Genomic DNA, 57671 nt, shown 5'->3' with positions numbered 1-57671 from the left:
GTTCGCTATGCCAGCTTTGACGATGCGCTGCGCCATGTCGGTCGGCTTGTCGCCTTTGACCCGGTGGCGATTGAAAGCATTGATGACAAGGTCATGAAGCTCGCCGAACAGGATGAAAGCTGGCATTTGCTAGCAAAATTGCTCGGCACTGAAGGGGCAACCATCCCGACGCGTGGCTTTAACGTGGTTGAATTTGCCACCGACGACCCGGATGAACTGGCGGAAAAACAGCGCCAACTGGCGCAATATCTTGCCGATAACCCGAACGAGGCCAATGCCCCGATCGGCTCGGTCGAGGCAACAGACGCCGCCCAAATGGCCGCAATATGGTCCATCCGGTCCAAGGCCGTCGGGCTTTTGGGCAACCTTGAAGGCAAACGCCGCGCAACACCCTTTGTCGAAGATACCGCCGTTCCGCCCGAAAACCTGGCCGATTTTATTGCCGAGTTTCGCGCCCTTCTGGACAGGGAAGGCCTGGATTACGGCATGTTCGGCCATGTCGATGTCGGCTGCCTGCATGTGCGCCCGTTGCTTGATATGTGCGACGAGGAAGACGAAATTCGCCTGCGCCGCGTTTCCGACGGGGTGGTCGAGCTGACCAAAAAATATAATGGCCTGATCTGGGGCGAACATGGCAAAGGCTTTCGCGGTGAATTTTCACCGGTTTATTTCGGGCCCGAACTTTATGACGTTCTGCGCCGCATCAAAAAGGAATTTGACCCCGAAGGGCAGCTCAACCCCGGCAAAATCGCATCGCCCTATGGCATGGATTTGCCAATTACGCCCATTGACGAAGCGCCCATGCGCGGCCAGCTGGACCGCCAGATCGAAGCAGGACTTAAGGACAAATATTTGAATGCCACCCGTTGTAACGGCAATGGGGCGTGCTTTAATTTTGACGAGTTCGATGCCATGTGCCCGTCCTATAAGGTCACACGCGACCGGGTACATTCGCCCAAGGGCCGGGCGGGCATGGTGCGCGAATGGATCCGCCAGATCAGCGTTGGCACCGATGCCGAGGCCCCGGAACTGGCCTTTGCCAATGCAAGGGATTTTTCCCACGATGTTTATGATGCCATGAATGGCTGCCTGTCGTGCAAGGCCTGTGCCGGGCAATGCCCGGTCAAGGTAGACATTCCCGAAATGAAATCGCGGTTTTTGGCCGCCTATCACGCCCGTTATTCGCGCCCGTTAAAGGATTATGTGATTGCCCGGCTGGAACGCCTTGCCCCCCTAACGGCAAAGGCCCCAGCCCTGTTTAACGCCATGCAGGCCCTGCCGCCGGTGAAATGGGCGTTTTCACGCTTTGCCGGTTTGCAGGATTTGCCCAAATCGAGTACGACCAACCTGGCAAAGGCGTTGCGTCAACGCGGCATTATGCCGTTTAATGCCGCCCAACTGGCCCGCCTTGGTGATGCAGAGCGGGTTAAATCGGTGTTGCTGGTTCAGGATTGTTTCACAACCCATTATGATGTTGAGGCGATTTTGGGCCATGTCGATTTGCTGCAAAAGCTGGGTTATCAGGTTTTCATCCCGCCCTATCGCCCCAATGGCAAGGCGCAGCATGTAAAGGGCTTTTTGAAACAGTTTGATAAACAGGCGCGTGAAAACGATGCCTTTTACGGCGAACTGGCGCAATTTGGCATTCCGCTGATTGGGGTGGAACCCAGCGTGACGCTAACCTATCGCCAGGAATATGCCCAGCGCCTGAAGGATCGGCCCGATTACCGCGTGAACCTGTTTCATGAATGGCTGGAAAGCGAAATTCGCAACGGTCGCTTAACCCCGCCGCAAATTGCCACGACCCTGAACAGGGATGCAATGCCCACCCTGTTCCCCCATTGCACCGAAAAAACATCGATCCCCGATGTTGCCGTGAAATGGCAAAAAATCTTTGATGCCTTTGGCATTAAACTGGCAACCGAAAAAACCGGATGCTGCGGCATGGCGGGTGTTTACGGCCACGAAACCGCCAATGCGGAAAATTCCCGCCGCCTTTATGACATAAGCTGGCAGAAAAAGGCCGAAAAAACCGGCATTGAGAACATGCTTGTCACCGGGTTTTCCTGCCGTTGCCAGGTCAAACGCTATGAAGGTGCGCGCCCGCAAAGCCCGGCGGAATATCTGGCGCGCCTGTTATCATAACCCGAACCTGCCACGAACAACACAGCCCCAAGGCCCGCAACATTTCTGCGGGCCTTTCTGTTATCATTCTCCGGCAAGGCCCTGAATTACCTGCTTTGTGGCACATCAACGACTTTTGGCACCAAAATGCGTTACATATAAATGGTTGATCCGCTTTGCCCGTTTTACTAGCAAAGAAGAAGGATCATAGTATCCTAATATTCCGCATTGCGGAAAATCCCGCGCGGTCCACCCCGTTTTCAACCCGGAGCCTGCCTGCAATGAAAACCCTGCGCCCCGTCCTGATTGTTCTGGCCGTTCTGATCATCATTGCCGGGGGTGGATATTATGCCTGGCTGCAAAACCGGGATGATTTGCCGGACTATATTGCTTCGGGCAATGGCCGGATCGAGGCCGAGGAAATCCACGTTGCCACCAAATATGCCGGACGGGTTTCGGAGGTGCTGGTGGATGAGGGTGACAGGGTGGAAGCCGGTGATGTGCTGGCGAAAATGGATACATCCGAACTTGACGCCCAACTGGCCCAGGCGATGGCCGAAGAAGCCCGCGCCAAAGAAGCCGTTCCCGAAGCAAAGGCCGAAATTGTCCAGCGGGAAAGCGAATTGCGCCTGGCAAAACAGCAATTGGAACGGGCACAAAAACTGGTCAAAAACAATAATATCGCCCAGGAACAGGTTGACCAGCGCGAAGCAGACCGCGACATCGCCCTGGCCCGCCTGGAAGCCGCAAAGGCCCGCCAGGTCAGTGCCGAACGGTCGGTTGAGGCCGCCGGGGCGGAGGTTGCCCGCATTCAGGTACAACTGGATGATTCGGTGTTAACCGCCCCGCGCGCCGGGCGCGTGCAATACCGCCTGGCCGAACCCGGCGAAGTTTTGGCCGCCGGGGGCAAGGTGATTACCCTGTTGGACCTGACCGATGTTTACATGACGGTTTTCCTGCCCACATCACAGGCAGGCCTGGCCTATATTGGCAATGAAGCCCGCATCGTGCTGGATGCCGCGCCCGATTTTGTCATTCCTGCCACCGTGTCCTTTGTCGCCGATGACGCGCAATTCACCCCGCGCGAGGTTGAAACCCGCACCGAACGCGAAAAGTTGATGTTTAGGGTTAAAATCCGCATCAGTTCGGACCTGCTGGAAGCCAATATCGAAAAGGTTAAAACCGGCCTGCCCGGCGAGGCCTATATCATGCTGGCATCCAACAGCGGTTGGCCGGAACACCTGAAGGTACATCTTCCCGAGGGTCCCGGTACGATTGGCAGCGGTCATCATGATAAAGACGGCAACAGCACCACTGACAACGGGACAACGGGCAAATGACCAGCCCCCGGAACCGGCACCCCGGCAATAACGGGTCAACATCCCCGGCCCCGCCCGGCGCGGGCGACATACCGGGCAGCGGTCCTGACAATGGCAAACACCCTGCCGTAACCGTCCGGGGGGTGTCACATGTCTATGGCAATACACAGGCCCTGTCAGAAATCGACCTGACCCTGTCAGCGGGACGGATTTACGGCTTCATTGGCCCCGATGGTGTGGGCAAATCCACCCTTTTGGGGCTGATTGCCGGGGCCCGCGAAGTCCAGAGCGGAGACGTCACCACCCTTGATGGCGACATGCGCAATGCCCGCGAGCGGTCCAGGACGTCGCCGCGCATTGCCTATATGCCGCAGGGGTTGGGCAAAAACCTGTATATGGACCTGACGGTGCGCGAAAATCTGGAATTTTTCGGCCGCCTGTTTGGTCAAAAAAAATCCGAACGCAAACAGCGCATTGACAGGCTGGTAACAGCCACCGGCCTTGCCCCCTTTACCAAACGTCCGGCCGGCAATCTTTCGGGTGGGATGAAACAAAAACTGGGGCTGTGTTGCGCGCTGATTCATGATCCGGATATTCTGATCCTGGATGAACCGACAACCGGGGTGGACCCGCTTTCGCGCCAGCAATTCTGGGATCTGATCAACGACATTCGCCAGTCACGCCCGACTATGACAGTGCTGGTGGCCACCGCCTATATGGATGAAGCCAGCCGGTTTGATCATTTGATCGCCATGAATGATGGCGTCATCCTGGCCCAGGGCAGTGCGCAACATTTGCTGGAAAGTACAGACACCAAAAACCTGGAAGCCGCCTTTATTGCCCTGCTGCCCGAAGACCAGCGCAAGGACCATCAGGAACTGGTCATTCCCCCGCGCCCGCAAAGCGGTGACAAACCAGCGATTGAGGCCGAAGGCCTAACCCGCCGGTTTGGCGATTTCACCGCCGTGGATCATGTCAGCTTTCGCATTGAAAAAGGCGAGATATTCGGGTTTCTGGGATCGAACGGCTGTGGCAAAACCACGACCATGAAAATGCTGACCGGGCTGCTGCCTGCCTCCGAAGGCAAGGCCTGGCTGTTTGGCGAACCGTCCAGCGGCAAAGACCTTAAAATGCGCGAACGGGTCGGCTATATGTCGCAGGCCTTTTCGCTTTATGCCGAACTGACGGTGCGCCAGAACCTGGACCTGCACGCCCGCCTGTTTCACCTGCCCAAAGACCGGGTTGCCGCGCGCATTGACGACCTGTCCGATCAATTCGGGCTGAGCCATTACATGGATGATCTGGCCGAAAAACTGCCCCTTGGCGTGCGCCAGCGCCTGTCACTGGCGGTTGCCATCATCCATTCACCAGAAATCCTGATCCTTGATGAACCGACATCGGGCGTGGACCCGATTGCGCGCGACGATTTCTGGCAATTGCTGATTGATCTGTCGCGCAAACAGGGTGTGACAATTTTTATTTCCACCCATTTCATGAATGAGGCTGCCCGCTGTGACCGTATCTCGCTGATGCATGCGGGCCAGGTGCTCGATAGTGATACCCCCGATGCACTGCGCGAAAAACGCGGCACGGAAACCCTGGAAGAAGCCTTTATCGCCTATTTGAAAGAGGCCACCGGCGCACAGGAAAAAGCTGACGATCAGATTTCGCAAAATAACGACGATACGACGCTATCGCTAGCCGGGACGGGACATTCCAAAGGCAATAGCGACCCTCGGCCCCAATCAAATAACAATGGCGAAACAGGCAACAAAACCGTGCCCGGATTCAGCCCGCGCCGCCTGTGGGCCTATAGCCTGCGCGAAACAATGGGGCTGCTTCGCGATCCGATCCGCCTGGTTTTTGCCTTGCTGGGCACCCTGATCCTGATGCCGGTTTTTGGCCTTGGCATTACCTTTGACGTTGAAAACCTGACTTATGCTGCGCTGGATCGTGACCAGACGCCCGAAAGCCGGACCTATCTGGAAGGTTTGGCCGGATCGCGCTATTTTACCGAAAAGGCCCCGATCCGAAATTACGACGAAATGGAACGGCGCATCAAAAGTGGCGAACTGGCCCTGGTTGTGGAAATTCCACCCGATTTCGGACACAAGCTGCAACAGGGGCGCACACCTGAAATCGCGGCAACGATTGACGGCACCATGCCCTTTCGCGCCGAAACCATTCATGGTTATGTCCAGGGCATCCATCAAAAATATGTTGCCGACCATGCCCTGCGCGAAACCGGTAACACCATTGCGCCCCTTCCCGCCAGCATCCAGACCCGGTATCGCTATAACCAGGATTTCAAAAGCATCTATGCCATTGTGCCCTCGGTGATTGCGCTGCTGCTGGTGTTCATTCCCGCCGTGTTGATGGCAGTGGGGGTGGTGCGTGAAAAGGAACTGGGGTCGATCACCAACCTGTATGTCACGCCGGTCAGCCGGTTTGAATTTTTGCTGGGCAAACAGATCCCCTATATTGCGCTGGGCATGACCAACTTTGCCCTGATGACCTTTCTGGCAATTGTTGCCTTTGGCGTGCCGGTCAAGGGCAGCTTTCCGGCACTGTTGCTGGGCGCATTTTTATTTGTGGTATCCACAACCGGGCTGGGATTGCTGATTTCATCTTTCACCAAAACCCAAATCGCCGCCCTGTTTGGCACCGCCATTGCCACCATGATACCGTCGGTCATGTTTTCGGGCATGATGCAGCCGATTTCCTCGCTGGAGGCCGGGCCGCGCGTGCTCTCCATGATCATTCCGACATCGCATTTCATGACCATCAGTGTCGGGACATTCACCAAGGCCCTGGGCTTTATGCAGCTTTATCCGCAGTTTTTGATTCTGGCGCTGTTTTTCCCGGTTCTGACCGGCCTGTCGATGCTGCTTCTTCCAAGGCAGGAGCGTTAATGATGAATATTCGCCATCGCCTTGAAAATATCTATCGCCTCGGCATCAAGGAACTGTTCAGCCTGCGCCAGGATATGGTGTTGATTGCCCTGATCATCTGGGCCTTTTCCTTTGCCATTTATACCGCTGCCACCGGGCTGTCGCATGATTTGCACAATGCCTCCATCGCCATTGTCGATCAGGACAGATCGCAGCTTTCCATGCGCATTCAGGACGGGTTTCAGGAACCCTATTTCAAAAAACCGGTCCGGATTGATTACAGCCAGATCGACAGGGTGATGGATGGCGGCGACTATACCTTTGTGCTGGTGATCCCAGCCGGTTTTGAAGCCGATGTCATTGCCGGGCACCAGCCGGAGATCCAGCTCAATATTGATGCCACCGCCATGATGCAGGCCGGGATCGGCGAAAGCTATATTACCAGTATTTTCAGCCAGGAAATCCGTACCTGGATGGGCGGCAAAACACAGGCCGCCGCGCAAAACGCCCCGTCGCCGGTCAATCTGGTTTTACGCTACGCCTTTAATCCCAATGCCGAAAGTGCCTGGTTTACCAGTGTGATGGAAATCATCAATAACGTGACCATGCTCTCGATCATTCTGGCAGGCGCCGCGCTTATTCGCGAACGCGAACATGGCACGATCGAACATTTGCTGGTCATGCCACTGGCCCCCTTTGAAATCATGATGGCAAAGGTCTGGGCCAATGGCCTGATCATTCTGGCCGCATCCGGACTGTCGCTGATTTTTGTGGTCGAACTTCTGTTACAGGTCCCCATCGCCGGGTCGGAAACGCTGTTTTTGTTTGGCACCATGCTCTATCTGTTTTTTGCCACCGCGCTGGGCATTTTTCTCGCCACACTGGCGCAGTCCATGCCGCAATTCGGCTTGCTGTTCATGCTCGTGGTGCTGCCGATGCGCCTGCTCTCGGGCGGCTACACCCCGACCGAAAGCCAGCCGCAACTGATGCAATGGATCATGGAATTTGTGCCCTCCACCCATTATGTCACCATCGCGCAGTCCATCCTGTATCGCAATGCGGGGCTAGAAATCGTCTGGCCGGAATTTGCGATGGTCGCAGGTATTGGCGGCCTGTTCTTTGCCTTTGCCGCCTTTAGGTTCCGCAAATCAATTGCCGTAATGCGGAACTAATCCCAAGACATGGCTGGCGAAATGTCTGCCCCCTCCCAAATGAAGGTCATTCACATCATAACCTTCAAAATCAGCAAGGAAACAGCCACATGATCCGCCATATCGTATTGGTCAATTTCAAAGCCGATATCAGCGCCGACACCATCCAGAGCCTGTTTGACCGCCTGGCCGATTTACGCAGCCAACTTCCCGGCATGCGCGACTTTGACGCCAGCCCGTCAATCAGCCCCGAAGGACTGGAACAGGGCTTTAAGCACGGCATTTGTATTGATTTTGTCGATGAGGATGCCCGCGACGCCTATCTTGCCCTGCCCGACCACAAGGCACTGGGCGCGGAACTGGTCAGCCTTGCCGAAGACGGCATCAAGGGCCTGCTGGTATTTGACCTGAAAGTCGGCTGATCGAAGAATATTTTCAGCCGTGCCGGATTTTGAAACCCAGAATGATGGAAGCGAGCAGGAAGGTCAGACCGTTTGCGATGATGACGGGCCAGTCGCCGTTGATCAGCCCGTAAACGAACCACAGCGCAATGCCCGTGCAGAGCACCAGAAACATGCCCAGTGAAATATCGGCGGTCGAGCGGGTGCGCCAGGTGCGCACAACCTGCGGCAGGAAGGCAAGCGTGGTCAAAGACCCGGCGACAAGCCCCAACACCGTTTCAAAAGGCACCCCCATTTACATGCTCCTTCACCGAGAAAGCGAACCGTATTGAACGCATTCAACACACAATCACCGCGCATTCAAGATGGAAAAGATACAATTCGCGCATTTCCCAAAATGCGAACAAAAACAGCAGGATAGAAACAGGACGACCGGGGAGCCAGGGCCCGGATGCACAAAACCCCGCCAGCGGGCGGGGTTGGAATGGTGGGCCTAACAAGACTCGAACTTGTGACCTCTCGCATGTCAAGCGAACGCTCTAACCAACTGAGCTATAGGCCCTTATTTGTGCGAAGATGGTGGGCCTAACAAGACTCGAACTTGTGACCTCTCGCATGTCAAGCGAACGCTCTAACCAACTGAGCTATAGGCCCATCTTGCCATCTTCAATATGCTGCAAGAACAACACCCACCAAATGATCGGGCTGTGTTCCCTGCGGCGCAGCGGTATTTAGCCCAAGGCTGGCAAAGGTGCAACCCCCCATTTGGCTTTTTGCAAAAAAATCTTCATGATAAGAGAATGTAACGCGTAACCGCACCGCATATGGTGCCCAAACAGCCTGTGCGACGAAAGCCATATGAACCTGATGCCACCTGAACAAAGTCCCAGCACACCGGCAACCGTATTTTTGCCGCAACGCCAGACCCTTCCGTTGGTCTTTGCATCGCCGCATTCAGGCCGTGCCTACCCTGACGACCTGGTATCACGCGCCCGAATCGATGCGTTCGCCCTGCGTGCCTCGGAAGATGCCTTTGTCGACCAGCTATTTGCCGAGGCCCCCCGCGCCGGGGCCCCGTTACTGTGCGCAAATTTTCCCCGCGCCTATGTCGATGTCAATCGCGGCGCGCTGGAGCTGGACCCCCGCATGTTTGAGGGGAACCTTCCCGATGACGCCGATATTCATTCAATGCGTGCGTTATCAGGGCTGGGATCCATCCCGCGTGTTGTCAGTGGGGGGGTGGAAATTTACAAATCCCGCCTGCCCGTCGCCGAAGCCCTGCAGCGTATTGACACCTATTACACGCCCTATCACCAGGCCCTGCAAAAGCTGATCGACACCACGCGCAACCAGTTTGGCTATTGCATTCTGATTGACTGCCATTCCATGCCGGGTGATTCGACGGATTCGTCGCAGAACCGCGTCGACCTGGTTCTGGGCGACTGTTATGGCCGGTCCTGCCACCCGTCATTAACACGATTTGTCGATACATGTTTTCGCGAAATGGGCTATCACCCCGCCTATAACGACCCCTATGCGGGCGGTTATTGCACGCGCCATTACGGACAACCCGACCAAAAGGTCCATACCCTGCAGATCGAAATCAACCGCGCCCTTTACATGGAAGAAGAAACCCTTACACCTCATAACGGTTTCAACAGCCTGCGCGATCAGATGAGCCGTCTGATCGAACAATTCCATCAGTTTGACGGGAGCCCCCTGGAATGACCGCCCCTCCTTCCGAACAGAAACTGGACAATCTGCTGATTCGGGATGCCCAGCCCGAAGACTTTGCCCGCATCACCGAAATTTACGGCCACCATGTATTGCATGGCCTGGCCTCGTTCGAGGAACGCGCCCCGGAAATTGCCGAGCTGACGGCGCGCTGGCAGCATGTCCGCGAACGCGGCCTGCCCTATCTGGTCGTGGAGATTGACGGGAATGTCGAGGGTTTTGCCTATGCCGGGTCCTATCGTCCGCGCCCGGCCTATCGCTATACGGTCGAGGATACCATCTATATCGCCCCGGAAATTGTCGGCAAAGGGGCCGGTCGGGCCATGCTGAGCGAACTGATCACGCGCTGCACCGCCCTTGGCTATCGCCAGATGGTCGCCATTATTGGTGATTCCGCCAATGTTGCCTCGATCGGCTTGCACGCCAGGCTGGGCTTCCGTGTTGCCGGCACGTTGCAATCGGCAGGCTATAAAATGGGCCGCTGGGTTGATAGTGTGATCATGCAACGCTGGCTGGGCGATGGCGATGGCACCATTCCAACCCACGAACCTGACAAAGAAGCGGGCACCCAAACCCTGGGCTAACCAAATAAAGCCACTTGCCGCGACGTTAGCCAACGCAGGAAGGCCTTAATCCGATGTGTCTTTAGTGCCTTAAACCAGCAATGATGCCAAATTGTGCCCTGCAACAGGATCAGGCGTAAACGGCCTGACAAAAGGGAGATTCCGCCGCCGATTGCGTTGCACCGCACAACACGTGCATGAACCCATTCCGCCTGCCAATCTGATAACGACTTTGTGATTAATCGTTCAATTTTGCCTTGAAATCGCAGATTCCGGGCAAAAAAAAGGCCGCCTATGACAGCGGCCCAAGTCTAGGGAGGAAACGTCCAAGAAACGAGCGAACTAGTCGCTCGCCGGAATGCACTGCGTCCTACCGCAGCGCACAAATAGACAATAGCCAGATTGACCTCGCGTTGCAACATGTTTCTGTCTATTTTTTTGTCATAAAAAATTATGCCGCTTTTTTGATCAAAAATTCACGAGACTGACACTTTTCGCATCGTTCTGTGCCCCATAATTTGGCAATGATACGAAAATCCTTCGCCAAAACTTGCGGGAATCGATCGCGAATCCGGCCCGGAACGGTCGTTGTTTTTTCGAATCCGGTACGTTCAGCCGCCAAAAATGAAAATTTATCTCTCGGATTCGCACAGATCAGCCGCGACGCTGCTGGCATGATCCATCCGCCTCCCGACAGCAAGAGGCCAAAAATTCCCGGCCGAACATGGCGAGATAAAGATAATAATGAAGCCGATTTTATAACCGGGGAAGAATGCAGCACTGGCAACGGAATGTTGTGGTTCGCATCACCATCTTTCGGGCATCAGCCAAATCAGCCAGCCAATACCACAAAGCCCGGTAATCCCGCCCCGCTCAGGAAACAATCGGCTTGGCGGAAAGCGGCGTATCGCAAGCAGGATGGAGGATGATTGTCGCCCCGCTGCCATCAGGGTCAGGCTGCGCGCCTCCCTTTTCACGCCGGCCAGAGAGCAGATAGCCAACACCATCCGTCCCCTGATCGCGCTTGATGTCATACATGCGCTGATCGGCAACATCGACAAGGGAATGTGGTTCCTCGACCCCGTCTTCGATACGTTCGGCAATTCCGACGCTGCAATATTGACGATAACCATCCGGCAGGTCCGTCAGACCGTTTCCAACAACACGCCGCATCACTTCGCGCGCCTGGGCACTGGTCAGACCGGGTAACAGAACCAGAAATTCCTCGCCGCCCCAGCGCACAACAACATCGCCACGCCGCAACCCGGCAATCAGGCTGTGGCCGCTGCGCGCGAGAATGCGATCACCCTGGTCATGGCCGAATTCGTCATTCACCTGCTTGAAATTGTCCAGATCAACAAAGGCAACCGAAAAAGGCCGGCAACTGCGGCGCGCGGTTTCAAAACCGAGAAACAGCATTTCGGAGCCAAAACCGCGGCTATAAGCCCCGGTCAGCGGGTCCTGGGCGATCTGCTGAATATTGATGATGGTTCGATAAAGCTGCAACAGGGCCGACAGCGCGGCTGTCACGGTCATGACAAAAAACAGCACCCGCATCGACATGACACCAGCATGTTCCACCCCGCTGGCATCGGGCAGCAAACCGGCAATGTCAAGCCCCGCCGGAATGGCAATAAAAACACAAACTTCCAGCAGCGTAAGGGGCATGGCCGATAACAGCATGCCCATCGCCAGCATCAACAGCCCGTGGGTCATGACCATATGGCTGGACGCCTCAGGGTCGGCCAGCGACAGGGCAAATAACCCGCCAACCGACAGCATCAGAAGGCCAAAGGGCAATAACGGCACCTTGCGCCGCAAGCGTGCGCCAATGCGGCCATCAAGCACCGCCCAAAAGGCAATCAGCGCCACCAGCCCACGAACAATATTTTGCCAGTTAACGTGTAACAGGGTCGCATAGGCCCCGTCCCAGACGACAGCGACAATCAGATAAAGCAGAACAAAACCTGCCGCCACCCGCCCCGTCTGACGGAGAATTTCACCACGCCGCAACCGTAAGGCTTCATTATGAAAAAACGGCACGACGAAATCGCGAATTTCACATCGCAACCGTCCCCTCAGAAATGAAGCCAAAGGAGAGTTCGAGGCTGGCACGCAGGGCTCCGTCACCTAATTTTCAATCAGGAGCATCACAAGCCCCGTAAAAACAAAACTTATCCTCGCGCCATCCCCCCAAAATAACAACTATCCATAAGTGCAGCAATTGCGCAATAAATGCCAATTAATGACCATTTTTGTAATTTAATATGACCAGAAAGCACCGGAGAAATATAAGAATCACCAATCTTTGCGCCAAAAAATAACGGGACAATCCCCAGACTGTCCCGTTATCCAATACAGATCATACAAAAGTTTTAGGGTCAGCCCCACAAGGCCGCAGGCGGCAGCGACATCACGCCCTTGTCAAAGGCAATGCCGTTTTCACGGTCCTTTGCCATCCACAACGGACCATCCAGATCCACAATGCGTGCCCGGGCGGCAACCACCATTGCCGGTGCCATCGCAAGCGATGTTCCGACCATACAGCCCACCATCAATTGCATTCCGGCATCCAGGGCGGCATCGGCCAGCGCCAGCGCACCGGTTAAACCGCCGGTTTTGTCGATCTTGATATTGATCATGTCATAAAGCCGGGCCAGACGCGGTATATCGGCCACGGTATGGACCGATTCATCCGCACACAGCAAAACAGGACAATCAATATCAACCAGCCCGTCGTCACTGCCTGCCGGAAGCGGCTGTTCGATCATCTCGACACCCAGCGCATCCAGCTCGGCACCAATATCGCGCAGAAGCGCGATCGACCAGGCTTCGTTGGCATCAACAATCAGGCGCGATTCCGGCGCGCCTTCACGCACGGCACGCACCGATTCAACAACATTCTCGCCATTCAGCTTCAGCTTCAAAAGCGGCGCGGACGCCGCCTTTCTGGCCGCTTCACGCATGGCATCGGGCGTATCGAGGCTCAGGGTTTCGGCTGTCACCAGCCCTTCGGGAGCCGGTGCCTCAAGCCCCGGCAATTCCCAAACACGACGGCCAAACCGCTTTGCCTCCAGGTCCCAATAGGCACAGTCAACGGCATTACGCGCCGCGCCGGCCTTCATGGCATCCTGCAATTGCGCCCGGGTCATACCGTGTTCCAGCGCATCGGCCTGGGCTTTGATGTCGGCGATCACCTGATCAATGGATTCGCCGTACCGGGCATAGGGAACACATTCCCCGCGCCCGGTAAACTCGCCATCACTCAGGGTGACAACCACCACTTCGGCCTGGGTTTTGGCCCCGCGCGAAATTTTAAAGGCTGTCCGCAACGGCCAGATTTCGGATGTGACGCTTAGTTTCGGCACATCAGATCTCCTGCAATTTATCGACAATCGGGGCAACACCATTGCGCACCGGATCCACACAGGGCAGACCAAATTCTGCTGAAATGTCCGCCATCAGCTTGGTTGCCGCTGCGTCATCCAGCGCCTTGGTATTGATGGCAAACCCGGCAACCACGCAATCGGGGTTGGTCAGGCGGGCGTGCATCAAATTCACTTCCATCGTCGTTTTCAGATCCGGCAGCGAATATCCCGGCAAACCGCGCATATGGGAACGGGTCGGTTCATGACATACCACAATCGCATCGGCCTGCGACCCATGCAACAGACCCATCGACACACCGGCATAAGACGCATGGAACAGGCTGCCCTGTCCTTCAACAACGTCCCAATGGTCCGCATCATTGGCCGGTGCAATGGTTTCAACCGCACCGGAAATGAAATCCGAAATCACGGCATCAACTGAAATGCCTTCGCCAGCGATGAAAATACCGGTCTGACCGGTAGCACGGAAGGTGGATTTGATGCCGCGTTTTTTCATTTCGGCTTCAATCGCAAGCGCGGTGTACATTTTACCGACGGAGCAATCCGTCCCCACAGCCAGAACACGCTTGCCGCTGCGTTTTTCGCCATTGCCGACCGGCAGTTTGCCATCGAAATGGCGCACGTCAAACAGCGACACGCCTTTGGCTGCGGCGGCTTCGGCCAGTTCGGGAATCGTCGACAGTTTGGTGTGCAGGCCATTGGCAATATCCATGCCCGCATCAATCGCCTCAAGCAGGGTTTCCATCCAGACCGGGCCAATAATGCCGCCCCGGTTGGCAACACCGAGCACCAGGGTTTTAACCCCGGCTTCGCGGGCCTGGGCAATCGTCATGTCGGGCAGGCCAAGATCGGCATTGCAGTTTTCAAGGCGAAGCTGGCCTTTGCACCAGTCCGGGCGCCACTGTTTGATGCCAATCGCGGTCTTTGCCGCCAGCTCGTCCGGGGCGTCACCAAGAAACATAAGATAGGGATGTTCGATTTTCATTACTTTACCTCCTTGACCAGCGTCCAACCGCTGAACTTATAATCTGGCAGCGACTATAGCCTGAACAGGGCCCCGCCCGCCAGATGTTGTGTGGGGCCATCTTCGGCTATATCGTGAGATGTTCGTGGTAAATTCGGAAAAAACACAAAAAATCCGAAATATATTCGACCATCTGCCAACTTAAACACAGTTTCTTGTAAAGGTTGCCGGGAAAAACCGGTAAAAACGCAATAAACTGCAATTATGAAGGACTGGCGTGAAAGCGCCCGACTTATGATGAGTACGGATCTCAAAACGTGGCTGTCCGACCGAAAAATTGAAGAAGTTGAATGTATTGTGCCTGACATGTCAGGGGTGGCACGCGGCAAGGTTCTGCCAACGCAAAAATTTTTGCGCGGGGTGGAAAACAAAAGCCTCGCCATTCCCGAGGCAATTTTCTGCCTGACTGTCACCGGGGGCTACCCCGAAGAAACCGACGCCTTTCTGGACCCGGCGGAAAAAGACGTGGTGATGGTCCCCGATGCCGACACCATCCGCGTTGTGCCCTGGTATGAAGAACCCACCGCCCAGATCATTTGTGATTGTTACCATTTTTCCGGCGAGGAAGTGTCAATTTCCCCGCGCAATGTTCTTAAACGTGTTCTCAAACAGTTTGAAAACCTGGGCATGCGGCCGATTATCGCCCCGGAACTTGAATTTTACCTTGTCGCCAAAAACACTGATCCCGACAACCCGTTGGAACCGCCGGTGGGCCGTTCGGGGCGGCCAGAGCGGGCCTCAAACGCCTTTGGCATTGATGCGATTAACGAATTCGACCCGCTGATCGAGGATCTTTACGATTATTGCGAGGCCATGAATATCGATGCCGATACCATGAGCCACGAATCGGGCCCGGCCCAGCTTGAAATGAACTTCAATCATGGCGACCCGCTGGAACTGGCCGACCAGTCCTTCCTGTTCAAACGCACCCTGCGTGAAACCGCGCTCAAACACGGGGTGTATGGTACCTTCATGGCAAAACCGATGGGCAATTTGCCCGGCAGCGCCATGCACATCCATCAAAGCCTGATCGATATTGCAACCGGCAAAAACCTGTTTTCCGACGAGGATGGCGAAAATTCCAAGCTGTTCCTGAATTACATCGGCGGACTGCAACGCTACCTGCCTGCCGCGATGCCGCTTCTGGCCCCGAACATGAACAGCTATCGCCGTTTGCAGCCCTGGTCGGATGCACCGATCAACATGCACTGGGCGCTTGATAACCGCACGGTTGGCCTGCGCCAGCCCAACGGCCCGCCCAGCGCACGCCGCATTGAAAACCGCATTCCCGGGGCGGATGCCAACCCCTACCTTGCCATTGCCGCATCGCTGGCCTGCGGCCTGTTGGGCATTCAGGAAGAAATTGATCCGACAACACCCATCGAGGGTTCGGGCTATGACCGCGCCCATTCCCTGCCCCGCCATATTCACGAGGCGCTGGCAAAATTCAGCCGCTCGCGCCCGCTCAAGGATTTGCTGGGCGATGAATTTTCAGCCGCGGTCCTGGCGGTCAAGGAAGCGGAATGGGACACCTACCAGACCGTGATCAGTGCCTGGGAACGTGAACATCTGTTGCTGAATGTCTGATCTTTAAAGCGGCGGGATTTTGCCAAACCCCCGCCCCATAACCGATTGCGCCGGAATATAGCGTTCCGGCGCAATTTTTTTGCATAAAAGACGCCCCGATCACCAAAAAATTCAAAAGACCGGCCAAAACGTCATCTTGTATTTGACAAAGCGCGGAAAGGTTTCAGGATTATCCCAGGCATGGGCGGAAATAGGGAGGCCCCCATGATCAACGACGTTGCCACAAGGGAGGCACCGCACAATGAAAACACATAACAAAGCCGTTAGCCTGATTGCATTTATCGCCGGTTTTACCGGAATTCACAGCATTGCATCGGCCCAGGAAGTTTTGAACGTTTACAACTGGTCCGACTATATTGCCGAAGATACCATCGCCAATTTCGAGAAAGAATTTGGCGTCAAAGTCAATTACGACATGTATGACAGCACCCAGATGGTGGAAGCCAAAATGCTGGCCGGGAATTCCGGTTATGACGTTGTTGTGCCCACCCTGGCCGATGCCGAACGCCTGATCAAGGCCGGGCTGTTTCTGAAACTTGATAAATCCAAACTTACCAATTACGGCAATCTTGATCCGGCGATTTTAAAACAGACTGCCAAATATGACCCGAATAACGACTATGCCGTGCCCTATCTTTGGGGTACCAACGGCATTGGCTATAATGTTGCCAAGATCAGGGAAGTCCTGGGCGACGATGCCCCGGTAGATAGCTGGTCGCTGATATTTGACCCAAAATATGCCAAAGAAGTCAGCAAATGCGGCATGACGCTGCTTGATGACCCCAGCGAGGTTGTCCCGCTGGTCAGTGCCTATCTGGGCACGGCAGACGCGCCGCAAAGCATTAAATCCGTCGAAGCGGCAATGGCGGAACTGGAAAAAGTGCGCCCCTACATCACCTATTTCCACAGTTCGCAATATATCAACGATCTCGCGAACGGAAATATCTGTGCCGCCATTGGCTGGTCTGGCGATATTTATATGGCGGCGTCCCGTGCGGCCGAAGCCAATAACGGCAACGACATCAAATATACCATTCCCAAGGAAGGGACGCTGATCTGGTTTGATACCATGATGATTCCGGCGGATGCCCCGCACCCGGACCTTGCGCATAAATTCATCAATTACATTCTGCGCGGCGATGTCAGTGCGGCGATTACCAATTATGTCGAATATGCCGGGCCGAACCTGGCTGCAATGGACATGATCGACGACCGCATCAAAAACAATCCCGGCGTTTACCCATCCGATGAGGTCAAGGAACGTCTGCGTTCCAAGGTGGAACCGGATGCCAAGGTATTGCGGGTCCGCACCCGTTTGTGGACCAAACTGAAAACCGGCCAATAAGGCGATCATGCGCCGTTCGGGGGTCGGTCAAAGCAGAAAATCGACACAGGTGCGATATCTTGTATTTGACAAATCCCCGAACGGTTTAAAGGATAGATAAAGGCCTGCCGGGGCACCTTGCCCCGTTTGCCTGTCTTAACGCTGTCAACGAGGGAGGCACAGCGACATGTCATCACTGAAAAAATGCACCACCAGCCTGATTGCGCTGGTTGCGGCAGTTTCAGCCCACACGACCATCGCATCCGCCGAGGATGTTTTGAACGTCTATAACTGGTCGGACTATATTGCCGAAGACACCATTGCCAATTTTGAGAAGGAATATGGCGTCAAGGTCAATTACGACGTTTATGACAGCAACCAGGTTGTCGAAGCCAAATTGCTGGCAGGCCATTCCGGCTATGACATTGTGGTACCTACCCTGGCCGATGCGCAGCGTCTGATTCAGGCAAATATTTTCCAGAAGCTCGACAAAGACAAACTGCCGAACTACAAAAACCTGGACCCCGCCATTCTGAAACAGACCGCCAAATATGACCCCGACAATGCCTATGCTGTTCCCTATATGTGGGGCACCAACGGCTATGGCTATAACGTGGACAAGGTTAAGGAAATTCTGGGCGATGACGCGCCGACCGATAGCTGGGCACTGATTTTCGATCCGAAATATGCCTCCAAGCTGTCAAAATGCGGCCTGACGCTGCTGGATGATCCGGGTGAAATGGTGGACCCGGTGAATTTCTATCTTGGCAACGGGGACAAACCGCAAAGCAAGGAAACCATCCAGGCGGCGATGACCCAGCTTGAAAAGATCCGCCCCTACATCACCTATTTCAACAGCTCGCAATATATTAACGACCTTGCCAATGGCAATGTCTGTGCATCTGTGGGCTTTTCGGGCGATATTTTCATTGCGCGCGACCGGGCCGAAGAAGCCGGTGACGGCATTAAAATCAATTACGTGATCCCCAAGGAAGGCACGCTGATCTGGTTTGATACCATGCTGATCCCCGCCGATGCCCCGCATCCGGATCTGGCGCACAAATTTATCAATTATATCCTTGATCCCAAGGTCAGCGCCTCGATCACCAACTATGTCACCTATGCCGGGCCAAACCTTGCGGCCATGCCCTATATTGATGATGCCATCAAAAACAATCCGGGCATTTACCCGTCTGACGCGGTAAAGGAAAAGCTGCGCGCCAAAATCGAACCCGGGCCCAAATTGCTGCGCGAACGCACCCGTTTGTGGACCAAGCTCAAAACCGGGCAGTAAGATGGTTTCGCGGTGAAATATCCCAAAGCAAGGCGCGGCACCCCCCGCGCCTTGTTTTATTTATGACTCGCATCACGATACCAAAATTGCGGTTGCATCGCGTAAACCAACCGACCTTAAACCGAGAAAGAATGAAGAAAAAATTGCTCATTTTCTGAACAGAGGCGCTTATTTTGCCAGCATTATCGCCCTAAAATGAGGGTTGATGTTCAAAATATCGCACACCCCTCTTTACAGATTGCGCAAATGCTTCATCCTGTTAAGCACAAAAACACGAACATTATCTCAACATCGGACGGGAGAATTCTGGTGTCGCAGGGGGCCAATCAGCAAGACGCACAAATATGTGTGCAAACCAGCCAACCGTGGAATGATCCGGACGGGGTACCGTTTATCCGGTTTGAAAAAGTCACCAAAAAATTTGGCGATTTCTACGCTGTCGATGATGTCTCGCTTGATATTTACCGTCACGAGCTTTTTGCGCTTCTGGGCGGTTCGGGCTGTGGCAAAACGACCTTGTTGCGCATGCTGGCCGGGTTTGAAGACCCGACAGAGGGCAAAATCTATATCGACGGCGTCGATATGGCCAATGTGCCGCCCTATGAACGCCCGACCAACATGATGTTCCAGTCCTATGCCCTTTTCCCGCATATGAGCGTGGAAAAGAACGTGGCCTTCGGCCTGCATCAGGATGGCTATTCCAAATCCGAAATCAAAGAGCGGGTTGCCGACATGCTGGCGCTGGTGCAAATGAGCAAATTTGCCACCCGCAAACCCCACCAGCTTTCCGGCGGGCAGCGCCAGCGCGTTGCCCTGGCCCGATCCCTTGTCAAACAGCCCAAGGTGCTGCTGCTCGACGAACCATTGGGCGCACTGGATAAAAAACTGCGCGAACAAACCCAGTTTGAACTGGTCAATATTCAGGAAAAACTGGGCACCACCTTTGTCATGGTGACACACGACCAGGAAGAAGCCATGACAATGGCCTCGCGCATCGCGGTGATGAATGAAGGGGTGATCAAACAGATCGGCACACCGTTCGAGCTTTATGAATATCCCAATTCCCGCTTTACCGCCAATTTCCTGGGCCAGGTCAATCTGATCGAAGGTACCCTGGTCGATGACGATGAAAAATACGCCATCATCCAGTCCGACGATATTGGCGGGGAAATTTATATCGACCACGCGGTTCAGGGCCATGAAGGCACCACGCTTTGGGTCGCGCTCCGCCCCGAACGGTTGCGCCTGTGCACCGAAAAACCCGAAAATACCACACGCAACTGCTTTGCCGGCAAGGTCGAGGATATTGGCTATCTGGGCGGATTATCCACCTATCACGTTCGCCTCGAAACCGGGAAACGCATCCGTGTCAGCGAGCCCAACACCCATCGCCATAATGAACCGCGTTATACGTGGGATGACCAGGTCTGGGTAACGTGGGAGACGGGGTCCGCCTCGGTGCTGAACCAATGAGCGACATCAAACCCACGCTTAAACAACGTTTTGACCGCTGGATGATCCGGCATGGCCGGGTTCTGGTCATTGGCCTGCCCTATCTGTGGCTTTTCCTGTTTTTCCTCGTCCCGTTTCTGATTGTTCTGAAAATCAGCTTTGCCACGGCCCAATATGCCCAACCGCCCTATAGTGCGCTGTTTCAATGGGTGGACGAAGGCGTCAATATTGCCATCAATTTCGGCAATTATCTGTTTTTGCTCTCTGACAGCCTTTATATCTCGGCCTATCTCAATTCCATCCGCATTGCCGCCATCTCGACCGTTATTACGCTTTTGATCGGCTATCCGATGGCCTATGGCATTGCGCGCGCCAAGGGGTCCACCCGCAACCTTTTGCTGATGCTGGTTATTTTGCCGTTCTGGACCAGTTTTCTGATCCGCGTTTATGCCTGGATCGGCATTCTGGACCGCGAAGGGCTGATCAACGCCGCCCTGATGGGGCTGCATATCATTTCCGAACCGCTGATCATTCGCCAAACCGAGGTCGCGGTTTATATCGGTATTGTTTACACCTATCTGCCCTTCATGATTCTGCCGCTATATTCCACCCTGGAAAAAATGGATGGCAGCCTGCTGGAGGCGGCACTGGATCTGGGGTGCAAGCCCTGGAAGGCTTTCGCCACCATCACCCTGCCCCTGTCACTGCCCGGCATTCTGGCAGGCTCGCTTCTGGTTTTCATTCCCGCTGTTGGGGAGTTCGTCATCCCGGAATTGCTGGGCGGCCCCAACACCCTGATGATCGGGCGAACGCTGTGGAATGAATTTTTCTCCAACCGCGACTGGCCAATTGCCTCGTCCGTGGCGATTGCGATGCTGATTTTCCTGGTGGTTCCCATCATGTATTTTCAACATATCCAGGGCAAAACCGAGGATCCAGGCAAATGAACGGAAAACGCTCCATCTTTCTGATGTCGGCCCTGTGTTTCGGCTTTGCCTTCCTTTATGTGCCGATCATGCTGGTGATCATTTATTCCTTTAACGAGGGTAAACTGGTCACGGTGTGGGCTGGTTTCTCGACCAAATGGTATGTCGAACTGTTTCGCGATGACGCCATGATCGACGCCGCCTGGAACAGCCTGCGCATCGGGTTGATGTCGGCAACACTGGCCCTTGCCATTGGCACACCTGCCGGGCTTGTCATGTCGCGGTTCGGGCGTTTCCGGGGCCGCACCATGTTTTCCGGCATGATAGCAGCCCCCCTGGTGATGCCCGATGTCATTACCGGTCTGTCGCTGTTGCTGCTTTTTGTCACGATGGAACAGCTTGTCGGCTGGCCTGCCGGGCGGGGCATGACCACCATTGTCATTGCCCACACCACATTTTGCGCCGCCTATGTAGCTGTGGTGGTGCAGTCACGGCTGTCTGGCATGGACACCTCGATCGAGGAAGCGGCAATGGATTTGGGGGCAAAACCCACCAAGATCTTTTTCCTGATCACCCTGCCGATGATCCTGCCCGCCCTGATGGCCGGCTGGCTTCTGTCCTTCACCCTGTCGCTTGATGACCTGGTGATTTCAAGTTTCGTTGCCGGTCCGGGTTCCACGACCCTGCCGATGAAGGTATTTTCGTCGGTCCGATTGGGGGTTTCGCCCGAAATCAACGCGCTGGCAACGCTGATCATCATTGCCATTTCGGTCCTGATCATCATCGCCAGTATTCTGGTGATGCGTTCGGAACGACAGCGCGCACGTCAGGTTCAGGAAGATACCGGTATTCCCGGTTAGGACACCGGAACCATCAACAAAAAAACACAAAACAGCCCCGCTTCCCGTTGGGGCTGTTTTATGTTTTGCAATCCCTCAAACGCCGGATGTGACAATTAATGCCAGGCACCCGGCGCGCCTTCTTCTAAAGCGAGACAACCGCTTCATGCGAAGCGACATTATCATGTTTCATCGCCGTAATTTCAGCCCGCCAAAATTCGATAACAGCCGTTTCGGCCGACTGGGCAAAATCGATGATCATGTCTTCCAGTGCGTTTTGGCGCATCAGCACCACCACCCGGTCCGGCACCTGGGACATTTGCCACAGCCCCAAAACCAGGGCGAAGGAATTCGCCATCAGATTACGGGCCTGCTGTTCGGTGATGGCATAAATTTCGGAAAGCGCATCGGCCGTCCGTTTCACCATTGCCGCCACATATCGTTTGTGAATCAGAACACTTTCATCATCGGCTCCCTGCTCAAGCACCCCGTGTGACAGCGACGCCAGATACAAAAACCGTGATCTTTTTACCAGATAATCGACAAACTCCCGCGCCACCCGAAGCGGATCACGCTCCGCCGGAGGACGCATGGCTTCCTGCTCGATTATTTCCAGATTGTTCTCGCTCCATCCCTTGAAAAAGCGACGCAGCACTTCAAGAAACAAGGCCTCTTTGCTGGCAAAGTAAAGGTATAATGTACCTTTGGCCAGGTTGGCCTTTTTCGCAACCTCCGCCGCTGATGGCAGTTGCCCTTCGCCTTCCAGAAAAAGCATTTCAGCGGCATCGATGATGTCATTCCTGCGACGCAGCTTTTGTTCATGGCTGCGCGCGCGAACGAGACATTCGTTTTCCATATGTTATTCTTCCCCGGTCTTCTCCCCGGCGAATTATTGCCCGCATTGACAGCCGGAGTCAAACAACGGTTCAGGCTTAATCCCTGTTTTTCATCAAGTTTAAACAAACCGCACGGTCGGTAAACGGCCTGAAAAACCACCAGCTCCGGATACGAAAGTATAATTATTCAAATTAAATCAATAGATTAAAACGTTACACATTTCACAAAACGATGACCGCCGGTCAACCATTTCACCCAATCAAAAAAATTCATAGAACAGCCCGCAACCGTGATGCCCACCCTGATCGAATGGCCCTGTCATTTTCACACCGGCAATTCTGTGGTACGTTTGACTTCACGCAGGGTAATCACAGTTTGCACCCGCTCCACACCGGGAAGCTGGGTCAGAACTTCGCTATGAATGCGTTCGTAATCCGATGTGTTGCTATAAACCACATGCACCAGATAATCGCTTTGCCCGGCCAAAAGATAACATTCCACCACTTCGGGGACGGACTGGATCTCGCGTTCAAAATCCTCCAGCGCCTGGCGCGTTTGCCGGGCAATGGAAATATTGACAAAGGCGTTGCCAGGTTTGCCGATGCGTTTGGGATTCAACAGCATCGCATAGCGGTCAATAAAACCGGCCTCTTCAAGCAGGCGGACACGACGCAAACAGGCCGATGCCGACAAATTGACCTTTTCCGCCAGATCGGCATTGCTGATACGACCGTCCTGTTGCAGCAATCGAAGGATCATCCGGTCGCGGTCATCTATATCCATTCGCACAATTCCCCGAAAAACAGCTGGATTGTTAAAATATTATACCAACAATATCACTTATAAAGGCCTGGATTGAAGAGAAATTGCGACAAATTTGAGCTATTATTCAAGAATAACCAAAAGCCGGGGAAAAACCCCATCCATAACCCCAAATCCGGGAGGTCACACCATGCTGATCGGTGTACCAAAAGAAATCAAAAACCATGAATATCGCGTCGGTCTGACGCCATCTTCCGTCCGCGAAGCTGTTGCACATGGTCACAAGGTGATCATTGAAACCAGCGCCGGGGACGGTATCGGCTGTACCGACGCGGATTATCAGGCGGCTGGCGCCTCGATCGTCGAGAGTGCTGGCGAAATTTTTGCCACCGCCGAAATGGTGGTAAAGGTCAAGGAACCGCAAAAGGTTGAATATGAACAACTACGCGAAGGCCAGCTTCTATTCACCTATTTGCACCTCGCACCGGACCCCGCCCAGACCGAAGGCCTTGTGAAATCCGGTGTGACGGCAATTGCCTATGAAACCGTAACCGACCGTAATGGGGGCCTGCCGCTCCTCGCGCCGATGTCGGAAGTGGCCGGACGCATGGCGCCCCAAGTTGGTGCGGCAGCCCTGCAAAAGGCCGCTGGCGGCCGCGGCATGCTTTTGGGCGGTGTACCGGGTGTTTCGCCTGCCAAGGTCGTTGTCATTGGCGGTGGCGTTGTGGGCACCAATGCCGCCCGCATAGCGGCAGGCATGGGCGCGGATGTCACCATCCTGGATAAAAATGTTAAACGGCTAACCTATATTGACGATCTTTTTGGACCCGCCATCAAAACGCAATATGCCACCATCGACGATACCGAAAGCCTTGTTTATGACGCCGATCTGGTGGTTGGGGCTGTCCTGATCCCGGGTGCCGCAGCGCCAAAGCTTATTCGCCGCGAACAGCTTTCAAAAATGAAGCCCGGTTCGGTCATTGTCGATGTCGCAATCGACCAGGGCGGCTGCTTTGAAACATCACGGGCCACCACCCATGCCGACCCGATTTATACTGTCGATGATGTGGTGCATTATTGTGTTGCCAACATGCCCGGTGCCGTTGCCCGCACATCGACCTTTGCGCTGAACAATGCCACCCTGCCCTTCATGCTGGCGCTGGCCGACAAGGGCTGGAAAAAGGCCTGCCAGGATGACCCGCATCTGGCCGCAGGCTTGAATGTCCATAACGGCCAGATCACCTACGAGGCCGTGGCCCGTGAGTTGGGATACGAATATCAGCCGCTGGAAAAGGTACTGGCATAATCAGGCAAACGCCTTCATCACACCCTCGCCATCAATGGCGAGGGTGTTTTCGCAAGCCAGCCGAATGAACGACAAATAATTTCAGCTTTTACGCCACGTCCACAGACCCGGCAGGGAATTGACAATCGCCTGGATGGCAAAGCCGATAAAAATCAGGCCGGTCGCCCGCACGATCCAGATTTGATAGCGCACATAAAACCGGCGTAAAAAACCAAGCCCAACCAGCCAGATCAATATCAGATCCGCCAGCACAAAGCCGACAAGCGAGGCGCAGAGCAAACCGGCCATGCTGCTCCAGTCCAGCATGGCGGCATTTTTCGCCAGCAACGCGGTAAACATGGCCACGGCGACCGGATATCCTTTCGGATTTGTCACCCCAAAGATCAGGCCGCGCCGCCACGGATGGCGAATGGCGATATCCAGTTCGCCTTCGGGTTTGCGACGTGCCGTCAGGGCGCGAAAGCCCAGCCAGAACAGATAAACACCGCAAACCATTGCCAGAGCATGAAAAACAACCGGGTCCATCACCCGGGAGCCGATAATCGCAACCAGGGCAAGCCCGGCCCACATCAAATCGCCAACCAGATGCCCAAACAGAAAACCGGCACTGGCCGAACGCCCCTGGGCCGCGCCAAGTCCCAACATCGCCAGAAAAGCCGGACCTGGCGTTAAGACATAAATGGCCGCAGCAAGCATTGCCCCCATCAGCATCGAATATTCCATGATATTTTCCCGCCTGACCTGACACCGCGTTGGTTCTTTTTCAACGTCAGATCATGGCACGAAAAAAACGATCCGGGAAAAACAAAAACAGCTTTACGCAATATTTGTGATTGCCCCTTTTGCCATCAAAAAAGCCACCCGACATGCAGGTGGCTTTAAAGACAGTCCGATAAAAAACCGGATCAGAATTCAACCTGGGTCACATCACGCACGGCACCCTTATCGGCACTGGTTGCCAGGGCGGCATAGGCACGCAGGGCAGTGGTCACGCGGCGCTTGCGCGGTTTTTCCGGTTTCCATGCCGCCGCACCCTTTGCTTCCATTGCCTCGCGACGGGCGGCCATTTCGGCATCGTCAATGGCAATATGGATGGTGCGGTTGGGAATGTCGATTTCGATCATGTCGCCGGGTTGAACCAGCGCAATGTCGCCACCAGCGGCGGCCTCTGGCGACACATGGCCGATCGACAGACCCGACGTCCCGCCCGAAAAACGGCCATCGGTGATCAGCGCACAGGCCTTGCCCAGCCCCATCGATTTCAGATAGCTGGTCGGATAGAGCATTTCCTGCATACCGGGGCCGCCTTTGGGGCCTTCATAACGAATGACGACAACATCGCCTTCCTTGACCTCGCCGCCGAGAATTTTGGCAACGGCTTCATCCTGGCTTTCACAGACCACGGCAGGACCGCTGAATTTCAGGATGCTGGAATCCACACCCGCCGTTTTAACAATACAGCCATTAAGGGCAATATTGCCAAACAGAACCGCCAAACCGCCATCCTTGCTATAGGCATGCTCCACATCGCGGATGCAGCCTTCTTTTTCATCCAGGTCCAGATCATCCCAGTAGCATTCCTGGCTAAACGCCGTCTGCGTCGGAATACCACCGGGCATGGCACGATAAAATTTATGAATTTTCTCGTCCGTGGTCCGTTTGATGTCCCATTTTGCCAGGGCATCGGCCATTGTTCTGGCATGAACCGTGGCAACATCGGTATGCAGCAACCCGCCACGTTCCAGTTCGCCCAGAATACGCATAATGCCGCCCGCACGATGGACATCTTCCATGTGATAAAGCGGATGCGACGGGGCAACCTTGGAGAGATGCGGAATCTGGCGTGACAGACGGTCCATATCGCTCATGGTGAAATCAAGTTCGGCTTCACGCGCAATTGCCAGCAGATGCAAAACCGTATTGGTTGACCCGCCCATTGCAATATCCAGCGCCATTGCATTTTCAAACGCCTCGAAGGTGGCAATACCGCGCGGGGTGGCGGTAATGTCATCTTCCTCGTAATAACGGCGTGCCAAACGAACGGATGTGCGGGCGGCCTCAAGGAACAGTTCCTTACGCGCCGCATGGGTTGCAAGGACCGACCCATTGCCCGGCAGTGCCAAACCCAGCGCCTCGGCCAGGCAGTTCATCGAGTTCGCCGTAAACATGCCAGAGCACGAGCCACAGGTAGGACAGGCCGAACGTTCCACAACGGCAACCTGCTCATCGGAAATCTTGGGATCGGCAGCCTCGACCATCGCATCGACCAGGTCCAGATGGCGTTCCTTGCCCTCGATCGTAACCTTACCGGCCTCCATCGGGCCACCGGAAACAAACACGCACGGAATGTTCAGGCGCATGGCTGCCATCAGCATACCCGGCGTGATTTTGTCACAGTTGGAAATGCACACCATCGCATCGGCGCAATGGGCATTGACCATATATTCAACCGAATCCGCAATGATTTCGCGCGATGGCAGGCTGTACAGCATCCCATCGTGGCCCATCGCGATGCCGTCATCCACCGCAATGGTGTTGAATTCCTTTGCCACCCCGCCCGAAGCCTCGATCTCGCGGGCAACCATCTGGCCCAGATCCTTCAGGTGGACATGCCCCGGCACAAACTGGGTAAAGCTGTTGACCACCGCAATGATCGGTTTATCGAAATCCTCGTCCTTCATGCCTGTGGCGCGCCAAAGACCGCGCGCACCGGCCATGTTGCGACCGTGGGTAGTTGTACGGGACCGATATTCCGGCATGGGTCGAACCTCTCTTTATACATAATATTTTAAACTTGTCTTCTAGCACAGACCTGGCGCGGATTTACAGTTTTTTGGCCGAAAATTACGACAAACCTGCCATGCGCGTATTTTTATACCCACATTCATCCCACGATAATGGTGGTTGGGAATTCTGGCGATAGAATTCAACTGACCTTTCGGGTTACGCAGAATTTGGCTGCCTATGCCGAATATCCCCCATTTCATGCGAACGAGTAGGAGACGTCGCGCCGGGTAACGAATATTTTAATATTCGATTATCGCCGCCAGGCGATTCTCCCACTCCCATTCTTACCCCGGCCCTGATGTGGTCGGGGTTTTTTTTATCTGCCGATATGTCCCGCCTATACGAACGCGCGGCATAACCGCTTTTCCCTTTTTTTCAAAAACCTTACGAATACGAAAAAAGGGGATGCGACATGATGCGACACAATCTTGCAGGCTGGCGGGCGTGCCCTTAAATTGCCGTCACATTTTGATAATGACCTGATTGATCGCATCATTCCCCGCAAGATGATGGCAATGAAGGGCAAGGTAGGTCATTATAAATCAAGACCACAAGGACAAGGCACTGCATGACAGCCGAGCTTTCAACCCTATTGCGACGCGGACTGGCTGCCCACGAAGGAAACCGCCCCCAGGAAGCGGAAAAACTCTATCGTCGTGTTCTTGATGTTGCCCCCGGTCACGGCGAGGCAGAACACCTGCTGGCCACCCTTCTCACCCAGCAGGGACAACATCGCGAAGCCCTGGAACTGTTTGAAAGCTGCATTGCCCGCATGGGGGCCAACCCGGCGGCACGCTGCAATTATGCCATCGCCCTTGAAGCCAGCGGCAATATCGAACGTGCGATTGACGAATTTCGCCTTGCGCTCAGTTATCACGGGGATTTTCCCACCGCCCTTTTTCACCTTGCCCGCCTTGAAAAAGCCCGTGGCAATTATGGGCAAACCATCGACCTTCTGGGACGGATGCTGAACCTGCATCATGGCAATTTTGATGCGTTTGTCCTGTTTGGCGAGGCATTAAATGCACTGGGGCAGGAACAGGCCGCGCTTATGGCATTTGAAAATGCGGCCGAAGCAGCAAAACTTGACGCCGCCAAAATCAACCAGGTCGGGGCTGTTTTGCTGCGGCTTGGCTATATTGATGCGGCCCGAAACCTGTTTTCCCGCGCACTCAGCATCCATGCCGACCATGTCCCCTCGCTTGTCAATCTGGCGATGGCGCTTATTGCGGCAGGGCACTATCAGCATGCCAATGAAATTCTCGATACCGCACGCAGCCATGCCCCGGACCTGGCTGACATCGAGGCCCTGTCAGCCGATATTCTGATCCGAAGTGGTGATACCGCACACGGGGTTGCCCGTCTGGCTGCCCTGGTCGAGAAAAATCCGGCCCGGTCCGATTTTCACGCCCGGCTGTTATCGGCCCTGTTATATCTGCCGCAATTTGACGGACCGGAATATTTAAAACAGGCCCGGCAATGGGCGCGGTCCCATTTGCCGCCCCTGGTTGAACCGCCGCGTTTTGCCAACAGCAAAATGCCGGACCGCCGCCTGCGTATTGGCTGGATCTCGCCCGATTTTCGCGATCATCCGCTTCATGCCCGCCTGATGGGCATGGCGCGCCATCATAATCGCAACGAAATCGAACTGTTCATCTATTCCGCCGTCACCCGCCATGATGACATAACCCGCCAGTGGCAAATTGTTGCCGATAGCTGGCGTGATGTTGCCGGGCAAACGGCCGAGCGCATTGCCGAGCGCATTCGCAAGGATCGTATCGATATTCTGGTCGATCTTTCGGGCTTCACCCGCGACCACCCGATCGAGGTTTTTGCCCATCGCCCCGCCCCGATGCAGGTGACATTCCACCATGCCTCGACCGGGATCACACAGATCGATTACATGTTTGGCCATGCCGACATGATCGCGCCCGATGCCCCCGAAAACCGCATTTGCAGCGAAATGCTCCATCGCCTGCCCCATGCCGGTTTTGCCTATACCCCGCCCGAAAACAGCCCGGCCATCGGCCCGTTACCGGCCATGCTGAATGGCTATCTGACATTCGGTTTTACCGGCACATTGCCGCGCATCAGCGATGCCGTACTCAACAGTTGGGCGCGCATTATGAACAAGGCCCGCAACAGCCGCCTGATCATTCAGGCCGACGGGCTGGATGACGCATTTGTCCGCCGCAACTTTCTGGATCGCGCCCGCCAGGCCGGCCTTCATGCCGAGCGCATTACCTGCCAGGGGATCGCGCCTGACACCGTGCGCAACACCACCATTTACGAGCAAATCGACATCGGCCTTGATCCCTTCCCCGCCAATAACATCACGGCGGGCTGTGATATGCTCTGGCATGGCGTGCCCTTTGTCACCCTGGCGGGCAATATGCCATCCGCCCGCTGCGGACTGGGTATTCTGGCCGATGTCGGGCTGGATGCCCTGGCGGCGGAAACCCATAACGGCTATGTCGAAAAGGCGGTTTTGCTGGGCCGCGATGTAGAGGCCCTTTCCATCATCCGCCGCACCCTGCGTGACCGGATGCTAAAAGCCAGCATGATGGATCATCAGCGGATCGCCCGTGATTTTGAACAGGCCTATCGCGACATATGGCATCACTGGTGCACCCAATAACTGGCCATAATGCACCAGATTCCAGATTAAGGGGTAATTGCGCCCGTTTCAAAAAGACGGTCCACCGCCGCGAGCAGATCATCGGCAATGAAATCGGCATTGTTTGCGCCAGGCATATCCGCCTGTTTGGCGCCATGTCCGGTTCGTACCAGAACCGTTTTCAAACCGGCGGCCCGCCCGGCTTCAAGATCGACAATCTTGTCCCCAATCAAAATGCTTTCGGCGCGATCAATGGCAAAATCCTCGCACGCGGCAAAAATCATGCCCGGCCCGGGCTTGCGGCATATGCTGTCCTTGCGATACGCGCCCTGCCCCTCGGCATGAAACGGCGAATAATAAATTCCCTGCACGCTGGCCCCTTGTGCCGCCAGAAGCTGCGTCAGGCGTTCATGCAAAATCAGCAAATCGTCCTCGGTCAGATAGCCCCGGGCAACACCCGACTGATTGGTTACAACAATAACCGGGACCCTGGCGGCATTAATACGGGCAATCGCCTCGCCAGCGCCGGGGATCAGCACCATATCCTCGGGCTTGGACAAATAATGCACTTCCTGATTAATCACCCCGTCCCGATCCAGAAATATGGCTGGCAAAATATGGCGCTGATCGCGCCATTTCGGCGCAGGATCGATCAGGTGTCGGCGGACAAATGAATAATCGGTCATGGCATTATAAACTGCGTTAGTTGTCAGAAATTACCTAAAAAATATCTTTGCCTTTTGGCGCAAATACACACAAGCGGTTCAGGATGCGACAAAGGCGCAAAAGTCTCAAGACCGGTTTATCCGCCAGCATCGCCCCTTTTTTCCAACAGCATATGACCTGCTATTTAACACCATAACGGACCTCTCGGAACGACAACATTTCGTGATACCACTCATGATTGTTATAACTGGTATTACCATTATTGACTTGTCGGCGGCCCTGTGCGCATGGCAAGACCCTTGGATGGCGGTTTTGTCAGGGGATGATGAATGTTTTCAAATATTTTTGCCGTACTTGCCCCGGTTTTCATTACAACCGGGCTGGGATATTTCTGGTCGCGGGCGGGAAAACATTTTGACACATCCCTTGTCACCTCGCTGGTCACATTTTTTGGTACCCCCTGCCTGACCTTCGCCGCCCTTGCCACGGTCAAGATCGGGGGCAGCGCCCTGATCTCGATGGGCACTGCGGCCATCATTTCAACCCTCGCCTTTGCGGTCATTGGCTGGATCGTGCTGAAACTGCTGGGGTTGTCACCACGGACCTATCTGCAATCGCTGACATGGCCCAATATTGGCAATGTTGGTTTGCCGGTTTGCCTGTTGGCTTTTGGCAATGACGGGCTTGCACTGGCGGTTGCCTTTTTTACCGCCATGATTGTTTTGCAATTTACGCTGGGGGTGGCCTTTGTCGCGGGAACTTTTTCGCTGCGATCGCTTGTGAAAATGCCCATCATCCCGGCAACGATGGTGGCGATTGCCTTTCTGACAACCAAAACCCCCGTGCCCGACTGGCTTTACAATACAACCGATCTGATCGGCCAGCTCACCATTCCGTTAATGCTGTTTACATTGGGCGTGTCGCTGGCCCGTCTAAAGCCGGTCAGTCTGGTGCGCAGTATTGGCCTGTCAGTTGTGCGTCTGGTAATGGGATTTGGCGTTGGCCTTGCCATTGCCGAGCTTATGGGGCTTGAAGGCATGGCCCGGGGGGTGGTGATTTTACAATGTTCGATGCCGGTTGCGGTATTTTGCTATCTGTTTGCCCAGCTTTACGACAACGAACCCGAAGAAGTAGCCGGTGTGGTCATTTCATCCACCTTCCTGGCCGCCATCAGCCTGCCCGCCCTGTTGTGGTACGTTTTATAGACTGCCTTGACGATAAACCTAATGCGACAGGGTTAACCTGTAGTGCCCCGTGTGATCATCGTCGGCATAAAAACCCACGGCACAATCATAACTGCCGTGTTTCAGGTCCGGGTCATTATTGGTTGCGGCAAGTTCCATCACCGCATCACGGCATTGATCAAGGCTTCCAAGGTCCTCGCCTGCAAACCGAAACGCCGTTTTATCGTTTTTATTGGGGAAATAAACTGCCGTTACCTTTTCCCACGGGGCGGGTCCTTCCGGCCAGATCAAATTTGCCAGCCATTCACGCGGACCATTCAGCGTGGCAAATGCCAGGCCGGCAATAATCGCAACAGCAAAGAACCGGCGCAGCATCCGCCCCCGCATTTGATGTTTCATTTACCATCCCATCCCAGTTCCTGAAAATCGGTGCCGCGAAATTCGGCATCACAATCAAGGTAATATTCATCAAGCTGCGGCGGTTTTTGCAATGTTCCCGTCAGCATGGCATGCACCTGGCCGCGATGATGGGTTTGATGCACAAATAAATGCGACAAAACCGCCCCTGCCGTTTCATGGGCCAAAACACCGTTACCACGATCAACTGTCACGCGTTTTCGGGCGCCTTCAACCGTCAGGTTCTGGCAAAATGTCAACAATGTCTGATCACTTGCCTTTTGCGCCGTCGCCAGCGCCGTGATGTCCGAATAGGGGTTTTCATTGGCAAAGCAGGCCGTGCCGCGCCCGCAATCAAGCAGCGCATCAATGTAAAACCAGTCCACGATCAGAATATGATTGAGGGTTTGAAGGATGGTCGGAAAAAACGATGTCCGGTTTGCCTTTAATGCCGCGTCATCCAGTTTCTGGCAACAGGCGAGCAATCGGAAATTTGACCAGGCATTATTGCGTGCCTGGTCAACAAACGATGTGCCTGGCAGGACAATATCGGGCTGTGACATGTTCGACACCTTTGAAAAACGGGCTTATTCCCCCGTGACCGGATGGGCATGGTTCAGCGGGCCATTGCCCTTGCCAAAATCCGGGGCGGTGCGAATGGCCTCGCGAACATAGGCACGTGCACGCGCCACCGCATCCGCCAGGTTCAGTCCCTGGGCTATTCCCGTGGCAATTGCACTGGCAAGAGTACACCCCGTGCCGTGATTGTTATCGGACGGAATACGGGTCTCCTCAAATCCGGAAACACCATGTTCGCGGTCCCACAGAATATCGACAATCCGATCGCCCTGGGAATGCCCGCCTTTCAGCAACACCGCATTTGCCCCCATCGCACCGATTTTTTCCGCCGCAATGATCATGTCATCGTCGCTGTTAATGCGCATCCCGGTCAGCACTTCGGCCTCCGGGATATTCGGTGTTAACACCGTGGCACGCGGCACCAGAAGTTCGATCACGCTTTCAACCGCATCTTCCTCAAGCAGGCGCGACCCGCTTTGCGAAATCATCACCGGGTCAATCACCACCGGCACGCCTGCCGCCTTGCCATCGAGAATATCCGTCACCGCGCGAATGACCGGAACCGAATGCAGCATCCCGGTTTTCAGGCAATCCACGCCAATATCATCGATCATAAGTTCGGCTTGCCGGGTGATAAATGCCGGGTCAATGCCCAGCACCCCGAAAACGCCCTGGGTATTTTGCGCGGTCAACGCCGTAATTGCCGTTGCCGCATAGCCGCCCAGGACCGTGACGGTTTTGATGTCGGCCTGGATACCTGCCCCGCCGGAACTATCCGATCCGGCCATAATCAACACGCGTCCCTTCATCGGGCGTCTCTCCTGTTATCTCGTTTCGGGTGCACCATCATGCACGGCCCGCTGCGTCAGGCCGCGCTCACGGTCTGGATGCACGCCACAATATCATCAACAACCCGCTCTACATGGGTGGCGTCATCGCCTTCCGCCATAACCCGGATCAGCGGTTCCGTACCCGATTTGCGAATAAGCACCCGGCCATCGCCGTTAAAGGACTTTTCAGCCGCCGATATTGCCTCAATCACGCGATCATCATTCAACGGGTCGGTTCCCGCCGCATAACGCACGTTTTTCAGGATTTGCGGCAGCGGGTCAAACACATGCGTCATCTTTGACACCGGCCCGTCATGCCCGGCCAGAACCGCCAGAACCTGCAAGGAGGCCAGCAACCCGTCACCGGTCGAGGCAAAGTCCGACAACACGATATGGCCGGACTGTTCCCCGCCCACATTGCAATCAAGTGCGCGCATCTGCTCCACCACATAACGGTCGCCAACCTTGGTGCGGATCAGCCGCAAACCCTGTTTTTCAAGGTAGCGTTCAAGGCCCAGATTGGACATCACCGTCGCCACCAGGGCATTGCCGCGCAACTGGCCGTTTTTATGCCAGTGTGTTGTCACCAGGCCCATCAACTGATCGCCGTCAATCAGGCGGCCTTTTTCGTCGCACATCTGCACGCGGTCGGCATCACCATCAAGCGCAATGCCGACATCGGCACGACGCTCCACCACCATTTCGCACATTGGTTTGGTGTAGGTCGAACCACATTCCGCATTAATGTTAAATCCGTTCGGCTTGGTGCCGATTTCAATAACTTCGGCTCCCAATTCGCGCAACACCATCGGCGCCACACTGTAAGCCGCGCCATTTGCACAATCGAGCACAATGCGCAGCCCTTCAAGCGTGACGTCCCCTGGCAGGGATGATTTTACGGCTTCAATATAACGTCCGCGCGCATCTTCAATACGTTTTGCCCGCCCCAAATCACTGGCCGGAACCAGCATGGAGGACAGATCGCTGTCCATCAGGGCTTCAATTTCGCTTTCAACCGCATCGGAAAGTTTAAAACCATCCGGCCCGAACAGCTTGATGCCGTTATCCTCATAGGGATTATGGGATGCCGAAATCATCACACCAATATCGGCCCGCATCGATTTGGTCAGCATGGCAACAGCCGGTGTCGGCATGGGACCCACCAGGATCACATCCATCCCCATCGAGGTAAAACCGGCCACCAGGGCCGGTTCAAGCATATAGCCCGACAGGCGGGTATCCTTGCCGATCACAACACGGTGACGATGATTGCCGCGCGTGAAATAACGCCCCGTTGCCATCCCCACCTTCAGGGCAACTTCCGCCGTCATCGGTGCATGATTGGCAGTGCCACGGATTCCGTCAGTCCCAAAATATTTGCGGCTCATCTACTGGATTCTTTCTTCAAACTCAAATTCGTCGCGGTCAATACACCGGTTATAACAAAGTCGAACCATATTGCCACCGCCTTATCCCCCTGCCCGTCATGCACAAAATGGCAAAATCGGCACAATACCGGGCAAAAGCCCCCGAAATCGGTTTAACAAAGCAATGGCGTCCCGACATATTTATCGTTAACACATTATCGGGGACAGATTTGGGGGACCACATATATTGAGATCGACGGCCAACATATCCTGGCAAAGTGACCCGGTTGGTATGGGGCAGGCAGTTTTGCGCCTTATCCGGAGGGGATCACCAGCACATGACATCAGGCTGGTCGTTACAATGCTGCTGCTTGCCGTGTGCACCCTATCCACTTCAACCGCACCGGCAAAGGCACAGCCAACGCCCGACCTGTCTTTGGTTTTCAGTCAGCCTGCGGCTGGTTCCGAATTTGACCTGTCGTTAAATGACAACACCTTCCGGCTGATCGACCCGGATCATCTTTTTTCATTTCGTGACGTTGCGCTGCGCCCGATCAGCGATTTTCAACCCATAACAAATACACCCGGCCCCGGATACACCCATGCCTGGGTCTGGTATCGGACCGACATTAAAATTACGAAATCCGCCGCCAGTCCATTGGCAGATGAACAAAGCAAACGGCTTTTTCTGGAAATTTCTCCGCCCTTTCTGAACTGGGTCAATGTCGCCATTTACGACATCAATGCCGATACATTCATCTGGCGGGACGAACTGGGCGATAATGTAAAATTCACACCCGATACAATCAGAAACCGCAATCTTACGGCCCGGTTGCCCTATCTGCTTCCTGGCGACTACCGTATTCTGTTTCGCGTGGAAACAACCAGCACCAGCACATTTTCCGCCCGGCTTCTCAATGACTCGACCCTGATGACCAAGGGCGGTCGGATGCTGATCATTTCCAGCATCATCGTCGCATCGCTATTTGTGATTGGTGGCGTTTACATCACCGGTGGCATTCTGATCCGGGATATTATCCTGTTTTGGTATGGTGCCTATGTCTTCGCCGTTGCCCTGCTTGGCGTCGGGATGACCGGCCTGGGTCTTTTACTATTTCAACCGCTATGGACACCCGTCAATGACCTGTTGACCGGCAGTGGTTCGGTTCTGTCTGTTGCAACCAGCGTCATCCTGTGGGTCCAGATCACGGATGTAAAACAGATCAGCCGCCGTATATACCGGCTTTATTGTGCCTACTGCCTCTTTGCCGCCAGTCTGATCACAATCACCTGCACGTCCTACTACATTGATTTTGGCCGCTATTTTCTGACATTCCATCTGTTCGTGCTGATCAGTGTCTTTGGCTGGCTGATTTATCGTTTTGTGAAAAACCCGCGCGGCATTTTTTTATTTTATCTCTTCACCCTGGGCATCCCGACAATCGCTGCGATCATTTATATTGCGGCTCTGGTCGGCTTTATCCCCTACAGCAAATTCACCCAAACGATTTATCCGGTTGCGACCGTTTTCCATCTTGTCATGATGGGACTGGCAATGGCCTATCGTACCAGCTATCTGGAAAAAGCACGCGTGGCCGCACAGGGGCGCCGCCACCGCACCCGCCAATTGGCAGAAGAACAACGCGAATTCATCACCATGCTGGGCCACGAATTTCGCACCCCGCTTGCCATCATCCAGCGATCCGCCGAACTGATTTCGCTGCATCTGGGCAATGCCGGCAGCGGCATTTCCGATCGCATGGCCCGCATTCGCAACCATGCCGGTCAGCTCTCCGCACTGGTTGATGTGTTCCTGACCAAAGATACCCTTGATCGCGGGGCCTTCAACCTCAACCGCCAGCCAATCATTCTGCTGGAATTTCTTTCCGATCTTGTCGAATCCCTGGACCAGGAAGGAAAGCAAATGGACATTTCCCTGCATGGCGACGCCGATACCGCGATTAATGCCGATCCAACACTTCTGAAACTTGCCATCGTCAATATCATTGAAAACGCCCGCAAATACGCACCGAATTCACCGATTTTAATGGATTGCAACCATCGGGGCGACGGCTATGCCTATATCCGGGTTGTCGATCACGGGCCCGGCATGAGTGACGAGGATCTCTCCCAGGTGTCAATGGCCTTTTATCGCGGCAAAACATCGGATGGCACGCGCGGGGTCGGGCTTGGTCTGCATATCGCCAATCGCATTCTCGAAGCGCATAACGGGTCCATAACCCTGTCGGTCGCGGAAAGAGGCGGTACCACCGTTGTGTTCAAACTGCCGCTTGACCGGGATGCCACCATCCACAATATCCGTCACCGCAATATGCACCGTCTCGGTTCCAACCGCCTTGCCAGCCAGACGGGGGCGGAATAGCCATGTCCATCGCCTGTTTCACCCCTTGCAAAACCCGGCTGTCGCCCATCGCTGGCACGATGCGTTTTTTTGCCTTTTTTCTTGTGATGTTATTTATCGCGATTGGGTATTCGGGCCAGGCACGTGCAAACCTTGCCCCGGCCATTGATATTTCAAAAAATACCGATGGCGATATTCTCTTTACCGGGCATATTGCCAGCTACCGTGACCCCGGCCAGCAAAAAAAACTGACCGATATTCTTGCCCTGCCCGACAGCGCCTTTCAAGCCCACAAAGACGTGCCGGTTTTTGGCTACACCAATGATGCCATCTGGTACCGGATCGACCTTGTTGCATCCAACCCGGTTCACAATACCCGCCATATTGATATTGGTCCGATCTTTCTTAACACAATCAACCTTTATCTGGTCCGCAAAGGCGACGCGACCCCGATATGGACCACCTTGCTGGGGGATCATGTTCCCTCCAGTCAGCGGCCGGTACTCGCGCCTGACCACATCGCGGCGTTTCCGGCACTCGATGAAGGTTCCTACACACTTTATATTCGCACCCATTCCAACAGCACGCAGTTCCTCCAGGCATCCCTGCTATCAAACGACGTCCTGATCAGCCGCTGGTCTACCGAACTTGCCGGTAGCGGACTGTTTATTGGCGTCATTCTCATGATGTCATTCATATACATCGTTATTGGTGCCTTCATTCATGACAATGCCGTCGCGCTGTATGGCGTTTGCCTGATGGCGTTTGGCATTCTGTCCTCAAGCGTGAACGGGCTGTTTCTTACGGTTTTTGCCCCTGAATGGCCCTATGCCAGCGACCTTTTCATCGGGGCGGGAACGGCGATCAATATTTCCGCGGCAAGTCTGTTATGGGTCAGCATCCTTGATATCGGCTCGGAATGCCGATTGTGCAAAAAAATATTCTACAGCTATTCAGCCATCATTCTGCTGCTCTCGGTCACGGCGACGACACCGCTTTACGCAATATTTGCCAGTATTTGCCAATTCTCCCATGCCGGTGTCATGTCGATTTATATCGGTTTTCTGATCCGTCGTATCATCCGCAATCCGCGTTTTATTGCCCACTGGGTCTATCTGACCGTCCTTGCTGTGCCCACCATATCGCTTTTGATCTATTATCTGGCCATCAACAACATTTTGCCAATCAACAGCTTTACGATCGCCGCCTACCCCATCGCGCTTGCGGCCCATTTGGTCTTGATGAGTGTGCTGATGGCATTGCGCATCACGGCAATCGACCGCGACCGGATGCAAGCTGCAAATATCGCCGAAAGCACCGAAAAAATTGTCGAAGAACAGCGCAAACTTGTTTCAATGCTGTCACACGAATTCCGCACCCCGCTGGCCGTTATCCAGCGCGCTGCCGAAATGGTATCTGTCAGATTGCACAAACAGGCCGTTGCCAACGGAACCCCCGACGTCCCGCGCCCGGTTACGGACCGCCTGCGGCGCATTCAGGAGCAATCGGCCAAACTGGCCCGGCTGGTGGATGTGTTTTTGGGCAAGGATAATCTTAATGCGCCGCAATTTGCCCTGGCCCGCAAACTGATACCGGCAAAGTCCTTTTTGCAGGAATTTGTCACCATGGCACAGCGCGACCATGCCAAAGTCCAGCTAACCTATGCCAGCAGCGCCAACAGCGTTTTATATGCCGATGAAACCCTGTTAAGCCTTGCCCTGACCAACGTGATTGAAAATGCACGCCGTCATTATCCGGGGGAAACCATTTTGATGGTGGCATATGAAGAATATGACATCACCCTGATCATCGACATATCCCATCCCGGCTTGAAAGACATGCCAAAAAACAATCTGGACAAGTTACGCAAGTCACTGTTTGTCACCCCGGATGCCGATGCCCCGGATGCAGACAAGGATGCCCCACCGAGATTCTACGAAAAAAAGATCGATATTGAAAAACTGGCACCGCACAATAATACCAGCTTGGGTTTGCATATTACCCAGCGCATTATCACGGCACATGGGGGGAAAACCAATATTGTAACCGGAAAAGACAACGAATTTAATATTCGCCTGACCCTGCCACTTGAAGTCCCGCTTTAAGGGATAACACCCTGCCCGACACGCGACAGTCCCTTTACAGGCAAATCGCTTTAGAATGCTGCCTTAACTGTTAACACACCGCACCGGGCCATCAGGCATTGGAGCGTATTTTAACCGGCTCTGCGGTATCTTCATCCGCGTCATCGTCTTGCAGAATGATCCCGGGCGAGGTAAAGGCATATCCACGGCCATAGGCCGTACGTACCGGAAGTTCCGCGCCCGTATCCTTCGATATTTTTTGCCGCACCCGACGAATGGCTGTATCCAGATTACGGCAGTTTTCCGCCGTATCCGCCTTTCCCAGCGCCTTGACAATATCAGGGCGCGTCAACCAGCCGCCATTGGCCTCGATCAAAACGCTGATGATCGTGCGTTCACCTGCGGTCAATACGGCGGAATGGCCTTCAGGCGTTGTCAGCGTCCAATTCAGACGATCCAGTGTCCAGAAATCAACAGGTAGATCGGATGCGTTATCAGCATCACCGTCGGGGGATGGTGTGGCAACCCGGCGCAAGAGCGGACGCAACGCCGCCTCGATCACCGAAAGCGGGCTGTCTTTGGTCAGATACACATCGGCCCCTGCCTGATACCCCGCCAAATGCTGATCCATCCCCGAAAGCGAGGTCAGCATCATAATACCGCAGTCAATTTTGGTTCGGGTAAAACGGGCCAGGTCAAACCCGTCAGCATCGGGCAGCATCACATCAAAAATAACGGCAGTTGGCGTTTGTTGTTCAAGCGCGTTATGAAATTCCTGGCCGCTCTCGCATCCAACAACATCAAAACCGCAGATCTCGAGATACTCACAGAGATCACGGTTAAGGTCCTGATTGTCCTCGACCACAAAAATACACGCAGCCATTTTTTCCGCTCCGACCCGCCTGACAGCACAAGGATAGTTTACAATATGTTGCCATCAAGCTGTCAATGTGCATTCAGGCATGAATTGATCCTACCGGCGAAAGAATACCCCGCAGATACAATAAGGCATACGAGTACATTACTTATCCGATCATAGACATATGAAGTCTAAGCCCCGCAATGGCAAGCAAGAAGGACCAACTGTCAGAAATTGACAGATTTATAACAGTCCCGCAGGCAGAGCGTTTTGCATCAAATATCCGGCAAAGGAAAGGAGTCCGGACGTCAACAGGACGTACGACCAATCAGCGACCGGACGCCGAACGAAGAACACCCGGCCAATAAAGACCGGGTGTCGAAAATCAGGATAAGACGCAATCGGCGCTTGCAAATCTGAATAGTGGCCCCTCGCGGTCCGCCCCGGTATCAGACAGCACCGATTGCCGAAGCAACACTCAACGCCTGCACGGTTTCATCAACATCATGCACCCGCAAAATTTGCGCGCCCTGCCGCCAGCCATTCAGGGCCGCCGTCAGGGAACCGCCCAAACGCTGCTTTGGCGTTGCATCCGGGTCAATCTTGCCGATAAAGGATTTGCGCGACGCACCAAGCAAAAGCGGGCAGCCCAAACCATGAAAAATCGACAACCGCGACAGAAGCTCCAGATTGTGTGACAGGGATTTGCCAAAGCCGATCCCCGGATCAACACAAATCCGGTCCCGGCTGATGCCAGCACGCTCACAGCTTTCAATACGGTCCAGCAGGTAATCATACACATCAAGCACGGCACAATCATAGTTGGGATTGTCCTGCATGGTGCCCGGCTCACCTTGCATGTGCATCAGGATCACCGGAATGTCATCCGACTGGCTGACAAATTCAAGCGATTCCTCGTCCCCTTCCAGCGCGGTAACATCATTGATGATCCGCGCCCCGGCCTGCATGGCCGCCTTCATTACCGCGCCATGCCGTGTATCAACCGACACACAGTGACCATCGGCGGATAAGGCCTCAATCACGGGAACCACACGGGCAATTTCTTCGTCAATCGACACCGGTGCCGCGCCGGGACGGGTGGATTCCCCGCCAATATCAAGAATGGAGGCCCCACTCGCGGCCAAGGCACGGCCATGCGCAATCGCCTTTTGTGCACTGTCATGATCACCGCCATCCGAAAAACTGTCTGGCGTGACATTAACAATCCCCATCACATGGGTGCTTTCCATGTCCTGGTTGGCAAACGCCCGGCGATTGCCGGTCAAACGGTCCAGCACGGCATTGATTTCATCCACCCGGCCGCAATTCTGCACCCAGCCCTCCAGGGCCAGCAGCGGCAAAATCATGCTTTGTGCGCCGCCATCATCAAGACGGCGGATAATCTCCAGCGCCGAAAATCCCCTGCGGCCACCGGCCAGCGGCAAAGTTTGCGGGTCATCCGCCCGGTCAATAAAACCGGTCGGCACGTAATATAACGGTCCATCAAAATCGGCAAAGCCCCGCACATCGGCGGGGCTTCGCAGGACCGATCCTTCGATCTTGTCCATAGGTCAGCAATCTCTCTTGTTAGCTTCCCGGTTGCGGTTCGGGTGACAGATCACCGCTACCTTCATCGGGATTTTCCTTGCGTGTACCGGTTGTCGGAACAGCCGAACGACGGCCCGGCGTGCCATTATCGGTTCCGGAACCGCCGGAATGCCCCGGACGGTTGATTTCTTCACCCCGCAACAGGGCTTCGATTTCCTTGCCGCTCAGGGTTTCGTATTCCAACAGGCCCTTGGCAAGCACATGAAGATCATCAATATGTTCGGTCAGAACACGCCGGGCAAATGCCAGCGCCTCGTCCGAGAACCGACGGACTTCTTCATCAATCAACTGTGCGGTCTTTTCCGACACGTTTTTATGCTGGGCAACCGAATGCCCCAGGAACACTTCTTCCTGGTTATCGACATATTTGACATTACCCAGCTTTTCCGAAAAGCCCCATTCCGTCACCATCTTGCGCGCATATTGCGTCACCATATTGATGTCGGACGATGCTCCGGTCGTGACCTTGTCCTTGCCGAAAATCAGTTCTTCGGCCACACGGCCCCCCATCGCAACAGCCAGATCGGAAATCAGCTGTTCATAGGATTTGGAAACCTGGTCGCGTTCCGGCAGGCGCATCACCATACCCAGCGCACGGCCACGCGGGATAATGGTCGCCTTGTGAATCGGATCAGATGCCGGGGTATGCAAGGCAACAAGAGCATGACCACCTTCGTGATAGGCCGTCAGTTTCTTTTCGTCATCGGTCATGATCATGGAGCGGCGTTCCGCCCCCATCATGACCTTGTCCTTGGCATTTTCAAAATCCGACATGGTAACGACACGCTTGCCAAGACGGGCAGCCGCCAAAGCAGCCTCGTTTACCAGATTGGCAAGGTCCGCCCCGGAAAAGCCCGGCGTACCGCGTGCCACCGTGCGCAGATCAACATCCGGCCCCAGCGGGATCTTGCGGGCGTGCACACCAAGAATATGCGCACGGCCTTCAAGATCCGGGTTCGGCACCACGACCTGGCGGTCAAAACGGCCCGGACGCAGCAAGGCAGGGTCCAGAACGTCGGGACGGTTGGTTGCGGCAACAAGGATCACGCCCTCATTGGCTTCAAAACCGTCCATTTCGACCAGAAGCTGGTTAAGCGTCTGTTCGCGTTCATCATTGCCCCCGCCAAGGCCGGCACCACGATGGCGGCCCACAGCGTCAATTTCGTCGATGAAGATAATGCAGGGCGCGTTCTTTTTACCCTGTTCAAACATGTCACGGACACGCGAGGCACCCACACCGACAAACATTTCCACAAAGTCGGAACCCGAAATGGTGAAAAAGGGCACATTGGCCTCGCCGGCAATGGCACGGGCCAAAAGGGTTTTACCGGTACCCGGAGGGCCAACCAGCAACATACCCTTCGGAATTTTACCCCCAAGACGCTGAAACTTCTGCGGGTCGCGCAGGAAGTCGACAACTTCTTCAAGTTCACTTTTGGCTTCTTCGATCCCGGCAACATCCTCAAAGGTCACACGGCCGGATTTTTCCGTCAAAAGCTTTGCCTTCGACTTGCCAAAACCCATTGCCTTGCCGCCACCGCCCTGCATCTGGCGCATGAAGAAAATCCAGACACCGATAATCAGAAGCATCGGGAACCAGCTGATCAGCGCACTCATCAGCGGCGACAGCGATTCTTCGGGCTTGGCAACGATGCGCACGCCCTTTTCATTAAGCTTCTGAACCAGGTCAGGGTAATTCGGTGTATAGACATTGACGGTGCGACCGTCGCGCGTCTGCGCCGTAAGATTTTTGCCCTGAATGGTCACTTCAGAAATCTGTCCGGAATCGACATCCGACAGAAAGTCCGAAAATGCCAGTTGTGACTGGCCCGACCGTCCGGATGGCGACTGGAACAGGTTAAACAAAGCCACCAAAAGAATGGCTATGATGACCCACAGTGCGAGATTTTTTCCCATATTCTTTCCAAGCTACTGGTCGCGAACAATTTCCGCCACTACGCGGCAGGCACCCCGCGACATGACCTGACCCATCAGATAATAACAGGCCGGTCCGGCGCAAGTACGAAGTCACGGATTTGCGACGAATTTGAAACCACCTTCCCACAACGGGGCCGATGGCGCAAATCGCCACGTCACTCTGATCGCCCGAAACAGCTCCAGATGATCTGTCGGGCAACCGGCGGCGGATAATACGTCGGAAAGCGCATGAATCTCAAGACCAGCGACAGATAAAGGCTGATCTTGCCAACACAAAAGCGGCAATGATGCCAATGCCAGACGGGGGCGATTGGCCCAAAACGGCACGGTTCGTGCCAGCCTTTGGCGAAAAACGCGCTTGTGAAACGGGTCACACGCACCAAGTGGCACAATGGAAAACCCGTCGCGATCTTCCGGCAATCCCCCGTTTTCAGGGATTTCCAGGCAAAGCTGGAACCGGTTATCCCAGGATGTCGGCGCATTGATCACAACCGGGCACGCCGTGTGGGGCATGCGGCCAAATTCGCGGTAAACCAGAATATGATTTTCGCGCCGATGGATCACACATCCGCCCAGACTTTGCCGTACAGCCTGCCTTTCGCCCATCAAATCCAGACATCGCACAATCGAGTCCCGCGCCGGAGCATAATGACCGCCCCCCACCACGCGCAAAATATGCCCCATGCCATATAAAACGGCATCCCGTTTGACTGTCGATACCGAACCCTCACAATGCGCGACGGTATTGATCAAGGCCGCGCTGTCAATCCGGGCAACACCATCGGCTTCAATGGCAACATGGCGCGCCAGAAAACGCCCGGTTTCACCTTCCACATCGCATCGCACGCGCGCCAACCCGGCAAGATCATTCTGCCCCCCGGCACCGTCAGGCAATTGCAGATGTTGCCGAATACGAACACGTTCAAAGGCACGATTGCGGTTTGACGGATCCGTAATCCAGGCCTGGCCCGCCTGATCACCGCGCGCCCCCGCAACAGGGCGCCTACCCGCCGGCATGACAGCCTGCAACGTCGCCTCGATATCGCGCCGTGATACGGGTAAAAGCGGCCGCAAAATGCGGCAATGGGGCAACATCCTTCGGGCCGACATCCCCGCCCGCCCCACCGGGCCGCTATCGTGACTTTGGCGCATGGCAACGGTCTCCAACTGGTCGTTCAAATGATGCGCGACCAGAACATGCAAAATACCGCGGTCGCGCGCCAGGCCGTCAATCAGACGATAGCGCGCCGCACGGGCCATTTCCTGCACCGCGGCACCCGATTTCGCGCCGTTCCAGCGCAATGTCACATGTTCGATGCCATATTGGGCCAATTGGCCCGCAACCCAGCGGGCCTCGTCGGCAGCCTCAGTCCGCAAACCATGATCCACCGTCACGGCCAGCACCTGTCCCGCGCGTTCGGCACACCATTGCTGCGCCAGAATGGCAAGCGCCATGCTGTCCGCCCCGCCTGACACCGCCACCAGCAAACGCGGCCTGTCCTCGAACGGCCCAAAAGAAGCCATCAGGGCGGAAAAAGAAGCGGCGTCCAGGGGAACCCCGCTGGACGCCGCACGACCGGATTGGTGATTGCACATGATGTGACCAATCGCCTTTTACTTGCAGTTACGGTTTTTCTTTTCCTGACGCGCACGATCAAGAATAACGCTAGACGCGTTTTTGAAATTGCTCAGAAGATGATCATAGGTCAGGCAGGCATCATCGGTTTTACCCAGATTGGCCAGCGACATACCCAGTTTCAAAAGATTATCTGCCGCTTTCGGGCTGTCGGGATAATTTTGGAAACCTTCGGTAAAGGCCAGCGATGCCTGGTCATAATTGCCGCGCACATAAAAGGTTTCGCCCAGCCAGTATTGCGCATTGCCCGCCAGCGGATCTTTCGGATGGGCTTTGACAAAGGCACGCAAGGCGGCTTCGGCCTCGGGGAATTTTTGCTGGCGCAACAGGCCAAAGGCATAACGATACTGATCCTGCGGCGAACCGGCAGGCAAGACACCATCTCCACCACCGGACGACGCCGTGGCACCGGCGGCCGCACCTGCTTCTGGCGCACCGGAATTCGCGCCGTTCTGCGGACCGGACGGAATATTGGGGGCCTCACCCTCGTTACGAATCACACCAAACAGGCGCGTGCCGTTTTTATCAAGCGGCTCTCCGTTGGCGGCACCACCAAGATTGCCCGCAGCACCGGCATTATCCGAACCCGCATTTGCCGCACCGGCACCAACAGCAGCACCAGAACCGCTCGCCCCTGCGCCGTTCTCATTCCCGGCCGGTGCCATCCCGCCAGACATACCACCAGATGCCCCGCCCGACTTGCCTTCAAGCTGGCTTAGCCGGAAATCAACATCGGAAATCAGCCGGTCAAGGCGGTCCGACATCTGTCGCACCTTGTATCCCTGTTCTTCGATCTGGCCGGTAAGCTGGGTGATCTGGGCTTGTAAATTATCGATCTGCACCTGTTGGCGCGCGGCGGCAGGTGTGCTGTTGTCAACCGCCCCGGCACCGCTGGCCCCGGCCCCATCCGCGGGCGGCCCTTCGCGATAAACATATCGCTGCAACAGATCAAGATCCTTGCGCAATTGTTCGACCTGCCGGGTCAGCGACGCATCCTGGGCCTGTGCCGGCGCAACCATGCCAAATGTCAGAAAACCCAAAATCACCAGACTGCCCATCCGGGTCACAAGCGATGCGCGCTTTTGCAGTGCACCAGGCCAGGCCACCCGGGCCTCATGCCGGGAGGGCATGGAAACGCATTGGATCTTGGCGGGTTCTGGTCGGATCATGTCCCGGTCCTTTTTGGTCAACTTCAATCACATGCGACAGATTTCAAACAAAAATCGTTGCGCTGTCAAACGGCAAAAATAAGGCGCCTGCCCCGAAACCGGGACAGGCGCCTGAAATCAAACCGGTTTTCAAACCGGGGCGCGATTAACGGACAACCGTTACAGCGCGACGGTTTTTGGCCCAGCTGGCTTCGTCATGGCCCAGAGCAACCGGGCGTTCCTTGCCATAGGAAATGGTTTCGATGCGGGACGGATCAACGCCCAGCGCAATCAGATAATCCTTGGCGGAATTTGCACGGCGTTCACCCAGTGCAAGGTTGTATTCGCGCGTGCCGCGTTCGTCGGTGTGGCCTTCAACCAGAACCGTATATTGCGGATATTTCTTCAGCCATGCAGCCTGGAGTTCCAGGGTGCGACGGGCTTCCGGCGACAGGTCATACTGGTCGTAAGCGAAGAAGACGCGATCGCCAACATTGACCGCAAACCATTCCGGGCTGCTTTCGGAAAGCGTGCTGGAAGTGGTGGTATCTGCGGGCTGGTTCATTGTAGAGACACCTGCGCCCTGCGAGGTCGCCGAGCTGTCCGGTGCAGTTTCACAAGCGGCCAAAAGAGCGGCAGCAGCAAAAACACTCAGAATCCGAAGTTTCATTTAAGTTTTCCCCTTAACACCGGACGCATTCGCCCGAGTTGGTTTTTACCATGTCTCGCGACACCATCACATGCACGTTTAAAAAACGAATCGCATACGGTGTTTCGCGATGACTATACAATTGAGAAATCAGGGAATCAAGGGCGACCATGCCGGATCCGACCCATCCGCCGGTGTAACGATCTCGCGCTCGTTATAACCGGTAAGATCAATCGAAAACAGGCGGTATCGGTCCTTGGTTCCATCCTTGGACGGGATCTGGCGATCAAACATCAAAACCCGGCCGTTTGGTGCCCATGTCGGGGCCTCGACGAGGTACCCGTTGGCCAGCAGCCGTTCACCACTGCCATCTGGCCGCATGACACCAATATAGAACTGACCTCCCTGCGTCTTCGTGAAGGCAATCAGGTCGCCACGTGGAGACCAGACCGGGGTTGAATAAAGCCCCCCCCCGAAACTGATCCGTTGCACGCCACTTCCATCTGCATTCATCACGTAAAGTTGTTGTGCGCCACTGCGGTCCGAGTTGAAAACAATCCGCGATCCATCGGGCGAATAGGAAGGCGATGTATCAACCGCGGGGTGCCGCGTCAACTGGCGCTTTTCGCGGGTGCGTAAATCCAGCGAGTAAATTTCGCTATTGCCATCCAGTGCCTGGCTCATGATCACCGAATTGCCATCTGGTGAAAATCTCGGGGCGAACGTCATCCCCGGGAAATCCCCCAGCAGTTCCAGCTCTCCGGTATCAATATCCAGAACATAAACCCGTGGTTTGTCGTTGAAATACGACATATAGACCACTTCCTGGGCGGTTGGCGAAAAACGCGGGCTTAGAACAAGAAACTTGCCATCGGTCAGGAAACGGTGGTTAGCCCCATCCTGGTCCATAATAGCCAGCCGCTTGACCCGCTGTCTCGCCGGTCCCGATTCGGAGACATAAACGATGCGGGTATCGAAATACCCGGACTCACCGGTTATGCGTTTATAGATCTCGTCGGCAATCTTGTGGGCGATCCGCCGCCAGTTGCCCGGCTGCGTGCGATACGCAACACCGGCCATCTGGTTTTCGGCCAAAACATCCCACAACCGAAATTCCACCCGCAGTAACCCGTTTGCCTCGGTCAGGACCCGGCCATTGACCAGGGCCTGGGCGCCAATTGTACGCCACTCGGCAAAGTTGGGATTGACCGCCAGCGAACTGGCGCTCTGGATAAAGGCCTTTTCATCAATCGTTTTGAAAAGACCCGAGCGCGCCAGATCGTTGTTGATCACATTTGTAATATTCTGCCCGACATCGGTTTCCGAAACGCCCTCGCCAGCGAACCTTGTCACAGCGATCGGCATCGGTTTCACTTCACCGCGTGTAATATCCACACGCAATTCGGCGCGCGCCGGGGCGGCTGTAATAACTGTCAAGCCAACAGCAACGGCAAGGGCACACAGGCCAGCCAGCCCGCGTACACGCCAGTGTCGTTTAAAAGCCTTGGTCTTGCTTGTCATTCTGCCTCGCTTTTCTCCACGCGTTTTCAAAAGGATAGCTCGTTAACCCGTCAATTCACGCGTGTCAAAACTGAGCGTGAATTTGCGCTACAATTGTTTTTTATCCAGCGGCACTTTCAAAGGTCAGCAATGCGATTTTAGCAGATCATTTCATGCAGATTTCGCTATGCAGCATTTTCCAAAAGTGCCACCCGTTCTCGTCCGATTCCTGTCTTTCTTCAACGGCTTGCCAGTATCGTGACCGCGTTTTCAAAGCAGAGCCGACGTTAAAAAACAAAAATCGGCAATCATTCCGGCAAAAATACGGTGAAATCGTCACAATTCCCCGAATATTTGCCAATCCCCCCTATAAACCCAACATCTCCCGCATGTTAAAGGTCATGACGACTGTATTCCACAGGTCATATTTATTCGCCGGCAGCTTCAGCGGGCTGCAAGCCGGGTTCAAAACCGCCCGCAATGCACTTTCAGCAACTGTCCGTTTTGACGGATCATTGCCAATTTCATTGCGATTGGCGATTTCGGCATAGCGTACCGTCCGATCCGGATTAACCTGAATATTCAGATAAACCACAAAATCGGCATCCTTGGAGCCCACCGGCGGGTTCCAGCACTGCGCAATCTGACGTTTCAGCGCATCAAGCTCGCTCATGGTCAAACGATCCGACAGGCGGGTTGCCGTCTGTTCACTCGATGCGTCCTTTGCCGGTTTCTGATCGGGCTGTTCGGGGACCGGTTCCGACTTTGCCTCCGTCTTGCGAACATCTTTCAAAATATCGGCAAGGGTTCGCTGCGGCTCTTCCTTTTTCTTCGGCTCGGGCTTTGGCTCCGGTTTCTTTTCCGGTTTGGGTTCCGGTTTCGGCTCAGGCTTGGGTTTTGGCTCCGGCTTTTTTGCCGGTTCCGGTTTCTTTTCCGGCTTGGGTTCGGGCTTCGGCTCGGGTTTCTTTTCTTGCGGCTTTGGCTTGGGCTTTAATTCGCCCGCATCACTTTCAGGCACGGGGGCAGCTTCCGGGGCCTTTTTAACCTCGGGTTTCGGCTTGGGTTCGGGCTTTGGCTCCGGTTTCGGCTCGGGCTTGGGTTCCGGTTTGGGAACGGGTTTAGGCTCCGGCTTTGGCTCGGGTTTAGGTTCCGGCTTCGGCTGGGGTTTTGGCTCGGGCGCGGGTGTCGGTTTTTCCTTTTGCACCGGCTTGGCCGCCGGTTTGGTATCGGGCTTGGGCAGCGGCGGTGCCTTTTTCTGGGCGGCGGCAAATTCATCCACCGTCACCACATCCACCGATACCGACTGCATTTCCAGCGGTTCGGGTTTAAACAAATCAGGCAAGCCGAAATAGGCGATCAGCAATATCGCCACATGTACCGCCAGTGAAATCAGCACATTCCGCAGCATGACCGCTTATTTGCCCTTTTCCGGCAGGTCGGCAATCAGGGCAACCTTGCTGAAACCTGCCTCGTTGATACGCCCCATCAAATCCATGACCTGGCCATAGTCCACTGCCTTGTCACCCTTCACAAAGATACGGGTATCCTGCTTGTTTTCGGTAATGGCGCGCAGTTTCGCCACCAGGTCATCCCGGTTTACCTCACTATCCATCAAATAAATATCGCCATCCTTGGTCAGGGACACCACCAGGGGTTCATCCTGCCCGGTCATCTGGGTGGCGCTGGCCTTGGGCAGGTCAACATCAACCCCTGCCGTAATCAGGGGGGCCGTCACCATGAAAATCACAAGGAGCACCAGCATCACGTCAACCATCGGGGTGACGTTGATGTCGCTCATGGCGCGACGATTACCGCGCCCCCGACGACCACGGCGACGCCCGCCGCCGGAATTTCCAGAAGCTAGTTGTGCGCCCATAAATTAATCCCGTTTTTCATCAAGCTGGCGCGAAAGGATCGAACTGAATTCGTCAACAAAGGCTTCCAGCCGGTTGCCATAACGGTTCAGATCGCTTGAGATTTTGTTATAGGCGACAACAGCCGGGATCGCGGCAACAAGGCCAATGGCCGTTGCAAACAGGGCCTCGGCAATACCGGGTGCCACCACCGCAAGCGAGGTGTTTTTGGACGCCGCGATTGACTGGAACGACGCCATAATGCCCCACACCGTGCCAAACAGCCCGACAAACGGTGCTGTCGAGCCGACAGAGGCCAGAAAGGTCATGTATTTTTCAACACTGTCCATTTCCCGACCCAGGGTGACTTCCATCGCCCGTTCAAGGCGCTGCTGCAGGCGCGCGCGCATGGTTTCGCCGTGAACACCGCGCGCATTGGACCTGCGCCATTCGCGCATGGCCGAGACAAATATCGCCGCCATCGGGTCTTTGGGCCGGTCGGCAATGCGATCATACAGGTCTTCAAGCGACCCGCCCGACCAGAAAGCCTCTTCAAACTGGTTGGCCTGGGCGCGCAATTTGCGCAAGCGAAAGACTTTTTCAAAGACAATTGCCCACACCCAGACGGATGACAGCAAAAGACCGATCATGATCACCTTGACGACCAGACCGGCCTGGACAAACAGCCCCCACATCGACATGTCATGCGCCATCACCGACTGGCCAAGCGACACGGCATCGACAACCTGATTTTCCATCGTTTCTTTAGCCCTCGTTCACATCCAGATAGTCACTGAACACATTTCTTACTTCATCCGGCAGGCGTTGCGCCTTGAAGGTTTCAAGCGACATGCAGGCCAGAACGATATCGATCACGACCAGTTCCTCGCCATCACGCATGATTTTTTGCTCAAACCCCAGTGACGCACCGCCCATTCGGATCAATCGACTTTCCACAGTCAACCGGTCCTCAAGCCGCGCAGCCCGACGGAAATCGACGGTACAATGTCGAACCGCTATGGCAACTTTGTGGCGTTCGGCAATGTTTCTATTGGAAAAACCCAATAAATTCACCATTGACGTCCGGCCACGCTCGGCAAAGGCAAGGTATTGCGCGTGATACACAATTCCACCGGCATCGGTATCCTCATAAAACACGCAAAACGGGTAGATGTGGCGTTTTCCGTCAATGGTTCCCAAAAGCGCGTCGCTCATGCGTCACCTTCGTCATTTGAATTTTTCAGGGCTTCGCTTTCAAACAGGTCCGACATGGGCACACCGGCCTGACTGCGGGGCGGCGTCAATCCAAGATGGTTAAACCCCTTAACACCCAGCATTCGCCCGCGCGGCGTTCGCTGAATCAGCCCCTGCTGCAACAAATAGGGTTCGATCACATCCTCGATGGTATCGCGTTCTTCCGAAAGAGCTGCCGCCAGCGTATCCACGCCCACCGGCCCGCCGCCATAATTGCTGGCAATACAAGTCAGATACCGGCGGTCCTGGCTATCAAGACCCAGATTATCAACTTCCAGCCGCGTCAAGGCCGCATCGGCAATAAAGGCATTGACCGGCGACTTGCCGGCAACGACGGCAAAGTCTCTTACCCGGCGTAACAAACGCCCGGCAATGCGCGGCGTTCCCCTTGACCGGCGGGCAATTTCCATTGCGCCATCGCGGGTCATGTCAAAATTAAGCAGCTTTGCCCCACGCGCGACAATATCAACCAGTTCTTCCGGCTCGTAAAACCGCAATCGCAGCGGAATGCCAAAACGGTCACGTAGCGGCGTTGTCAAAAGCCCGGACCTGGTTGTGGCCCCCACCAGGGTAAAGGGTGGCAAATCAATCCGCACGGACCGTGCTGCGGGCCCCTCGCCAATGATCAGGTCAAGCTGGAAATCCTCCATCGCCGGATACAGAATTTCTTCAACCGCCGGGTTGAGACGATGGATTTCGTCAATAAACAGCACATCACGGGGCTGCAAATTGGTCAAAAGGGCCGCAAGGTCCCCCGCCTTGGCAATCACCGGGCCAGAGGTGGCACGAAAACCAACACCCAGTTCGCTGGCGACAATTTGCGACAATGTGGTTTTACCCAGGCCCGGCGGCCCGAAAAACAGCACATGGTCCATTGCCTCTTCGCGCCCACGGGCCGCCTGAATGAACACATCCAGGTTTTCGCGCACTTCTTTCTGGCCGGTAAAATCATCCAGCCTGCGCGGGCGCAAAGACCCTTCCTGGCGGTCTTCGGCGTTGCGTTCCCCACTGAGCAGGCGGTCATTTTCCTCGTTCACGCGCTAAGCTCCTTCAGGCCCAAGCGGATCAGGGTATCCAGGTTTCGGTTTTCGCCTGCATTTTGTGCGGCCTTGCCCACCGCCCCAAAGGCCTCGGAGCGGCCATACCCCAAATTCACCAGCGCCGAAACCGCATCGGCCATGATCGCGCCATCATCAATCACCGGCGCTTCGGATGCGGCAGCTTCAACAGGTGCTGCCTTTTTACGGGAGGATTTTGTTTTCGTACCGGCTGTTTCCGCAACAGGTGCAGCCGCAGGCGCAACCGCCGGTGCCGCAACCGGGCCCAAATTCAGTTTGGCGGCCTTGTCTTTCAATTCGCCAACAATGCGGGTTGCTACCTTGGCCCCCACACCGGGTGCCCGGCACAGCGCCGTCGTATCCTGGGATGCCAGCGCACGCAAAAGATCGGTCGGAGACAAAACCGACAAAATGGCAAGGCCGACCTTGGCCCCAACCCCCTGAACGGTTGTTAACAGGGCAAACCATTGTTTTTCGGTGTTGTCGGCAAAGCCATAAAGATGAATATGATCTTCGCGCACATGGGTTTCGATGATCAAACCGGCATCCCCGCCGACGGGCGGCATCAAGGAGAGTGTCCGGCGCGAGGCAAAAACCAGATAGCCCACACCATTCACATCAATAATGACATGATCTTCGCCGATAAAATCGACAATGCCGCGCAATTTGGCGATCATCGCGCCGAGCCCCCATTCTGGTTGTGATACCGGTTCATCATGGCACGGGTTCCTGCATGCTGGGCATGGCAAATTGCCACCGCCAGCGCATCTGCCGCATCGGGACCGGCAATTTGACAGCCCGGCAACAGGGTTGAAACCATCATTTCCACCTGCTGTTTGGCCGCATGTCCGGCCCCGACCACCGTCTTTTTAACAGCATTGGGTGTATATTCCGTAACCGGAATGCCCAATCGTGCCGGTGCCAGCAGGGCTGCCCCGCGCGCCTGCCCCAGTTTCAGGGTCGAAACCGGGTTTTTATTAACGAAGGTTTCTTCAATTGCGGCTTCATCGGGCGACCATTCATTAATAATGTCGGTCAGGCCGGAAAAAAGCTGCACCAGCCGTTCGGCCAGCGAAAGCGACTGGGTGGAACTGACAACGCCATTGGCAACATGGCGCATATGATTGTCATGAAGGTCAATCACACCCCATCCGGTGCGCTGAAGACCGGGATCAATGCCAAGAACCCTGACCACGTGACAATCACCTGTTGTTATTTTCAGGAAACGGGCCAGCGGCCCAAATAAAATACGCCCGTCATTCAAAGCAAAATGACGGGCGCAGGCAAGATCAGTTATCCAGGGCCGCGACGATTTCGTCGGTCCATTCAACATTGGTCCAGACATTCTGGACATCATCATTGTCTTCAAGCACATCAACAAGTTTCATGATGCTTTGTGCCTGATCTACCGAAATTTCCGCTGTTGTCACCGGACGGAAAACCAGCTTGGCACTTTCCGGGTCGCCAAAGGTTTCGGTCAGGGCCTCGCGAACCGCGTTCAAATCCTCGATTTCGGTTTCGATCACGTGGTTTTCATCGTCCGATTCCACATTGGCAGCACCGGCTTCAAGGGCTGCTTCAAAAATGGTATCGGCATCGCCCTTGTCGGCGGGGTACACGATTTCGCCGATACGGTTGAACATAAAGCCCACCGAACCGGTTTCGCCCAGGTTGCCGCCATGTTTGGTAAAGGCCGCGCGCACTTCGGAGGCCGTACGGTTGCGGTTATCGGTCAGGGCTTCGACGATCACAGCGACACCGGCCGTCCCGTAACCTTCGTAACGGACTTCTTCAAAGTTATCGCCTTCGCCCGCACCCTGCGCCTTTTTAATGGCGCGGTCGATATTGTCCTTGGGCATATTCTGCCCGCGGGCAGCCGCAATCGCGGCGCGCAAACGCGGATTGCTGTTGATGTCTTCGCTGATCTTTGCCGAAACCGTGATTTCACGGGCAAGTTTGGTAAAAATCTTGGCGCGCTTTTTGTCCTGCGCGCCCTTGCGGTGCATGATGTTTTTAAACTGGGAATGACCGGCCATAACCTGAAACCTGTATTCTTGAACTATGTTATCGATCTGGTGCCGCCCGGGCCCCGATCAGACCAGGGCAGATACATATCGTATCCGTAACCCGTCCGACATTATGAAAAACTGTCTTGCATTCGCAGCCGTCAGACTGCCGAGGCATCCTGCAGGCGAACGCGACGCACGCTCCTATAACGTGTTTGCGCGCCAAGGTCCAGCGGTCGCACGCACAACCTCAACGCAAACCGCCAATTTCAGCCTGAACAGTACATTCATGCCGATATTGTGCGTCTGGCGAAACAACCTGCTTTTTATGTGTCAAACCCGGCTTGGCTATTGCAGAGCACGGCAGAATGCAACAATATCGTCAGAAGAAAAAACACAACAAATTAATATTGTCGGGTTTGAGCCTCCACACAGGCGTCAAACAAGGGGAAGAGCGAATTAACGGAAACCTTAATAAAGGTCCGTGCCTCTTAAAACCGGTGAAAAGGAACGCCGGTACAACAAAAAGGTAGGACAGAATGGGAAAAAAAACAGGGAACCCGAAACGGCCAAAAAATGCGAATAAAAAACCTGGTGCCGGTCTGGGCGTAAAAGGCAAACTTCTGATTTCCTTTGCCCTGGTCGGCCTGATGGCCGTCGCTGCCGTTGTCGTCGGGGTATTTGCCTTCGGACGTTTTGGCGTCACACTGGCCGATATTACCGAAGAAAAACTGCCCCCGATGTTTGCAGCACAGCAGCTTGCAACGGAAAGTGCGGAAATTGTTGCCATCGCCCCGCGGATCATCGCGGCTGCCAGCCCGAAAGAAGAACAGGCCGTCAAAGACGAACTGGATCAGCGCCTGATCGGGATGAAAGGCAAAATCGACCAATTGCGCGAGGCGGGTCTTGAACCGGAAATTCTTGACCAGATTGACTCCAACCGTGAACAGCTTGAACAAACCCTGACATCTCTGCACGAGGCCACACAGTCGCGTTTTGCGATTTCCACGGAAAAAGCCGACAAAACCCAGGAATTTCAGGAACTCAGCAAACGCTATAGCGACACGCTAAAGCCGTTGCTGTCCTATACACAGAACGATATTTCGCAAGCGCATGCCACGGTTAAACGGCTGCGCGAGGATCCGGTCAATGTCATAACAATGAGCAAGGAAGACCTGCTCAAGGAATATTACAAACTGCACGATGCCGTGCAGACCCGTGCCCCGATCCTCAATATCGAACGTCAGGGTGCAACCGCGACCAATATGATCGTATCGGCCAGCACCGAAACCCAGCCTGTAAAGCTTTCAATCGTTTCCGTTCGTGTGCGCGGCAATTATGCTGATGCCCGCAACCTGATCAACGGCATGGACAACGACAAACTCAAGGCCTTCTATAACAAGCTTATCGACAGTATGGAAAAGCTCTCGGTCGGCGATGAAAGCATCCCGACCCTGCGGAGCAAAGAACTGGAAGCCACAGAAACCGCACAAAAATTTGTTGCCCAAAGTGCCACAGCAGCAGATTCATTGCGTGACAATGTCACAAAGCTGGTTGACGCCCTGCAAAACAAGGTCGATTCATCCGCCGCCAGTGCGGAAACCCTTCAAGAACAAAGCTCGGCCGTGCTTTATGCCGTTGGTATCGTGGCCATCCTGCTCTCGCTTGCCATTTATGTCATTTATGTTCGGGGCAGCCTGCTGCGTCGCCTCGACGGATTGCAAAAAACGATGGTAACGCTGGCCGGCGGCAATCTTGATGTTGCCGTCCCCGTGCGCGGCAATGACGAAATTACCGCAATGGGCCGGGCGGTCGAGGTGTTTAAGGAAAATGCCCTCAAAGTCCGCGACATGCAGGCCGAAGAAGAACGCCTCAACCGGGAGCGCAATGAAAGCCTGCGGGACGAATTGCTGACCCTTGCCGATACCCTGCAGGGCGAAGTGGAAAGTGCGGTTGGCGAAATTGCCGCCCTTGCCGAACAGCTTCAGGGGGTTTCCGGGCAAATGAGCCAAAGCGCGGATCTTGTTTCCACGCAAAGCGAGGATGTCGCCTCCTCGGCCCAGGAAGCGACCGGCAATGTCGAAACCGTTGCCGCCGCCACCGAGGAACTTTCGGCCTCGAATGCCGAAATCAATCGGCAAATGGCCGAATCAACCCGGATCTCCAACGATGCCGCGCAAAAGGCGCGCGAAACCAACGAACTGGTCAACAGCCTGTCGCAGTCGGCCAACCGTATTGGCGAAGTCATCGCCCTGATTACCGACATCGCCGAACAAACCAACCTTCTGGCCCTGAATGCCACCATCGAGGCCGCCCGTGCCGGTGATGCCGGCAAAGGCTTTGCCGTGGTTGCCGCCGAGGTCAAGA

At 55.0% G+C, this 57671-nt stretch carries 48 protein-coding genes and 2 tRNA genes (1 of these 50 running past the window's edge); 19 read left to right on the top strand and 31 right to left on the bottom strand.

What is annotated here, in order from left to right; translation table 11 throughout:
• The 5 genes from TH25_RS12820 to TH25_RS12800 all read left to right on the top strand — a co-directional run.
• Nucleotides 1-2145: the 3' portion of an FAD-binding and (Fe-S)-binding domain-containing protein gene (locus TH25_RS12820; protein WP_114088951.1), read on the top strand. The gene continues 918 nt to the left of window position 1, outside the view; only the last 2145 of its 3063 coding nucleotides appear in the window; the start codon falls outside the window, past its left edge; the stop codon is at nucleotides 2143-2145.
• 260 nt (nucleotides 2146-2405) lie between these two features.
• Nucleotides 2406-3464: an HlyD family secretion protein gene (locus TH25_RS12815; protein WP_114088823.1), complete on the top strand. Its 1059-nt coding sequence runs from the start codon at nucleotides 2406-2408 to the stop codon at nucleotides 3462-3464.
• A complete protein-coding gene (rbbA, locus tag TH25_RS12810) occupies nucleotides 3461-6355 on the top strand; it encodes a ribosome-associated ATPase/putative transporter RbbA (protein ID WP_114088822.1) in 2895 nt (964 codons plus the stop codon). The genes TH25_RS12815 and rbbA overlap by 4 nt, the downstream gene beginning before the upstream one ends.
• The gene (locus TH25_RS12805; RefSeq protein WP_404969422.1) at nucleotides 6355-7506 is read left to right on the top strand and encodes an ABC transporter permease; all 1152 of its coding nucleotides are present in this window, start codon (nucleotides 6355-6357) and stop codon (nucleotides 7504-7506) included. Before rbbA ends, TH25_RS12805 begins: the two co-directional genes overlap by 1 nt.
• 89 nt (nucleotides 7507-7595) lie before the next feature.
• Nucleotides 7596-7907 carry a Dabb family protein gene (locus TH25_RS12800; protein ID WP_114088820.1) on the top strand — a complete coding sequence of 104 codons (312 nt, stop codon included), beginning with the start codon at nucleotides 7596-7598 and terminating at the stop codon, nucleotides 7905-7907.
• A gap of 13 nt (nucleotides 7908-7920) precedes the next feature.
• Here TH25_RS12800 and TH25_RS12795 read toward each other — a convergent pair whose 3' ends face one another.
• The 3 genes from TH25_RS12795 to TH25_RS12785 all read right to left on the bottom strand — a co-directional run bounded on the left by TH25_RS12795 (nucleotide 7921) and on the right by TH25_RS12785 (nucleotide 8540).
• Nucleotides 7921-8181 carry a SemiSWEET transporter gene (locus TH25_RS12795; RefSeq protein ID WP_073954057.1) on the bottom strand — a complete coding sequence of 87 codons (261 nt, stop codon included), beginning with the start codon at nucleotides 8179-8181 and terminating at the stop codon, nucleotides 7921-7923.
• Between the two features lie 190 nt (nucleotides 8182-8371).
• A tRNA-Val gene (locus TH25_RS12790) sits at nucleotides 8372-8448 on the bottom strand.
• A gap of 15 nt (nucleotides 8449-8463) precedes the next feature.
• Nucleotides 8464-8540, bottom strand: a tRNA-Val gene (locus tag TH25_RS12785).
• Nucleotides 8541-8744: 204 nt separating this feature from the next.
• Between TH25_RS12785 and TH25_RS12775 the strand changes: the two genes are divergently transcribed.
• Nucleotides 8745-9614, top strand: coding sequence for an N-formylglutamate amidohydrolase (locus TH25_RS12775; protein WP_114088818.1), 870 nt, complete (start codon nucleotides 8745-8747; stop codon nucleotides 9612-9614).
• Nucleotides 9611-10204: a GNAT family N-acetyltransferase gene (locus TH25_RS12770; RefSeq protein ID WP_114088817.1), complete on the top strand. Its 594-nt coding sequence runs from the start codon at nucleotides 9611-9613 to the stop codon at nucleotides 10202-10204. Before TH25_RS12775 ends, TH25_RS12770 begins: the two co-directional genes overlap by 4 nt.
• 430 nt (nucleotides 10205-10634) lie before the next feature.
• On the opposite strand, the gene TH25_RS12765 is transcribed toward TH25_RS12770, so the two are convergent.
• The 4 genes from TH25_RS12765 to dgcN form a co-directional block, all read right to left on the bottom strand.
• Nucleotides 10635-10859 carry a hypothetical protein gene (locus TH25_RS12765; protein ID WP_114088816.1) on the bottom strand — a complete coding sequence of 75 codons (225 nt, stop codon included), beginning with the start codon at nucleotides 10857-10859 and terminating at the stop codon, nucleotides 10635-10637.
• Nucleotides 10860-11056: 197 nt separating this feature from the next.
• Entirely contained in the window at nucleotides 11057-12226 is a 1170-nt protein-coding gene (locus tag TH25_RS12760) for a GGDEF domain-containing protein (RefSeq protein WP_147253015.1), read from the bottom strand.
• Between the two features lie 338 nt (nucleotides 12227-12564).
• Nucleotides 12565-13551, bottom strand: coding sequence for an N-acetyl-D-Glu racemase DgcA (dgcA, locus tag TH25_RS12755; protein WP_114088814.1), 987 nt, complete (start codon nucleotides 13549-13551; stop codon nucleotides 12565-12567).
• Nucleotide 13552: 1 nt separating this feature from the next.
• Nucleotides 13553-14557, bottom strand: coding sequence for an N-acetyltransferase DgcN (gene dgcN, locus TH25_RS12750; RefSeq protein WP_114088813.1), 1005 nt, complete (start codon nucleotides 14555-14557; stop codon nucleotides 13553-13555).
• A gap of 276 nt (nucleotides 14558-14833) precedes the next feature.
• Here dgcN and TH25_RS12745 point away from each other — a divergent pair, with 276 nt between their 5' ends.
• The 6 genes from TH25_RS12745 (at nucleotide 14834) to TH25_RS12720 (ending at nucleotide 22039) form a co-directional block, all read left to right on the top strand.
• Entirely contained in the window at nucleotides 14834-16183 is a 1350-nt protein-coding gene (locus tag TH25_RS12745; RefSeq protein WP_114088950.1) for a glutamine synthetase family protein, read from the top strand.
• A 241-nt stretch (nucleotides 16184-16424) separates the two neighbouring features.
• Entirely contained in the window at nucleotides 16425-17528 is a 1104-nt protein-coding gene (locus TH25_RS12740) for a polyamine ABC transporter substrate-binding protein (protein ID WP_114088812.1), read from the top strand.
• A gap of 166 nt (nucleotides 17529-17694) precedes the next feature.
• On the top strand, nucleotides 17695-18801 hold the full coding sequence (locus TH25_RS12735; protein ID WP_114088811.1) for a polyamine ABC transporter substrate-binding protein: 1107 nt from the start codon (nucleotides 17695-17697) through the stop codon (nucleotides 18799-18801).
• Nucleotides 18802-19110: 309 nt separating this feature from the next.
• On the top strand, nucleotides 19111-20274 hold the full coding sequence (locus TH25_RS12730) for an ABC transporter ATP-binding protein (RefSeq protein WP_258549142.1): 1164 nt from the start codon (nucleotides 19111-19113) through the stop codon (nucleotides 20272-20274).
• Nucleotides 20271-21200: an ABC transporter permease subunit gene (locus TH25_RS12725; protein ID WP_114088810.1), complete on the top strand. Its 930-nt coding sequence runs from the start codon at nucleotides 20271-20273 to the stop codon at nucleotides 21198-21200. The genes TH25_RS12730 and TH25_RS12725 overlap by 4 nt, the downstream gene beginning before the upstream one ends.
• Complete coding sequence (locus tag TH25_RS12720) at nucleotides 21197-22039, top strand: ABC transporter permease subunit (protein ID WP_114088809.1); 843 nt, start codon at nucleotides 21197-21199, stop codon at nucleotides 22037-22039. The genes TH25_RS12725 and TH25_RS12720 overlap by 4 nt, the downstream gene beginning before the upstream one ends.
• 124 nt (nucleotides 22040-22163) lie before the next feature.
• Here TH25_RS12720 and TH25_RS12715 read toward each other — a convergent pair whose 3' ends face one another.
• Together TH25_RS12715 and TH25_RS12710 are read right to left on the bottom strand one after the other, a co-directional pair.
• On the bottom strand, nucleotides 22164-22874 hold the full coding sequence (locus TH25_RS12715) for a TetR/AcrR family transcriptional regulator (RefSeq protein ID WP_114088808.1): 711 nt from the start codon (nucleotides 22872-22874) through the stop codon (nucleotides 22164-22166).
• A gap of 305 nt (nucleotides 22875-23179) precedes the next feature.
• Complete coding sequence (locus TH25_RS12710; protein WP_085582045.1) at nucleotides 23180-23638, bottom strand: Lrp/AsnC family transcriptional regulator; 459 nt, start codon at nucleotides 23636-23638, stop codon at nucleotides 23180-23182.
• 169 nt (nucleotides 23639-23807) lie between these two features.
• Between TH25_RS12710 and ald the strand changes: the two genes are divergently transcribed.
• The gene (gene ald / locus TH25_RS12705) at nucleotides 23808-24923 is read left to right on the top strand and encodes an alanine dehydrogenase (protein WP_114088807.1); all 1116 of its coding nucleotides are present in this window, start codon (nucleotides 23808-23810) and stop codon (nucleotides 24921-24923) included.
• Between the two features lie 81 nt (nucleotides 24924-25004).
• On the opposite strand, the gene TH25_RS12700 is transcribed toward ald, so the two are convergent.
• Together TH25_RS12700 and ilvD are read right to left on the bottom strand one after the other, a co-directional pair.
• Nucleotides 25005-25646, bottom strand: a complete 642-nt coding sequence (locus TH25_RS12700; RefSeq protein ID WP_114088806.1) for a LysE family translocator — start codon at nucleotides 25644-25646, stop codon at nucleotides 25005-25007.
• A 182-nt stretch (nucleotides 25647-25828) separates the two neighbouring features.
• The gene (gene ilvD, locus TH25_RS12695) at nucleotides 25829-27682 is read right to left on the bottom strand and encodes a dihydroxy-acid dehydratase (RefSeq protein ID WP_114088805.1); all 1854 of its coding nucleotides are present in this window, start codon (nucleotides 27680-27682) and stop codon (nucleotides 25829-25831) included.
• 596 nt (nucleotides 27683-28278) lie between these two features.
• Between ilvD and TH25_RS12690 the strand changes: the two genes are divergently transcribed.
• A complete protein-coding gene (locus tag TH25_RS12690; protein ID WP_114088804.1) occupies nucleotides 28279-30348 on the top strand; it encodes an O-linked N-acetylglucosamine transferase family protein in 2070 nt (689 codons plus the stop codon).
• 26 nt (nucleotides 30349-30374) lie between these two features.
• Here TH25_RS12690 and TH25_RS12685 read toward each other — a convergent pair whose 3' ends face one another.
• The gene (locus tag TH25_RS12685; RefSeq protein ID WP_114088803.1) at nucleotides 30375-31013 is read right to left on the bottom strand and encodes a D-glycero-alpha-D-manno-heptose-1,7-bisphosphate 7-phosphatase; all 639 of its coding nucleotides are present in this window, start codon (nucleotides 31011-31013) and stop codon (nucleotides 30375-30377) included.
• A 309-nt stretch (nucleotides 31014-31322) separates the two neighbouring features.
• Between TH25_RS12685 and TH25_RS12680 the strand changes: the two genes are divergently transcribed.
• A complete protein-coding gene (locus TH25_RS12680) occupies nucleotides 31323-32198 on the top strand; it encodes an AEC family transporter (RefSeq protein ID WP_114088802.1) in 876 nt (291 codons plus the stop codon).
• 18 nt (nucleotides 32199-32216) lie between these two features.
• On the opposite strand, the gene TH25_RS12675 is transcribed toward TH25_RS12680, so the two are convergent.
• Genes TH25_RS12675 through glmM form a run of 4 tightly spaced genes read right to left on the bottom strand, consistent with a single transcriptional unit; the run spans nucleotide 32217 to nucleotide 35370 of the window.
• Complete coding sequence (locus TH25_RS12675) at nucleotides 32217-32576, bottom strand: hypothetical protein (RefSeq protein ID WP_114088801.1); 360 nt, start codon at nucleotides 32574-32576, stop codon at nucleotides 32217-32219.
• Nucleotides 32573-33136 (bottom strand): DinB family protein, encoded by a 564-nt coding sequence (locus TH25_RS12670; RefSeq protein WP_114088800.1) that lies wholly within the window; start codon nucleotides 33134-33136, stop codon nucleotides 32573-32575. The genes TH25_RS12675 and TH25_RS12670 overlap by 4 nt, the downstream gene beginning before the upstream one ends.
• A 24-nt stretch (nucleotides 33137-33160) precedes the next feature.
• On the bottom strand, nucleotides 33161-33961 hold the full coding sequence (thiD, locus tag TH25_RS12665; protein ID WP_114088799.1) for a bifunctional hydroxymethylpyrimidine kinase/phosphomethylpyrimidine kinase: 801 nt from the start codon (nucleotides 33959-33961) through the stop codon (nucleotides 33161-33163).
• Nucleotides 33962-34017: 56 nt separating this feature from the next.
• Entirely contained in the window at nucleotides 34018-35370 is a 1353-nt protein-coding gene (glmM, locus tag TH25_RS12660) for a phosphoglucosamine mutase (RefSeq protein ID WP_114088798.1), read from the bottom strand.
• Between the two features lie 340 nt (nucleotides 35371-35710).
• Here glmM and TH25_RS12655 point away from each other — a divergent pair, with 340 nt between their 5' ends.
• A complete protein-coding gene (locus tag TH25_RS12655) occupies nucleotides 35711-37732 on the top strand; it encodes a sensor histidine kinase (protein WP_181847603.1) in 2022 nt (673 codons plus the stop codon).
• A gap of 2 nt (nucleotides 37733-37734) precedes the next feature.
• Nucleotides 37735-39816, top strand: a complete 2082-nt coding sequence (locus TH25_RS12650) for a sensor histidine kinase (protein WP_114088796.1) — start codon at nucleotides 37735-37737, stop codon at nucleotides 39814-39816.
• Nucleotides 39817-39907: 91 nt separating this feature from the next.
• Here TH25_RS12650 and TH25_RS12645 read toward each other — a convergent pair whose 3' ends face one another.
• The 15 genes from TH25_RS12645 to TH25_RS12575 all read right to left on the bottom strand — a co-directional run bounded on the left by TH25_RS12645 (nucleotide 39908) and on the right by TH25_RS12575 (nucleotide 55334).
• Entirely contained in the window at nucleotides 39908-40678 is a 771-nt protein-coding gene (locus tag TH25_RS12645) for a response regulator transcription factor (protein WP_114088795.1), read from the bottom strand.
• 425 nt (nucleotides 40679-41103) lie between these two features.
• Nucleotides 41104-42222, bottom strand: coding sequence for a dihydropteroate synthase (gene folP / locus TH25_RS12640; protein ID WP_114088794.1), 1119 nt, complete (start codon nucleotides 42220-42222; stop codon nucleotides 41104-41106).
• A 19-nt stretch (nucleotides 42223-42241) separates the two neighbouring features.
• On the bottom strand, nucleotides 42242-44179 hold the full coding sequence (gene ftsH / locus TH25_RS12635; protein WP_114088793.1) for an ATP-dependent zinc metalloprotease FtsH: 1938 nt from the start codon (nucleotides 44177-44179) through the stop codon (nucleotides 42242-42244).
• A 111-nt stretch (nucleotides 44180-44290) separates the two neighbouring features.
• On the bottom strand, nucleotides 44291-45796 hold the full coding sequence (gene tilS / locus TH25_RS12630; RefSeq protein ID WP_114088792.1) for a tRNA lysidine(34) synthetase TilS: 1506 nt from the start codon (nucleotides 45794-45796) through the stop codon (nucleotides 44291-44293).
• Nucleotides 45797-45814: 18 nt separating this feature from the next.
• A complete protein-coding gene (gene ybgF / locus TH25_RS12625; RefSeq protein WP_181847601.1) occupies nucleotides 45815-47005 on the bottom strand; it encodes a tol-pal system protein YbgF in 1191 nt (396 codons plus the stop codon).
• Nucleotides 47006-47150: 145 nt separating this feature from the next.
• Nucleotides 47151-47654, bottom strand: a complete 504-nt coding sequence (gene pal / locus TH25_RS12620) for a peptidoglycan-associated lipoprotein Pal (RefSeq protein ID WP_114088791.1) — start codon at nucleotides 47652-47654, stop codon at nucleotides 47151-47153.
• 129 nt (nucleotides 47655-47783) lie between these two features.
• Nucleotides 47784-49154, bottom strand: coding sequence for a Tol-Pal system beta propeller repeat protein TolB (gene tolB / locus TH25_RS12615; RefSeq protein WP_114088790.1), 1371 nt, complete (start codon nucleotides 49152-49154; stop codon nucleotides 47784-47786).
• 346 nt (nucleotides 49155-49500) lie between these two features.
• Nucleotides 49501-50541, bottom strand: a complete 1041-nt coding sequence (locus TH25_RS12610; RefSeq protein WP_114088789.1) for an energy transducer TonB — start codon at nucleotides 50539-50541, stop codon at nucleotides 49501-49503.
• A 6-nt stretch (nucleotides 50542-50547) separates the two neighbouring features.
• The gene (tolR, locus tag TH25_RS12605) at nucleotides 50548-51009 is read right to left on the bottom strand and encodes a protein TolR (RefSeq protein ID WP_114088788.1); all 462 of its coding nucleotides are present in this window, start codon (nucleotides 51007-51009) and stop codon (nucleotides 50548-50550) included.
• Between the two features lie 3 nt (nucleotides 51010-51012).
• Nucleotides 51013-51744, bottom strand: coding sequence for a protein TolQ (gene tolQ / locus TH25_RS12600; protein ID WP_114088787.1), 732 nt, complete (start codon nucleotides 51742-51744; stop codon nucleotides 51013-51015).
• A gap of 7 nt (nucleotides 51745-51751) precedes the next feature.
• Entirely contained in the window at nucleotides 51752-52201 is a 450-nt protein-coding gene (locus TH25_RS12595) for a YbgC/FadM family acyl-CoA thioesterase (protein WP_114088786.1), read from the bottom strand.
• Entirely contained in the window at nucleotides 52198-53277 is a 1080-nt protein-coding gene (ruvB, locus tag TH25_RS12590) for a Holliday junction branch migration DNA helicase RuvB (protein ID WP_114088785.1), read from the bottom strand. Before ruvB ends, TH25_RS12595 begins: the two co-directional genes overlap by 4 nt.
• Nucleotides 53274-53975 (bottom strand): Holliday junction branch migration protein RuvA, encoded by a 702-nt coding sequence (gene ruvA / locus TH25_RS12585; RefSeq protein WP_114088784.1) that lies wholly within the window; start codon nucleotides 53973-53975, stop codon nucleotides 53274-53276. Before ruvA ends, ruvB begins: the two co-directional genes overlap by 4 nt.
• Complete coding sequence (gene ruvC, locus TH25_RS12580) at nucleotides 53972-54493, bottom strand: crossover junction endodeoxyribonuclease RuvC (RefSeq protein WP_258549141.1); 522 nt, start codon at nucleotides 54491-54493, stop codon at nucleotides 53972-53974. The genes ruvA and ruvC overlap by 4 nt, the downstream gene beginning before the upstream one ends.
• 94 nt (nucleotides 54494-54587) lie before the next feature.
• A complete protein-coding gene (locus TH25_RS12575) occupies nucleotides 54588-55334 on the bottom strand; it encodes a YebC/PmpR family DNA-binding transcriptional regulator (protein WP_114088782.1) in 747 nt (248 codons plus the stop codon).
• Nucleotides 55335-55843: 509 nt separating this feature from the next.
• Here TH25_RS12575 and TH25_RS24925 point away from each other — a divergent pair.
• Nucleotides 55844-57671 (top strand): methyl-accepting chemotaxis protein (locus TH25_RS24925; protein ID WP_114088781.1); only part of this gene is annotated, 1828 nt, incomplete at its 3' end.

The sequence above is a fragment of the Thalassospira profundimaris genome, assembly GCF_003326755.1.
Lineage (GTDB): Bacteria > Pseudomonadota > Alphaproteobacteria > Rhodospirillales > Thalassospiraceae > Thalassospira > Thalassospira profundimaris_B.
The sequence above is the reverse complement of the archived record's forward strand: the minus strand, read 5'-3'. Positions and strand labels throughout refer to the sequence as shown.

Excerpts from the sequence above, each read along its gene's own strand:
- TH25_RS12740 (WP_114088812.1), top strand. The coding sequence starts at position 16,425 with ATGAAAACACATAACAAAGCCGTTAGCCTGATTGCATTTATCGCCGGT.
- glmM (WP_114088798.1), bottom strand. The coding sequence starts at position 35,370 with ATGAGCCGCAAATATTTTGGGACTGACGGAATCCGTGGCACTGCCAAT.
- TH25_RS12690 (WP_114088804.1), top strand. The coding sequence starts at position 28,279 with ATGACAGCCGAGCTTTCAACCCTATTGCGACGCGGACTGGCTGCCCAC.
- ald (WP_114088807.1), top strand. The coding sequence starts at position 23,808 with ATGCTGATCGGTGTACCAAAAGAAATCAAAAACCATGAATATCGCGTC.
- TH25_RS12650 (WP_114088796.1), top strand. The coding sequence starts at position 37,735 with ATGTCCATCGCCTGTTTCACCCCTTGCAAAACCCGGCTGTCGCCCATC.
- TH25_RS12815 (WP_114088823.1), top strand. The coding sequence starts at position 2,406 with ATGAAAACCCTGCGCCCCGTCCTGATTGTTCTGGCCGTTCTGATCATC.
- ftsH (WP_114088793.1), bottom strand. The coding sequence starts at position 44,179 with ATGGGAAAAAATCTCGCACTGTGGGTCATCATAGCCATTCTTTTGGTG.
- TH25_RS12805 (WP_404969422.1), top strand. The coding sequence starts at position 6,355 with ATGATGAATATTCGCCATCGCCTTGAAAATATCTATCGCCTCGGCATC.
- TH25_RS12575 (WP_114088782.1), bottom strand. The coding sequence starts at position 55,334 with ATGGCCGGTCATTCCCAGTTTAAAAACATCATGCACCGCAAGGGCGCG.
- rbbA (WP_114088822.1), top strand. The coding sequence starts at position 3,461 with ATGACCAGCCCCCGGAACCGGCACCCCGGCAATAACGGGTCAACATCC.
- ilvD (WP_114088805.1), bottom strand. The coding sequence starts at position 27,682 with ATGCCGGAATATCGGTCCCGTACAACTACCCACGGTCGCAACATGGCC.
- TH25_RS12720 (WP_114088809.1), top strand. The coding sequence starts at position 21,197 with ATGAACGGAAAACGCTCCATCTTTCTGATGTCGGCCCTGTGTTTCGGC.
- TH25_RS12745 (WP_114088950.1), top strand. The coding sequence starts at position 14,834 with ATGAGTACGGATCTCAAAACGTGGCTGTCCGACCGAAAAATTGAAGAA.
- TH25_RS12800 (WP_114088820.1), top strand. The coding sequence starts at position 7,596 with ATGATCCGCCATATCGTATTGGTCAATTTCAAAGCCGATATCAGCGCC.
- TH25_RS12775 (WP_114088818.1), top strand. The coding sequence starts at position 8,745 with ATGAACCTGATGCCACCTGAACAAAGTCCCAGCACACCGGCAACCGTA.
- ruvA (WP_114088784.1), bottom strand. The coding sequence starts at position 53,975 with ATGATCGCCAAATTGCGCGGCATTGTCGATTTTATCGGCGAAGATCAT.
- TH25_RS12610 (WP_114088789.1), bottom strand. The coding sequence starts at position 50,541 with ATGCTGCGGAATGTGCTGATTTCACTGGCGGTACATGTGGCGATATTG.
- TH25_RS12685 (WP_114088803.1), bottom strand. The coding sequence starts at position 31,013 with ATGACCGATTATTCATTTGTCCGCCGACACCTGATCGATCCTGCGCCG.
- TH25_RS12670 (WP_114088800.1), bottom strand. The coding sequence starts at position 33,136 with ATGTCACAGCCCGATATTGTCCTGCCAGGCACATCGTTTGTTGACCAG.
- TH25_RS12680 (WP_114088802.1), top strand. The coding sequence starts at position 31,323 with ATGTTTTCAAATATTTTTGCCGTACTTGCCCCGGTTTTCATTACAACC.
- TH25_RS12725 (WP_114088810.1), top strand. The coding sequence starts at position 20,271 with ATGAGCGACATCAAACCCACGCTTAAACAACGTTTTGACCGCTGGATG.
- tolQ (WP_114088787.1), bottom strand. The coding sequence starts at position 51,744 with ATGGAAAATCAGGTTGTCGATGCCGTGTCGCTTGGCCAGTCGGTGATG.
- tilS (WP_114088792.1), bottom strand. The coding sequence starts at position 45,796 with ATGTGCAATCACCAATCCGGTCGTGCGGCGTCCAGCGGGGTTCCCCTG.
- TH25_RS12795 (WP_073954057.1), bottom strand. The coding sequence starts at position 8,181 with ATGGGGGTGCCTTTTGAAACGGTGTTGGGGCTTGTCGCCGGGTCTTTG.
- TH25_RS12700 (WP_114088806.1), bottom strand. The coding sequence starts at position 25,646 with ATGGAATATTCGATGCTGATGGGGGCAATGCTTGCTGCGGCCATTTAT.
- TH25_RS12645 (WP_114088795.1), bottom strand. The coding sequence starts at position 40,678 with ATGGCTGCGTGTATTTTTGTGGTCGAGGACAATCAGGACCTTAACCGT.
- pal (WP_114088791.1), bottom strand. The coding sequence starts at position 47,654 with ATGAAACTTCGGATTCTGAGTGTTTTTGCTGCTGCCGCTCTTTTGGCC.
- dgcN (WP_114088813.1), bottom strand. The coding sequence starts at position 14,557 with ATGAAAATCGAACATCCCTATCTTATGTTTCTTGGTGACGCCCCGGAC.
- tolR (WP_114088788.1), bottom strand. The coding sequence starts at position 51,009 with ATGGGCGCACAACTAGCTTCTGGAAATTCCGGCGGCGGGCGTCGCCGT.
- TH25_RS12715 (WP_114088808.1), bottom strand. The coding sequence starts at position 22,874 with ATGGAAAACGAATGTCTCGTTCGCGCGCGCAGCCATGAACAAAAGCTG.
- tolB (WP_114088790.1), bottom strand. The coding sequence starts at position 49,154 with ATGACAAGCAAGACCAAGGCTTTTAAACGACACTGGCGTGTACGCGGG.
- TH25_RS12770 (WP_114088817.1), top strand. The coding sequence starts at position 9,611 with ATGACCGCCCCTCCTTCCGAACAGAAACTGGACAATCTGCTGATTCGG.
- ybgF (WP_181847601.1), bottom strand. The coding sequence starts at position 47,005 with ATGATCCGACCAGAACCCGCCAAGATCCAATGCGTTTCCATGCCCTCC.
- TH25_RS12595 (WP_114088786.1), bottom strand. The coding sequence starts at position 52,201 with ATGAGCGACGCGCTTTTGGGAACCATTGACGGAAAACGCCACATCTAC.
- TH25_RS12765 (WP_114088816.1), bottom strand. The coding sequence starts at position 10,859 with ATGCCAGCAGCGTCGCGGCTGATCTGTGCGAATCCGAGAGATAAATTT.
- TH25_RS12735 (WP_114088811.1), top strand. The coding sequence starts at position 17,695 with ATGTCATCACTGAAAAAATGCACCACCAGCCTGATTGCGCTGGTTGCG.
- TH25_RS12710 (WP_085582045.1), bottom strand. The coding sequence starts at position 23,638 with ATGGATATAGATGACCGCGACCGGATGATCCTTCGATTGCTGCAACAG.
- TH25_RS12655 (WP_181847603.1), top strand. The coding sequence starts at position 35,711 with ATGCTGCTGCTTGCCGTGTGCACCCTATCCACTTCAACCGCACCGGCA.
- folP (WP_114088794.1), bottom strand. The coding sequence starts at position 42,222 with ATGGACAAGATCGAAGGATCGGTCCTGCGAAGCCCCGCCGATGTGCGG.
- thiD (WP_114088799.1), bottom strand. The coding sequence starts at position 33,961 with ATGAAGGGACGCGTGTTGATTATGGCCGGATCGGATAGTTCCGGCGGG.
- TH25_RS12675 (WP_114088801.1), bottom strand. The coding sequence starts at position 32,576 with ATGAAACATCAAATGCGGGGGCGGATGCTGCGCCGGTTCTTTGCTGTT.